56 protein-coding genes and 1 pseudogene (2 of these 57 running past the window's edge) are annotated in these 57,671 nt (G+C 61.5%); 23 read left to right on the top strand and 34 right to left on the bottom strand.

The genetic code is table 11. The features are described from left to right. Positions 1–384 carry the 3' portion of a TetR/AcrR family transcriptional regulator gene (locus tag A0W34_RS23730; RefSeq protein ID WP_007731468.1) on the top strand. The gene continues 324 nt to the left of window position 1, outside the view, so only the last 384 of its 708 coding nucleotides appear in the window; the start codon falls outside the window, past its left edge; its stop codon occupies positions 382–384. A 49-nt stretch (positions 385–433) separates the two neighbouring features. On the opposite strand, the gene A0W34_RS23735 is transcribed toward A0W34_RS23730, so the two are convergent. Further along, positions 434–1,930, bottom strand: a complete 1,497-nt coding sequence (locus tag A0W34_RS23735; RefSeq protein ID WP_081558379.1) for an MFS transporter — start codon at positions 1,928–1,930, stop codon at positions 434–436. Between the two features lie 99 nt (positions 1,931–2,029). Here A0W34_RS23735 and A0W34_RS23740 point away from each other — a divergent pair, with 99 nt between their 5' ends. Further along, entirely contained in the window at positions 2,030–2,689 is a 660-nt protein-coding gene (locus A0W34_RS23740; protein WP_080712681.1) for a TetR/AcrR family transcriptional regulator, read from the top strand. Between the two features lie 9 nt (positions 2,690–2,698). Here A0W34_RS23740 and A0W34_RS23745 read toward each other — a convergent pair whose 3' ends face one another. The 6 genes and pseudogenes from A0W34_RS23745 to A0W34_RS23765 all read right to left on the bottom strand — a co-directional run bounded on the left by A0W34_RS23745 (position 2,699) and on the right by A0W34_RS23765 (position 6,667). Further along, positions 2,699–2,902: a PspC domain-containing protein gene (locus A0W34_RS23745; RefSeq protein ID WP_003939828.1), complete on the bottom strand. Its 204-nt coding sequence runs from the start codon at positions 2,900–2,902 to the stop codon at positions 2,699–2,701. Between the two features lie 190 nt (positions 2,903–3,092). Beyond that, positions 3,093–3,941, bottom strand: coding sequence for an alpha/beta fold hydrolase (locus A0W34_RS23750; protein WP_020970664.1), 849 nt, complete (start codon positions 3,939–3,941; stop codon positions 3,093–3,095). Between the two features lie 543 nt (positions 3,942–4,484). Further along, positions 4,485–5,447, bottom strand: coding sequence for a DUF389 domain-containing protein (locus A0W34_RS23755; protein ID WP_081558380.1), 963 nt, complete (start codon positions 5,445–5,447; stop codon positions 4,485–4,487). Between the two features lie 175 nt (positions 5,448–5,622). Further along, a pseudogene (locus A0W34_RS23760) lies at positions 5,623–5,967 on the bottom strand (transposase); the annotation flags it as partial. A 23-nt stretch (positions 5,968–5,990) separates the two neighbouring features. Then, complete coding sequence (locus A0W34_RS32820) at positions 5,991–6,158, bottom strand: hypothetical protein (protein ID WP_155277909.1); 168 nt, start codon at positions 6,156–6,158, stop codon at positions 5,991–5,993. A 155-nt stretch (positions 6,159–6,313) separates the two neighbouring features. Continuing rightward, on the bottom strand, positions 6,314–6,667 hold the full coding sequence (locus A0W34_RS23765) for a winged helix-turn-helix transcriptional regulator (protein WP_007731459.1): 354 nt from the start codon (positions 6,665–6,667) through the stop codon (positions 6,314–6,316). A gap of 109 nt (positions 6,668–6,776) precedes the next feature. Between A0W34_RS23765 and A0W34_RS23770 the strand changes: the two genes are divergently transcribed. From A0W34_RS23770 to A0W34_RS23790, 5 genes are all read left to right on the top strand, one after another. Then, positions 6,777–7,397, top strand: a complete 621-nt coding sequence (locus A0W34_RS23770) for a malonic semialdehyde reductase (protein ID WP_007731458.1) — start codon at positions 6,777–6,779, stop codon at positions 7,395–7,397. A 300-nt stretch (positions 7,398–7,697) separates the two neighbouring features. Further along, positions 7,698–8,345: an ABC transporter permease gene (locus tag A0W34_RS23775; RefSeq protein ID WP_054187726.1), complete on the top strand. Its 648-nt coding sequence runs from the start codon at positions 7,698–7,700 to the stop codon at positions 8,343–8,345. Beyond that, the gene (locus A0W34_RS23780) at positions 8,342–9,553 is read left to right on the top strand and encodes an ATP-binding cassette domain-containing protein (protein ID WP_007731456.1); all 1,212 of its coding nucleotides are present in this window, start codon (positions 8,342–8,344) and stop codon (positions 9,551–9,553) included. The genes A0W34_RS23775 and A0W34_RS23780 overlap by 4 nt, the downstream gene beginning before the upstream one ends. A gap of 2 nt (positions 9,554–9,555) precedes the next feature. Then, a complete protein-coding gene (locus tag A0W34_RS23785; RefSeq protein WP_003939758.1) occupies positions 9,556–10,374 on the top strand; it encodes an ABC transporter permease in 819 nt (272 codons plus the stop codon). Further along, on the top strand, positions 10,371–11,366 hold the full coding sequence (locus A0W34_RS23790) for a glycine betaine ABC transporter substrate-binding protein (protein WP_003939988.1): 996 nt from the start codon (positions 10,371–10,373) through the stop codon (positions 11,364–11,366). Before A0W34_RS23785 ends, A0W34_RS23790 begins: the two co-directional genes overlap by 4 nt. Before the next feature lie 27 nt (positions 11,367–11,393). Here A0W34_RS23790 and A0W34_RS23795 read toward each other — a convergent pair whose 3' ends face one another. From A0W34_RS23795 to A0W34_RS23815, 6 genes are all read right to left on the bottom strand, one after another. Next, positions 11,394–12,170, bottom strand: a complete 777-nt coding sequence (locus A0W34_RS23795; protein ID WP_030535206.1) for a trans-aconitate 2-methyltransferase — start codon at positions 12,168–12,170, stop codon at positions 11,394–11,396. Between the two features lie 75 nt (positions 12,171–12,245). Further along, positions 12,246–13,028: a phosphatidylinositol-specific phospholipase C domain-containing protein gene (locus tag A0W34_RS23800; RefSeq protein ID WP_232329911.1), complete on the bottom strand. Its 783-nt coding sequence runs from the start codon at positions 13,026–13,028 to the stop codon at positions 12,246–12,248. Between the two features lie 8 nt (positions 13,029–13,036). Further along, positions 13,037–13,282, bottom strand: a complete 246-nt coding sequence (locus A0W34_RS33470) for a hypothetical protein (RefSeq protein ID WP_232329912.1) — start codon at positions 13,280–13,282, stop codon at positions 13,037–13,039. Positions 13,283–13,349: 67 nt separating this feature from the next. After that, positions 13,350–15,044, bottom strand: coding sequence for a class I adenylate-forming enzyme family protein (locus tag A0W34_RS23805; protein WP_081558381.1), 1,695 nt, complete (start codon positions 15,042–15,044; stop codon positions 13,350–13,352). Positions 15,045–15,086: 42 nt separating this feature from the next. Next, on the bottom strand, positions 15,087–15,968 hold the full coding sequence (locus tag A0W34_RS23810; protein WP_065455241.1) for an acyl-CoA thioesterase: 882 nt from the start codon (positions 15,966–15,968) through the stop codon (positions 15,087–15,089). A gap of 10 nt (positions 15,969–15,978) precedes the next feature. Next, positions 15,979–17,340, bottom strand: coding sequence for an MFS transporter (locus A0W34_RS23815; RefSeq protein ID WP_050793956.1), 1,362 nt, complete (start codon positions 17,338–17,340; stop codon positions 15,979–15,981). Between the two features lie 299 nt (positions 17,341–17,639). Here A0W34_RS23815 and A0W34_RS23820 point away from each other — a divergent pair, with 299 nt between their 5' ends. The 11 genes from A0W34_RS23820 (at position 17,640) to A0W34_RS23870 (ending at position 29,513) form a co-directional block, all read left to right on the top strand. Further along, entirely contained in the window at positions 17,640–18,806 is a 1,167-nt protein-coding gene (locus tag A0W34_RS23820; RefSeq protein ID WP_065455240.1) for a thiolase family protein, read from the top strand. 37 nt (positions 18,807–18,843) lie between these two features. Then, entirely contained in the window at positions 18,844–20,376 is a 1,533-nt protein-coding gene (locus A0W34_RS23825; protein WP_081558382.1) for an acyl-CoA synthetase, read from the top strand. A gap of 163 nt (positions 20,377–20,539) precedes the next feature. Continuing rightward, positions 20,540–20,992, top strand: coding sequence for a MaoC family dehydratase N-terminal domain-containing protein (locus A0W34_RS23830; RefSeq protein WP_054827131.1), 453 nt, complete (start codon positions 20,540–20,542; stop codon positions 20,990–20,992). Between the two features lie 36 nt (positions 20,993–21,028). Continuing rightward, positions 21,029–21,832, top strand: coding sequence for an SDR family NAD(P)-dependent oxidoreductase (locus tag A0W34_RS23835; protein WP_081558383.1), 804 nt, complete (start codon positions 21,029–21,031; stop codon positions 21,830–21,832). 30 nt (positions 21,833–21,862) lie between these two features. Further along, positions 21,863–22,990 carry a CaiB/BaiF CoA transferase family protein gene (locus tag A0W34_RS23840; RefSeq protein WP_081558860.1) on the top strand — a complete coding sequence of 376 codons (1,128 nt, stop codon included), beginning with the start codon at positions 21,863–21,865 and terminating at the stop codon, positions 22,988–22,990. Between the two features lie 19 nt (positions 22,991–23,009). Then, a complete protein-coding gene (locus A0W34_RS23845; RefSeq protein WP_003940160.1) occupies positions 23,010–23,813 on the top strand; it encodes an SDR family NAD(P)-dependent oxidoreductase in 804 nt (267 codons plus the stop codon). Positions 23,814–23,843: 30 nt separating this feature from the next. Then, positions 23,844–25,031 carry a lipid-transfer protein gene (locus A0W34_RS23850; RefSeq protein WP_065455237.1) on the top strand — a complete coding sequence of 396 codons (1,188 nt, stop codon included), beginning with the start codon at positions 23,844–23,846 and terminating at the stop codon, positions 25,029–25,031. A gap of 1 nt (position 25,032) precedes the next feature. After that, complete coding sequence (locus A0W34_RS23855; RefSeq protein WP_081558384.1) at positions 25,033–25,413, top strand: MaoC/PaaZ C-terminal domain-containing protein; 381 nt, start codon at positions 25,033–25,035, stop codon at positions 25,411–25,413. A gap of 24 nt (positions 25,414–25,437) precedes the next feature. Continuing rightward, positions 25,438–26,595, top strand: a complete 1,158-nt coding sequence (locus A0W34_RS23860; protein ID WP_054825171.1) for an acyl-CoA dehydrogenase family protein — start codon at positions 25,438–25,440, stop codon at positions 26,593–26,595. 49 nt (positions 26,596–26,644) lie between these two features. Further along, the gene (locus tag A0W34_RS23865; protein WP_081558385.1) at positions 26,645–27,811 is read left to right on the top strand and encodes a thiolase family protein; all 1,167 of its coding nucleotides are present in this window, start codon (positions 26,645–26,647) and stop codon (positions 27,809–27,811) included. Position 27,812: 1 nt separating this feature from the next. Beyond that, positions 27,813–29,513: a class I adenylate-forming enzyme family protein gene (locus tag A0W34_RS23870; RefSeq protein ID WP_081558386.1), complete on the top strand. Its 1,701-nt coding sequence runs from the start codon at positions 27,813–27,815 to the stop codon at positions 29,511–29,513. An 84-nt stretch (positions 29,514–29,597) separates the two neighbouring features. Here the strand turns inward: A0W34_RS23870 and A0W34_RS23875 are convergent, their stop codons facing one another. From A0W34_RS23875 to A0W34_RS23895, 5 genes are all read right to left on the bottom strand, one after another. Continuing rightward, on the bottom strand, positions 29,598–30,245 hold the full coding sequence (locus A0W34_RS23875; protein ID WP_232329914.1) for a GntR family transcriptional regulator: 648 nt from the start codon (positions 30,243–30,245) through the stop codon (positions 29,598–29,600). 28 nt (positions 30,246–30,273) lie between these two features. Further along, positions 30,274–31,041, bottom strand: coding sequence for an enoyl-CoA hydratase/isomerase family protein (locus A0W34_RS23880; protein ID WP_081558388.1), 768 nt, complete (start codon positions 31,039–31,041; stop codon positions 30,274–30,276). Beyond that, positions 31,038–32,108 carry an acyl-CoA dehydrogenase gene (locus tag A0W34_RS23885; RefSeq protein ID WP_081558389.1) on the bottom strand — a complete coding sequence of 357 codons (1,071 nt, stop codon included), beginning with the start codon at positions 32,106–32,108 and terminating at the stop codon, positions 31,038–31,040. The genes A0W34_RS23880 and A0W34_RS23885 overlap by 4 nt, the downstream gene beginning before the upstream one ends. Continuing rightward, positions 32,105–33,232 (bottom strand): acyl-CoA dehydrogenase family protein, encoded by a 1,128-nt coding sequence (locus tag A0W34_RS23890; protein WP_081558390.1) that lies wholly within the window; start codon positions 33,230–33,232, stop codon positions 32,105–32,107. Before A0W34_RS23890 ends, A0W34_RS23885 begins: the two co-directional genes overlap by 4 nt. Before the next feature lie 111 nt (positions 33,233–33,343). After that, complete coding sequence (locus tag A0W34_RS23895; protein WP_198035668.1) at positions 33,344–34,492, bottom strand: TetR/AcrR family transcriptional regulator; 1,149 nt, start codon at positions 34,490–34,492, stop codon at positions 33,344–33,346. 200 nt (positions 34,493–34,692) lie between these two features. On the opposite strand from A0W34_RS23895, the gene A0W34_RS23900 reads away from it, so the two are divergent. After that, on the top strand, positions 34,693–35,850 hold the full coding sequence (locus tag A0W34_RS23900) for an acyl-CoA dehydrogenase family protein (protein ID WP_081558392.1): 1,158 nt from the start codon (positions 34,693–34,695) through the stop codon (positions 35,848–35,850). 65 nt (positions 35,851–35,915) lie between these two features. Here A0W34_RS23900 and A0W34_RS23905 read toward each other — a convergent pair whose 3' ends face one another. Continuing rightward, complete coding sequence (locus A0W34_RS23905; protein ID WP_081558393.1) at positions 35,916–37,361, bottom strand: aldehyde dehydrogenase; 1,446 nt, start codon at positions 37,359–37,361, stop codon at positions 35,916–35,918. A gap of 186 nt (positions 37,362–37,547) precedes the next feature. Here A0W34_RS23905 and A0W34_RS23910 point away from each other — a divergent pair, with 186 nt between their 5' ends. After that, on the top strand, positions 37,548–38,501 hold the full coding sequence (locus tag A0W34_RS23910) for a TauD/TfdA dioxygenase family protein (RefSeq protein WP_081558394.1): 954 nt from the start codon (positions 37,548–37,550) through the stop codon (positions 38,499–38,501). Between the two features lie 10 nt (positions 38,502–38,511). Here A0W34_RS23910 and A0W34_RS23915 read toward each other — a convergent pair whose 3' ends face one another. Then, positions 38,512–39,066: a TetR/AcrR family transcriptional regulator gene (locus A0W34_RS23915; protein WP_081558395.1), complete on the bottom strand. Its 555-nt coding sequence runs from the start codon at positions 39,064–39,066 to the stop codon at positions 38,512–38,514. Between the two features lie 185 nt (positions 39,067–39,251). On the opposite strand from A0W34_RS23915, the gene A0W34_RS23920 reads away from it, so the two are divergent. Next, positions 39,252–40,475, top strand: coding sequence for a cytochrome P450 (locus tag A0W34_RS23920; protein ID WP_081558396.1), 1,224 nt, complete (start codon positions 39,252–39,254; stop codon positions 40,473–40,475). 6 nt (positions 40,476–40,481) lie between these two features. Here the strand turns inward: A0W34_RS23920 and A0W34_RS23925 are convergent, their stop codons facing one another. The 11 genes from A0W34_RS23925 to A0W34_RS23975 form a co-directional block, all read right to left on the bottom strand. After that, positions 40,482–41,867 (bottom strand): lipase family protein, encoded by a 1,386-nt coding sequence (locus A0W34_RS23925; RefSeq protein ID WP_425328783.1) that lies wholly within the window; start codon positions 41,865–41,867, stop codon positions 40,482–40,484. Continuing rightward, complete coding sequence (locus A0W34_RS23930) at positions 41,867–43,150, bottom strand: hypothetical protein (protein ID WP_081558861.1); 1,284 nt, start codon at positions 43,148–43,150, stop codon at positions 41,867–41,869. Before A0W34_RS23930 ends, A0W34_RS23925 begins: the two co-directional genes overlap by 1 nt. 297 nt (positions 43,151–43,447) lie before the next feature. Continuing rightward, positions 43,448–44,506 carry a hypothetical protein gene (locus A0W34_RS23935; protein WP_228401300.1) on the bottom strand — a complete coding sequence of 353 codons (1,059 nt, stop codon included), beginning with the start codon at positions 44,504–44,506 and terminating at the stop codon, positions 43,448–43,450. A 1-nt stretch (position 44,507) separates the two neighbouring features. Then, entirely contained in the window at positions 44,508–45,107 is a 600-nt protein-coding gene (locus tag A0W34_RS23940) for a signal peptidase I (protein ID WP_198035669.1), read from the bottom strand. A gap of 8 nt (positions 45,108–45,115) precedes the next feature. Then, positions 45,116–45,721 carry a SipW-dependent-type signal peptide-containing protein gene (locus A0W34_RS23945; protein WP_021332053.1) on the bottom strand — a complete coding sequence of 202 codons (606 nt, stop codon included), beginning with the start codon at positions 45,719–45,721 and terminating at the stop codon, positions 45,116–45,118. 9 nt (positions 45,722–45,730) lie between these two features. Next, positions 45,731–46,402: a signal peptidase I gene (locus A0W34_RS23950; RefSeq protein WP_232329915.1), complete on the bottom strand. Its 672-nt coding sequence runs from the start codon at positions 46,400–46,402 to the stop codon at positions 45,731–45,733. Positions 46,403–46,467: 65 nt separating this feature from the next. Next, the gene (locus A0W34_RS23955) at positions 46,468–47,010 is read right to left on the bottom strand and encodes a hypothetical protein (protein ID WP_019745195.1); all 543 of its coding nucleotides are present in this window, start codon (positions 47,008–47,010) and stop codon (positions 46,468–46,470) included. Between the two features lie 26 nt (positions 47,011–47,036). Then, on the bottom strand, positions 47,037–47,537 hold the full coding sequence (locus A0W34_RS23960) for an alternate-type signal peptide domain-containing protein (protein ID WP_003939763.1): 501 nt from the start codon (positions 47,535–47,537) through the stop codon (positions 47,037–47,039). A 218-nt stretch (positions 47,538–47,755) separates the two neighbouring features. Beyond that, the gene (locus A0W34_RS23965; RefSeq protein ID WP_081558862.1) at positions 47,756–48,697 is read right to left on the bottom strand and encodes an Ig-like domain-containing protein; all 942 of its coding nucleotides are present in this window, start codon (positions 48,695–48,697) and stop codon (positions 47,756–47,758) included. A 722-nt stretch (positions 48,698–49,419) separates the two neighbouring features. Then, positions 49,420–51,015: an amidohydrolase gene (locus A0W34_RS23970; RefSeq protein ID WP_081558399.1), complete on the bottom strand. Its 1,596-nt coding sequence runs from the start codon at positions 51,013–51,015 to the stop codon at positions 49,420–49,422. Then, on the bottom strand, positions 51,012–51,971 hold the full coding sequence (locus tag A0W34_RS23975; protein WP_058226217.1) for a DMT family transporter: 960 nt from the start codon (positions 51,969–51,971) through the stop codon (positions 51,012–51,014). Before A0W34_RS23975 ends, A0W34_RS23970 begins: the two co-directional genes overlap by 4 nt. 51 nt (positions 51,972–52,022) lie before the next feature. Between A0W34_RS23975 and A0W34_RS23980 the strand changes: the two genes are divergently transcribed. After that, positions 52,023–52,580 carry a TetR/AcrR family transcriptional regulator gene (locus A0W34_RS23980; protein ID WP_003940110.1) on the top strand — a complete coding sequence of 186 codons (558 nt, stop codon included), beginning with the start codon at positions 52,023–52,025 and terminating at the stop codon, positions 52,578–52,580. Positions 52,581–52,788: 208 nt separating this feature from the next. After that, positions 52,789–54,429, top strand: a complete 1,641-nt coding sequence (locus tag A0W34_RS23985) for an ABC-F family ATP-binding cassette domain-containing protein (protein ID WP_058226218.1) — start codon at positions 52,789–52,791, stop codon at positions 54,427–54,429. 68 nt (positions 54,430–54,497) lie between these two features. On the opposite strand, the gene A0W34_RS23990 is transcribed toward A0W34_RS23985, so the two are convergent. The 3 genes from A0W34_RS23990 to A0W34_RS24000 form a co-directional block, all read right to left on the bottom strand. Then, positions 54,498–54,986, bottom strand: a complete 489-nt coding sequence (locus A0W34_RS23990; RefSeq protein ID WP_030535188.1) for a nuclear transport factor 2 family protein — start codon at positions 54,984–54,986, stop codon at positions 54,498–54,500. 26 nt (positions 54,987–55,012) lie between these two features. Next, positions 55,013–56,326 carry an MFS transporter gene (locus A0W34_RS23995; RefSeq protein ID WP_007731424.1) on the bottom strand — a complete coding sequence of 438 codons (1,314 nt, stop codon included), beginning with the start codon at positions 56,324–56,326 and terminating at the stop codon, positions 55,013–55,015. Positions 56,327–56,402: 76 nt separating this feature from the next. Next, positions 56,403–57,671: the 3' portion of an FAD-dependent oxidoreductase gene (locus A0W34_RS24000; protein ID WP_050654819.1), read on the bottom strand. 189 nt of this gene lie beyond the right edge of the window; only the last 1,269 of its 1,458 coding nucleotides appear in the window; the start codon falls outside the window, past its right edge; its stop codon occupies positions 56,403–56,405.

The following is a 57,671-nucleotide window of genomic DNA, read 5'->3' on the forward strand; positions in this document are numbered from 1 at the left end:
GTGATCTCTCTGCGCATGGCAGACAACCGCGGATTCGGCGATCTCCTGATGGACGGACGCTTCACGTCCGACACCTTCGCGCGCGCGCGCGCCGGGATCGCTCGACACACTGCGGTACTTGTCAATCGAGCCAAGGAACAGGGCACCCTGCGCAGCGACTTCGAAGTCAACGACATTCCGCTTCTCATGCAGGTCGTCAAGATGGCCCAGAAGTTCGGTGGCGACGAGGCCCCTCAGGCTTACCGCCGCGCACTCGGGTTCATGATCGACGGACTCTGCGCGTCCCGCACCGACCATCGGGAACTGCCCGTGCCGGCGCTGTCCTCCGAGCAACTCGATCACGTCCTTCATCGGTTTCAGGCAACGCCCGGGAAGAACTGCTGAGTCGATTTCGGGGTCGACGCCATTGCGGCGTCGACCCCGAAATTTGCTGTCAGTGGGCGATTACCGGTTCACCTTCCGGCGAATCCGGAAGCAGTCCACTCCGAAGAACCAGTCCGGTCAAGACCGCGCCGACCGCGAATATGCCTGCGGCCCAATAGAACGTCGTGGTGTAACTCTCGACGGCGGCCTGCGCCTGAGTCAGCGGATTCATCTCGCGGCCCACCAGGTAGTTGGTGGAAGCCGAGGCGGCAATCGTGCTGAGCAGTGCAGTTCCGATCGAGCCGCCCACCTGCTGCATCGTGTTGACCGTGGCAGATGCGACGCCGGCATCTTCGTGATGCACGCCTGAAGTTGCTCCCTGCATCGACGGGGCGAAAATGCTGCCCATGCCGAGTCCGGTGACGACGAGCCCCGGCAGAATGTGTACTGCATAGGTGCTGTCCACGGAAATCTGGGCCAGCAGCGTCATTCCGATCGCCGCGATGACCATTCCGCTCACGATCAGCAGTCGCGGACCGACGCGCGGCAGCAAAACCGCTGTCGAAAGCGTTGCCGCTGTCACGATTCCGAACACCATCGGCATGAATGCGAGGCCGGTCATGATCGGGCTGTACCCGAGGATCAGCTGCATGTAGTACGTCAGGAACAGGAAGACTGCGAACATGCCTGCGCCGGAAAGGAAGATCGCCAGGTACGAGCCCGCCCGGATTCGGTCGAGGACCACCCGCAGCGGAAGAAGTGGGTGCTCGGACTTGGTCTGCCAGTAGATGAACGCCGCCATGAACACGACGCCGGCAACGAGCCACGAGATAGTGGGAGTTGCACTCCACCCGTCCGACTCGGCCTTCGAGAATCCGAAGACGATGCTGAACAAGCTGATCGACACCAGGATCGTTCCGGGGATGTCGAGTTTGGGTCGCGAGTCACTGGTGTGCGGCGCGAGCAACAGGACTGCACCGACCAGGGCGATCGCCGCGAAGAAGAGATTCACGAAGAGGCACCAGCGCCAGTCGACCCACTCGGTGAGTGCGCCGCCGAGCAGCAGTCCGATGGCGCCACCACCGCCGGCAACGGCACCGAAGATACCGAACGCCTTGGCACGCTCACCTGGATCCGTGAATGTCACGGACAGCAGCGACAGGGCTGCCGGGGCAAGGAGCGCACCGAATACGCCTTGGCCGGCACGAGCGGCAACAAGCATTTCGAAGTTGACGGCTGCGCCACCGATGGCGGAAGCGACTGCGAAGCCGATCAGGCCGACGATGAAAGTTCGCCTGCGCCCGAACAAGTCGCTCAATCGACCGCCGAGTAGCAGCAAACTGCCGAACGCCAATGCGTATGCCGTGATGATCCACTGGCGGTCCGAATCACCGAACTCCAGTGAGCGCTGCGCAGCAGGCAGCGCGATGTTGACGATGGTGGCATCCAAGACCACCATCAGCTGCGCAATTCCCAGAACCGCGAGAACCAGCCACCGCTTTGCGTGGTTGTCCCCTGAAGGCGCTGAGGACTGCTCGAATTCAGTCCGTTCAGCAATGTCTGACATAGTCCCTCGCCCAACCTATGCGGAGATGGCTTCTCCGGTTAGCAAAAACGCTACACGAAAACGGAGAGGCTGTCTCCACTTGGCGGGTAGAGTGGGGACATGAGTACCGCAATGGAGCGCCCCCTTCGCGCCGATGCTGCACGTAATCGGCAGTTGATCATCGACGCCGCACGTGAATTGTTCGCCGAAGAAGGGATCGACGTCACACTCGACGACGTCGCCCGGCGCGCGGGGGTCGGCGTCGGAACGGTCTATCGGCGGTTCGCCAGCAAAGAAGAATTGATCGACGGAGTCTTCCAGCAGAACTTCGCCGACATGGCAGCGGCCGCGGACGCGTCACTTGCCAATCCGGATCCGTGGGACGGACTTGTCACCTTTGCCGAATTCGCCTGCAGCCGTATGTCGGTCAACCGCGGACTCAAAGACGTCCTGAACGGAACCGACGAGGGATGCGAGCAAGTCGCATGCCAACGATCCATCATCGAACCGTCGGTCGAGAGGATCTTCTACCGGGCCCAGGAGGCCGGGATGCTGCGCACCGACGCCGTACCGACGGACCTGTTCGGCCTCATCTTCATGGTGGGCGCAGTCACCGAATTTGCTCAGCCCGTCAACCCGACCGTGTGGCGTCGATACCTCTCGGTAATGCTCGACGGCCTACGCACGGAGGGCCTGCACCGTGACGCACTGCCCCTTCCTCCACTGAGTTCGGAGGAATTGCACGAGGCCAAGCAATGTCTGAAAGACCGCCGCCGTTGAGCGGTTCGGTCAGATCTGCTCACGAGGAATGAAAATCCACATCACGATGTAGATCAGAAACTGCGGGCCGGGCAGCAGGCACGAGAGTACGAACAGCAAGCGGACAGTCGACGACTTCCAACCGAAGTACCGAGCGATTCCGGCGCACACCCCACCGAACATTGCTCCCGAGCGGGCGCGGGTGAGCTTGCGGGTATTCATCGGGGAGGTCATGTGTTGTTTCCTTTCAACGGAACTCGCGGTTCATCCGCGTCGACCTCCACTATCCGCTGCCGATCCACCTGTGCGCATCAGGCCATGGACCCATCTTTTCCGACGCGGTGTGTCCTCAGGTACGAGTCCGTCCCCGCGTCGGACTCAGGGTTCTCCCCCACACCCCGGCCTCGGACCTCAGCTTCGCACCTCAGCAGGGAAACATGCGTCGAAGCCGTTTCGGAGCCGCAAAAGGTTGCCAGTTGTCGACGTCCTGCGCCAGACGATCGGCAACGGTCCACAACGCCGACGGGTTGTGGGTCAACCCCATGTGACTGCCTTGCACCGCAATGCTTTCCGACAGGCCTGCCGAGGTTTCACAGCACGCTTGCCATGGAACGATACCGTCGTGCCTGGAGTAGACCGACGTGGCGGGAACGGAAATAGGCGATCCCTGTTCGGATTCGATGCCGTCGACCGGAGGCAGTATCGCGTGATTGCCGGACAAACGAGCGTAGAGAGATCCGACTCTCGTCTGCTCCAGACTGGTGAGACCGAAAGGACTTCCCAGTGTCACTACCTGACGCACCGAATCCGGCAGGTCCCTCGCCAGCTTTCGAGCGTAGATACCGCCCAGACTCCAGCCAATTACCGACACCTTCTGCTCGTATCGATCTGCTACCTCGGCCAATGCGGCAGGCAGTCCGTCGACCACCGTCGCCGTCGGACCGGTGTTCAGACCCAGATTCCAACCGTGAACCCGGTATCCGAGAAAGCTCAAGTATGTCCTCAAGGCGAGAGTCGAAACGTCCGAAGTCAGCAATCCGGGGAGAACGAGGACCGGATGCCCGTCCCCACGCGGCGATCGAAGCAACCACGGAGCCGCGAGAAGCAGTGAAGCGATGTCGACCAGTCCGCGCGTCGGTTCGCTCAGACACATCGCCAAGGATGGTGGCCCCGGAACGAGTGGGTCGACTTCACGAATCAGCGTCGATCGCTGTGCCCAATCGAATTCGGTCTCCGCGAAATCGATCGCCGAGACTTCCGCAACTACGGACACCTGAACTCCTGTCGGCCGGTGCCCTCGTCGGGGCGTGTGGTTGGGCGGTTCCGCGAGCTGTGTGCTCAACCCGCGGAACCTTGTCCTCATCCACCACCGGTAGCGAACCAGGACCCGTTCTGCCCACAGATTCGTGACCAAAGGCCTCTCGACCACACGAACACTGTGTGATCCAGAACACTAGTTTTGGTTACGTTGCATCTACGTTGCGTAGATGTTTCATCGCTACCAAGGAGAATCTCGACAAGTCTTGTCAAGCACTGCGGTAGGCCGTTTCCTCCGGCAGAGCCGCCGGCGCTGCAGGTCCGAAGGGTCTGAGTGAAGTCATGCGGCCAATCGGTTGCGTCTCGATTGATCCCCTTTTCCAGTCGCTGCAACCAGCCTGGAAGCCATGATCGGTACAGACAGCGGTACCCAGATCCGACAGTTCGCATGCCGGATCTGTTTGTCGCGACGTTTGTCGGCGCAGACATTCCCACCGATCCGCAAGACAGCTGTCAGCCTGAAGCCTCGAAAGTCCAGTTCCGGCAGTGGGTCAGGCGCCTACGGCGATGTGCCAGGCCTGGCGTCCCGGCGCGTGACTGATTTCCATTGGCGGCCGGATCGGGGCAACGAGAACAGCAGCAGCACAACTACTCCAGCGAGCACGATACCGATCAGATTGACACCGAGCTGAGCCAGCGAACTCAGCACGACATTCCACTTACCTGCGAAGACCGCAACGACCGCCAATCCCGCAGCTGGCACCGTCGTCACCGAGATGAACACCCCCACCAGGACCGTAGAGGTAGAGGTGACCGTTGCCAGCATGCCAGCCGCTCCCGCCAGCAGTGCTACCACCAGTGAGAACGGCCCCACCTCGTAGATGAAGTCGAATGCGCGGGCGTTCTCGACATCGCCGATTCCGACCCAGCCCAGACGAATCCACAGCAAGGTAGCCAGGCCGGTGAGGGCCATCGCGGCCGGAAACGAGATCGCGAGGGTACGAATCGAATTTCGCACGAGATCTTTGTCTCGACGTACCAGACCCACTGAAAGCGCTGCCAGCGGCCGGAACTCCGGCCCCACCACCATTGCACCGACCAGGGTCAGCGGCGACGCCGTGGCAACACCGACTGCCGAGAGCAAAAACGCGATCACCAGGAAGGCCAGGAACGCCGGAGTCAGTCGGGCACCTTCGCGCACCTGACCGAGCAACTGCTCCCACACCACTCTCTCGTCGGGTCTTCTCGGGGCCGCAGTGTCCGCCCGTTCTGCGGAGAAGGACAGCATGGTTCCCGCCGGCTCGAACGAAATACCGCCAGCCCTCACCAGGTCCAGAGCAGTCAACGCGGCAAGCACGTCGTTCGCGCATGCGCGGGCTACATCGGCCTCGATCACATCTCCCGGCGGATCGACAGCGGCTCTGAGTGCGAGTGTCACATGAGTAGCCCCAGGTTCGGCGGCCAACATGTTCAGCACATCTCCGGTCCGCTCACTCGGCGAGATGACACGCAGATGCAGCACAGTATTGTCTCCTTCAGCCGGCGGTGGCCTCGGGTGCAGGCAGCATCGACGGCCGGTCCATCACCGGAAACCATAGCGGGCTCGGACATGTCACAACACCGTGGATTCTCAGCGCTACGAGCCACACTCCCCCGGCGCACATACATCTACCGCACTGCGTTAGTCGCTAGGGCGCTCACGCAGCCGCGGCGGTAGTCGGTCCAAGTTGATAGATCGCGTTATCGCGGAGGAGCGCCCACCACACGTTCAGTCTCCGCCTCCCAACGCAAGAACCGCCTGCGTATGACACTGCCCCTCGGCCCGTTTGCGGGTACAAAAAGCCTACGACTGAGCGTTGTGCCGGATACTGTGCTGCGCGGACAGATAGAAGGCCCGCAACAGCCTGCGGTCGTACCTGCGCAGCCGGCGCAGATTTCCACTGACTCGGCCCGAATCTCGCGGCACAGGCGCTAGACCCTGAGATGCCGGCCAATCTGTCTGCGCTTCCGAACGCAGACACGTCACCACCCGTGGCGGCGACATCTGCCCAGCCACCCGCACCAACTACCCGTTTGCGGCCTCGACCGCGGCGTCGTCAATCCGAGAGGCGTTGTATGCCTTCTTGTTCCGGAACCACACTTCCGACTTCGTCCGGCCGAATTTTCGAAGTCCGTCAGGCGATTGATAGGTCGAGTCGTCGAGAACACCGGGCGGCCGTTCTCCTTCAGCCATGCGAACAGCAGCACGAAAAGAGCCATACCCGGCGTCCCCAGGCAGCCCCGAACCGACAAATGTTCGGCCAGTATCGCCCGGGAAAAACGGTAAGGAAATATCAACTGGCAGAAACAGGACCCGCGCAGTCGCTGAACTGCCGTTCGAGCTAGCGCTCAGTTCGAGCAACTCTCGGGTGGCAGATTTTCGGCGGCCCACGTTGTCAGTTCACTGAGAGCGGGGAGCAGCGCCTGCCCCGACGCTGTGAGTTCGTACTCCACGGCGATGGGCGGACCTGCATCGACGCTCCTCGTCACCAGGCCTGCCCCTGCCAACTCCGTCAGGCGTTCCGAGAGCACCGAATCACTGATCCCGCCCACCGCGCGCTTGAGTTCGGAGAATCCCGCCGGCCCGTTCAGCAGCGTGCCGAGAATGACGCCGTTCCACCGTTTGCCCAGGAAGCCGAACGCGCGGGCCAGAGCCCCGTCACATGCGCGGGGCTCGTGTCCCGCTTCGCTCTTGCTTGCCACCCCACCATCCTAGCCACAGTGCTAACGTATCCGTAGGCACTATTTTTTTACTAGCAACTAGCTTTACCGGGTGATGCTCGGTCGAGCTACCACGGAACGGAAACCCCCGATGTCTCTCGACGCAGCCACCCCATTCACCGCCCAGCAACTCGACGAAGCCGGCCGCGAGCTCCTCTTCACTGCGGCTCGCACCGCCAACTCCTTCTCGAACGAACCTGTGACCGACGACGAACTGACTGCGATCTGGGAGCTCGCGAAGTGGGCACCGACCGCGGCCAACACCAATCCGCTACGTGTGCTGTTCGTTCGTACCGAGGAAGGCAAAGCACGCCTCGTCGAACACATGGCAGACGGCAACAAAGCCAAGACCGAGGCCGCTCCTGCAGTTGCCGTACTGGCGGTGGACACCGAGTTCTACAAGCACATCCCCAACCTGTTCCCCATTCGCCCGGAGATGAAGGACTACTTCGAATCCGACGAGGCTGCCGCCAGTTCGACGAGTCGGTTCAATGCCGCACTTCAGGCCGGCTATGTGATCCTCGCGATTCGCGCACAGGGTCTGGTCGCCGGCCCGATGGCCGGGTTCGACGCCGACGGCATCGACGGCGAATTCTTCGCAGACGGACGTTTCAAGACGATCCTCGTGGTGAACATCGGCCATCCCGGTGAGAACCCCTGGTTCGATCGTCTGCCGCGCCTCTCCGATGAGGATGCGCTCAGCTGGGCCTGAGGCCAATTCGGACAAATCAAGCAATGCGGGAGAGTTCTGCGGAACTCTCCCGCTTTGCCATCTCCAGCGCGTTTCAACTCTGCTCGCAGTGGGTACATACCCGCGTCTCGCAAAATCTCACGTCCAGAACAACATCCGACACGCTGCAATCGGAATTAGTTGCAGTATCTCAGTTTTTGGACGACAGTCGAGGGAAACCCCTCGGCCTACGGAGGCTGTGGGGAAAGCCCTTGTGCGCCGGTCGGTGTCGAGGGAAGACGTTCGAGCGAGCAGAAGTCCGAAGAAAGTGGGTTCGGAAATATGGGCGCGCTATGGGATTTTGTCGTTGCACGACGACAACAGTTGTTGACCGACTCGTACCTTCATGTTTCAGCAGTTATCCAGTCCGTGATCATCGCGACGATCGCCGCCGTGATCATCGGCATTCTCGTCTACCGGAGCCCGGCGGGATCCTCCATCGCTACGGCGTTGGCCAGCACGATCCTGACGGTTCCTTCATTCGCCCTCCTCGGACTGCTCATTCCGATTCTCGGTCTCGGCGTCGCTCCCACGATCACCGCGTTGATCTTGTATGCCCTGCTCCCGATCATTCGGAACACGATCATCGGTCTGGATGCAGTCAACCCGGCGATCACGGACGCAGCCCGCGGTGTCGGAATGAATCGCATGCACGTACTGAGTCGAATCGAGCTACCGATCGCGTGGCCGTCGATCCTCACCGGCATGCGGGTCAGTACACAGATGCTCATGGGCATCCTCGCCATCGCGGCGTACGCCAAAGGCCCTGGTCTGGGAAACCTGATCTTCTCCGGACTCTCGCGTGTCGGTAGCCCGAATGCTGTTCCGCAAGCGCTGGTCGGCACCGTACTGATCGTCATTCTCGCTCTGATTCTCGACGGAATCTACGTCGTCATCGGTCGTCTCACTACTTCGAAGGGGCTGCAATGACTGAAACCATTCCGTCTGACGTATCCACAGATCAGAAGGTATCCGGGGTCGAGATCGTCCTGGAGTCCGTCACCAAGCGGTACCCGGGCCAGAAAGCTGCAGCGGTGGACAATGTTTCGCTGACTGTTCCGGCTGGTGAGATCGTGGTCTTCGTCGGACCTTCGGGTTGCGGCAAGACGACGACGATGCGCATGATCAACCGCCTGATCGAACCTACCTCCGGCAAGATCACCATCGACGGCAAGGACGCGCTGTCGATCGACCCGGACAAGCTCCGCCGTGGCATCGGGTACTCGATCCAGCAGGCAGGCTTGTTCCCGCACTTCACGATTGCGAAGAACGTCGCGACTGTCCCGGGTCTGATCGGTTGGGACAAGAAACGTATCGCAGCGCGCACCGACGAGATGCTCGACCTCGTAGGCCTCGATCCCGATACCTATCGCGACCGCTACCCTCGCCAATTGTCCGGCGGGCAGCAACAGCGTGTGGGCGTGGCGCGGGCGCTGGCTGCCGATCCTCCGGTGCTGTTGATGGACGAACCTTTCGGTGCCGTCGATCCGATCACCCGCGGCCTGCTCCAGGACGAACTGATGCGTCTGCAGTCGGAGTTGGGTAAGACCATCGTCTTCGTCACGCACGATTTCAACGAGGCAGTCAAACTCGGTGACCGTATTGCCGTGCTGGGCAATCAGTCCAGCATCATGCAGTACGACACTCCGGAAGCGATTCTCGCCAATCCCGCAAACGACATGGTCGCCGGATTTGTCGGGGCGGACGCCTCGCTCAAGCAGCTGACCCTGACACGCGTGCGCCAGATCAAACTCAAGCAGTGCCTCACCGCCCGCGAAACCGATTCGGTCGATGATTTGAGAACCGCACTCGCAGCGCGTAAGTGGAAGTGGGCCCTGATTCTCGATCAGCGCGGACGGCCGCTTCGCTGGGTCTCGCCCGGCCACCTCGCCCATGCGTCGACTCTTCGAGGTGTCGGTAACGAGATCGGCGAAGCCGTGTCCATCCAGTCCACCCTGCAGGATGCTTTGGAAGCTCTTCTCGCAGAGAGCAATGCGTCCACCGTGGTCACCGGACGGCGTGGCGAGTACGTCGGTCTCATCACCATCGACACACTGGTCAGCCATCTTTCCGAAATGCGCGAGGAGCATGCGCACGACCACGACGAAGAGCCAGACACCGAGAACGTCGAGGGTTGAACATGACTGCCACGACAGAGGAGCGCGTCTCCGCGCCTGAGATGGAACCGGACGCCCCCGATCTGGGTGCGGCCGAGAACGCCGCCACGCGCCGTGCGGAACGGATGCGACTGTATGTCCAGCCGGTCATCGTCCTGATCCTGGTTGCGGGCGTGTTGATCTGGGCATTCAGCCGAGATCTCAACGCGACGCAGAAGGCGAGCATCAACCTCGACAACATCGTCACTCTGACCTGGCAGCACGTACTGATCACCGCCGCCGTGGTCATCATCGTCGTCGCCATCGCGGTTCCGCTCGGAACCCTGCTGACCAGGCCGAAATTCACCCGCCTGGCACCGTTCTTCGTGGGAATAGCCAACATCGGAGCCGCAGCGCCTGCCATCGGCCTGCTCGTGCTGTTCTATCTCGCGACAAGAACGACCGGCTTCTGGATCGGCGTGTTTCCCATTGCGTTCTATTCGTTGCTTCCGGTGCTGCGCAACACCATCCTCGGCTACCAGCAAGTGGACAAGACCTTGATCGATGCGGGGCGCGGGCAGGGAATGTCTTCGCTCACGGTCCTACGTCAACTCGAGTTCCCGATGGCCGTCCCGTACATCCTTGCAGGACTGCGTACTTCGCTCGTTCTGGCCGTCGGTACCGCGACGCTGTGCTTCCTGGTCAGTGCCGGCGGACTCGGCATTCTGATCGACACCGGATACAAGCTCCGCGACAACGTCACCCTCGTGGTCGGTGCCGTACTGGCGGTGTCGCTGGCCTTGCTGATCGACTGGCTCGGCGCGCTCGCCGAAACTTATCTCGGGCCCAAGGGATTGCGATGACCAAGACTTCGATCACCAGAACGTGGGGCTGGAAACTCGCGGTTGCCACTATCGGCCTCACACTTGTCGCTTCGTGTGGTCTCGAGTCCGGTGGCGCACTGCCCCTGGCCGTCGGCCCCGGCAGCATCGAGCCGGTTCCGGAGCTCGAGGGTGTGAAGATGACCGTCGGCTCCAAGGACTTCACCGAGCAGATCGTGCTCGGGTACGTCATCGAATTCGCGATGGCCGCTGCGGGCGCGGATGTTCGAGACCTCACGAACATCCAGGGCTCGAACAGCACCCGTGACGCACAGTTGAACGGCCAGATCGATCTTGCGTACGAATACACCGGAACCGGCTGGATCAACTACCTCGGCAACGAGACACCGCTTCCCGATTCGCAGGCGCAGTTCGAGGCCGTCCGCGATGCGGACCTTGCTGCGAACGACATGGTGTGGACCGATCCGGCGCCGATGAACAATACGTATGCATTGGCGATGAGCAAGGAGACCGCTGAGAAGACCGGTGTCAAGACCGTTTCCGACTACGCGAAGTTGGTCGAATCCGATCCCGGAGCTGCGGTGACGTGCGTCGAGACCGAGTTCAACGTCCGCCAGGACGGATATCCCGGCCTGGCAGCGAAATACGGTTTCGACGCCTCTCGTGCCCAACGCCAGATCCTGCAGACCGGCATCATCTACCAGGCGACAGCCGATGGCGATCAGTGCAAGTTCGGCGAGGTGTTCACCACCGACGGTCGCATCATCGCACTCGATCTCGTTCTGCTCGACGACGATCTCCAGTTCTTCCCGAAATACAATCCGGCACTGGTAATGAAAAAGGACTTCGCGGAAGCACATCCGCAGGTAGCAGAAGTCATGGCACCGATCTCGGAGCGACTGACCAACGAGGTGATGACCGAACTCAACCGGCAGGTCGACGTCGACGGCAAGGAGCCGGCGGACGTGGCCCGCGACTGGCTGGTCTCGGAAGGCTTTGTCACCGCGCAGTGATCGGCTGACCGCAACCCAGCCGAGTAGTTACCGCTTGCGTCCGACGCAGAACACTCGCCGGAACGGAAAGAGCGTTCCGGCGGCTGTTGCGGGGTAGGCCTCCCGCAGCAGATCGGAATACTGACGCTCGAACTCCGGAGCGTCAGCTTCGCCGAGAACGTCGAGCACGGGCCGTAACCCCGTCCCCCGTACCCATCCGAGCACCGGGTCGGCACCTGCCAGCACGTGTACGTACGTCGTCTCCCAGGCGTCGACGTCGAATCCGTGTTCTTGGAGACGCTGCGCGTACTGAACTGGACTGTCGACGCCTTCCGGGCCGCGTAGGACGCCACCCAGTCGCTCACTCCATTCCGCTGATTCCGCGAGATCTCGCATGAGCGCATGGGACGGAGCATCGAAGTTACCCGGCACCTGCCACGCCAGCCACGATCCGGATTCCAGGGTGTCCGCCCACTGGTCGATCAGCTCGCGATGGCTCGGAACCCACTGCAATGCAGCGTTACTGACGACCACGTCGTAACCGGTGGCGTCGAAGGACATGATGTCCCCCAACTCGACGGTGACGTTTCCCGGTAGGTCTGTAGGGGCCTGCGCGACCATTTCGGGAGACGAGTCGAATCCGGATACCGAGGCGTCCGGCCATCTTTCCCCGAGCATCGCGGTCAGGGTGCCTGATCCGCAGCCGAGGTCGGCTACCCGCGTCGGGTCTTCGGTGGCCACCCGTGACACCAGGTCCACGAACGGGCGTGACCGCTCACCCGAATAGCGGCCGTACACTTCGGGATTCCACGTGACAGTGCGCATGAACCCATCCTGCACCCTGTTCCTGAGAATTGCCGCCCGTCAGATCTCGCTCTTCACGATCCGGCCTTTCGAAAATCACCGACGCGGCACCACGGTGGACAGTACGTTCGGCAACCTCGACCAGTCCGCGGTGATGTAACTTGCGTGCTGCCCGGCCAACAGGTCGAGACGCTCGCTCGCCTCGGTTTCGGTGGCATGGGTTCCGTCGATCTGCGGAGCGACCTTGTGCGCGTCGGTCATGACGAGCAGGTAGCCGCGATCGTGGTACCAACTCGGATCCACGACTCCGGCGGTGTAGTCGAGAGCGTCACCGTCGAAGATCACGAACCACGGACGGATCCCCGGGTCGGTATAGCGGTCGAGACGTGGGTCTCCCGGTGATGCACGGTGAACAGCGGGAAAGGCGGCGCCGAGTTCGACGAGCCCGGCGGAGGACAGATCTCGCAGGTGCGTCGCATACTGCCGGTCCGTCCACTCCGTATCGAGAGGGTTTCCCTCCTCGATCGTTCCCGGTATCAGCTCGAACAGAAATTTCCCGGTCATTTCGGAATTGCTCGGCCATCCACGCTCGGTGACGGCGGCATCCGGGGTGGAGTAGGACTCCCCCATCAAATCGGCCGGCGTGAAAACCGCGTCTCCGAGTGTCCCGAGAATCAGGGCGTCGAGATCCGCGGGCCCACGTCCGTACCCGGCAGTGAACCCGTCCTTGATTTCCAACTTGATCATCACCGGCGGGTGCTCGGGATTGGCCTCGTGCCACGCCCGCATATCTGCCAGGCATCCACGGAATCCCTGATCTCGTAGACCGCTTCGCAACCCGGATGCGTCCTGAGCGCCGACGCAGTTGCTGTCGCTCACCACCGGATTCATGTGCGACACACGCCAGTCCGGACCGCCGCGTTGGTCCACAGGTCCAGCTCGAGCAACGACGCCCCGGAATCCAAAGCGTCGGCGAAGTACGGAAACGTCGCCTTCTCGTAGGAATTGTGGACCCCGACTGACGTGGTCTCGGAAAACGAGCGCACTTGGTTCGTAGTCGTCTCGGCGCCGGCAGAGGGCGCCGAGACGACCGCCACGAACGCACTCATACCGGCTACCAGGATTGCTCGCATGTTCGACACTCTCGCAGAAATCACCCCGCGGCAGGATGGAATCGTCAGAGTTAACTGGACGATCGTCCTAGATTGCGTCGGCGGCGAGACTTTTCCGCAGCTCGTTCTTCTGTATCTTTCCCGTTGCGGTGACGGGTATCCGCTCGACGAACCTGATCGAACGCACCTTCTGGTACGGGGCCACCTTCGCAGCCACGTAGTCCGTCAATTCCCGTTCCAGCAATTGCAAGTCCGACGCAGATTCGGACGCGAAGTCGCGGTTCAATTGAACGAAGGCCGTCACACGCTCGCCGACCACCGGCACCGTTTCGCCGACGACGGCCGCCTGCGCAACAGCGGGGTGCGAACACAGAATCTCTTCGAGCGGCTGCGGATAGACGTTGTAGCCCTTGTAGATGATCATGTCCTTCGACCGCCCCACCAGGAAAAGGTGCCCCGCCTCGTCCAGTCGCCCCATGTCGCCGGTCGCGAGCCAACCACCGCGGAACTGAACCGCAGTCAGTTCCGGCTGATTCTGGTACCCGTCGGTGATCTGCGGCCCGCGAGCCCAGACCTCACCGACCTCGCCGGGCTCGAGGACCGCCGAATTCTCGTCTCGGATCTCGAGTTCGGTGTCGAAGATCGCGACGCCGACGCTGTCCGGCGGCGTCGCGACAAGACTGTTCAAAGGCGCACCGGTCAGGCCCATCGTCGCTTCGCTCAAGCCGTAGCCCTCTGTGACCCAGGCATTGCCGAAAATCGATTGCAGGCTCCGCAGCGAAGTCGTGTCGAACGGGGCTGCACCGGAATTGATCGCACGCACGGAGGACAAATCGTGCGCTCCGATCTTGCTGCTCGCCAACAACGCGTAGTACATCGCGGGCGAGCCGGTGATGTGCGTGACGCCGAGGCGCTCGATGTCTGCCAACATCCGGTCCGGATCGAAGCGCCCGGTGAAGACAACGGTCGAACCGAGCAGTGTGCTGACGTTCTGTCCGACCAAGCCCAGACCGTGAAAGAGTGGCGCCACTGCGATGTTGACGCCTTCGCCCGGGACCAGCGCATGCGGACCCCGATCCGCGGCCGACTGCATTCGAAGCCCACCGAGTTCGTCGAGTTCGGTGAGTAGCCCGGATCGCCAGGACGCCATCTGGATCACATTCGAAACGAGGTTACGATTCAGTACGCGAACAGCTTTGGAGCGTCCGGTCGTACCACCGGTCAGCTGCAGATGAGCGACGAGTTCCGGATCCACGCGGTACGACGCCAACGGTTGCGCTTGCAGTAAATCGTCGAATGCAAGGACTCGCTCCGGCAGAGCCGTTTCAGTCGCCGGCGCTGAGGGTGTCGTGGATACACACACCACTTCATCGACACACTGTGTATCCGCCGCCAGAACGATGCCGACGGATTCGGGATGCGAGATGACCATCCGCGCCTTCACATCATCCAACTGATCGTGGAGACCGGCGGGCGGGAGAGTCGGATTGACCGGCGCCACAGCAGCACCCGCGCACAGCACCCCGTAGTACGCCACGACATACCACAGGTTGTTCTGCATATGGAGCGCCACGACGTCTCCCGGTTGTACTCCCAGTGCACGCAATCCCCCGGCCGCTCGTCGTGCTTGGTCGTGTAACTCGGCGAAGGTTAGTGCAAGATCGCCGTCTTGCAGCGCAATTCGGTCAGGGTAGGCGCGAGCAGCTCCTGCCAGAACTGCGTCGATCCCCACCGTCGGATAGTCGAGGCATCGAGGCATATCGGTCGGCCAGGCGAGCGTCATGAGTAGAACCTCCAGCTGTTCGGTATGGATGGAATGAATCTTCTAGTCGATCCGGCGGACCAGCGACTCTTGAACGACAGTGGCTACCAAATCTCCTTGCCTACTCCAGAAGTGCCCACTCGACAGCCCCCGACCGTCACAGGACGATGGGCTGCTCTGAGAGAAGAGCATCCAGTCGTCAGCACGGAAGGGTCGATGGAACCACACAGCGTGATCGAGGGAAGTCACGATCGCCCTGGATTGACCCTTGAGCATCGAGCGATGCGGTTGGATGTCCAATGACGCTGTCGACGCCAATGTCATGTCAGAGCCGTACGTGAGGGCGCAGACGTGAAGCAACGGATTGTCGGGCAAGGCCTGAGCGGGTTTGAGCCACACCGTCTGCTCTGAAAGTCCCTGTACTGCACGGTGGTCCGATATCCGATCCTGCGGAACGAAGCGCAGGGACATCACTCGCACTGTTGTCGCGGCGTGGTACTCCTCAGGCCGCTCTTGCGCCCAGTGCTCGTACGGATCCGGAAGTTCCTCGGGTGGCGGCACTTCGGGCATCTCCAACTGCCGATCCGCGCCGCCTTCGGGCAGTTTGAAGGAGGCCGACAACGTGAAGATCGGTTCGCCATCTTGTCTCGCAGTGACTCGACGGGAGCGATACGATCGCCCGTCTCGGAGTCGCTCCACCTCGTAGACGATCGGTTTGGTGGGATCGCCCGCGCTGAGGAAATAACCGTGCAGCGAGTGCGCAAGATTCTCTGCTGGAACGGTACTGCCCGCGGCGGTCAGCGCCTGAGCTGCCACCTGCCCGCCGAACGCCCTCCTCGGATGCCCGGCATGGCAGTAGCCGCGAAACTCGTTGCTGCTCAATTCTTCCAAAGTGAGTAGGCTCTCGAAGTCAGGCGATACATGATGATCGAGTACGAAGGTCATCGCGATCGGCCTATCTGGCAGCAACAACGGGAGCGTTGGGGCGCACCAAGTTCTTGTCACGGGCAGGGTCGATGATGACGATGCCGACAACGGCCACGACGAGCGCAACCCCACCGAGGATCTGGAAGGCGGTTGCGTAGCCGTCGCCACCGTCGCCGGCCGCGTCGACGATGCGTCCCATCATGTACGGCGCGATGAAACCACCGAATGCCATGAGCGACAAGAACACCCCGAGTACCCCGGAAATTTGCTTCGGCGGGCACAATTCGCTCACACAGGCATTGAGAAGCGGTAGTACCGGAGTGCATATCGCGTAGCCCAAGGACACCATGAACACAGCCATGACAGGCGTACTGACGAACGGCAGGAAGACCAACATCGTACCGCCGATCAGCATGCCGACCGCAGGAAAGACCACCCGAGCAGCCCGCATGCTGACGCCTTTGGTGATGAGCCTGTCGCTGAGCCACGTGCTGCTCAACATGATCGCAAGGCCGATGAGGCTGGGGATGGAGAACATCGATCCAGCCTGGAGGCGCGAATAACCGAGGCCCAGTTCGAAGTACGACGGCAACCAGGTGAGGACTACCGCTGCCAGTGCATAGGCGGCTGCAATGAGCAGAACACCGCCGATGAAGGTGCGGGTGCGGAAGATGTGCAACCAAGGCACAGCCGGCTCAGCGTCAGTCACGGGCGCCGATGCCGTTTCGCGATCCGAGCCGTCAGGGCTCGAGTCGGCATCATCGGCCTTACCCGAGTTGCCAGTTCGTCCGTACGGACCCTCCTTCCACACCGCCAGCCACAGCGCAGCCCACAAGACCCCCGCGATCGCCAATGCGACCAGCGCAGAGCGCCAGCCCCAGGTGACCGCGACGTACGCGAGAATGGGCGCGATCGCAATCTTCGCGATCGATGCCGAGCAAGTCAGAACTGCTCCTGGCAGCCCGCGCCGCGCCGGCGCATGCCAGGAGTACGCGGCGGAGAACAGCAGGGGCGAGTTCGGCCCTTCGGCGAAGCCGAGAATCATTCGACTCACCAGCAGGGTCACGAAGCTGGCCGAAAGAATGAGCGGCAACATCGCCACGGACCACAGGACCACCAGCAGGACGAGCGCCCAGCGCAGTCCGAGCCACTTGTCGAGAGCGCCCGAGAACAAGCCACCGAGCGAGAGCATCAGAAAAAAGGCACTACCGGTCAGACCGATGTCGGAGGCGGAGAGTCCCAACTCCTTGGCCAAGGGCTGAGCGATGATGCCGAGGACTGCTTTGTCGGCAAAGTTGATGACATACATGGCGACCAGCACGCTGGTCATCCCCCAGGCCACTGTCCTGGATTCGCCTGCTTCTCCGAGCTTGGCCCGAGGCCGGTTCACCTGCTGTTCGAGTACCACTAAATCTCCTTGAACTGGTAAGGGAAGATTCGCCACGGCTTTGCCTTCGACTCCCGAGACGACCGGGTCGGTGATGGGCATCACATCGTGAACTGAGCAGAATTCAACCACTGAAATCGCTTCCCAGCAAGCAATTCGGTAGATAATGTGAATTTGCCATAACTTGATGAAATGGCAAGTATCCAATCTGGTCGCTATCGATTCCATAGTTAGCGCATATTCACTTACGCACATCCCACACGAAGATGCCGACCTCGAAGTCGGTAACGAAGGAGCACGCCATGAACGACGCCGTCATCGTCGACGCAGTTCGCACACCGGTCGGAAAGCGGAACGGAGGGCTGTCCGGGGTCCACCCGGTCGACCTGTCCGCACATGTCCTTCGCGCCCTCACCGAACGCAACGACCTCGACCCGAGCACAGTCGACGACGTCTTGTGGGGCTGCGTCAGCCAGGTCGGTGAGCAAGCCGGCGGCGTCGGCCGATACGCCGTACTGGCCGCGGGCTGGCCCGAATCGGTCACCGGTGTGACGGTGGATCGGGCATGCGGATCCTCGCAGCAGTCCTTGCATTTCGCTGCGGCCGGAATCATCAGTGGCCACTACGACATCGCCGTCGCCGGCGGCGTCGAAAGCATGAGCCGCGTCCCCATCGGCTCCGCACGCAGCGCCACCCAGTTCGGCAAGCCGTTCGGCCCGCTGGTCCGCCAGCGATACAACGGAGTGGAGTTCAACCAGGGTGTGGGCGCAGAAATGATCGCCGAGAACTTCGGGTTGACCAGAACCCAACTGGATCAGCATGCACTCGACTCTCACGAGCGAGCAGCCGCCGCCATCGACTCGGGCGCCTTCGAGAATCAGATCAGCCCGGTCAAGACGACGGCCGAGGACGGCACGGTATCCGTCGTCGACACCGATGAGGGCGTCCGGCGCGGGTCGACTCTCGCGCGATTGGGCGCACTCCCCACACCGTTCAAGGACGAGGGACGTATCACCGCTGCCAACTCGTCACAGATCTCCGACGGCGCCGCTGCGCTGTTGGTCACCAGTAGCGCATTGGCGGCACGCAGAGGGTGGAAGCCGATCGCCCGAGTCCACACCGTGGCATTAGCAGGCGTCGATCCCATAACCATGGCTACCGGCCCCATCCCGGCCACCGCCAAGGCGCTCGAGCGGGCGGGACTGTCACTGTCCGACATCGGGGCATTCGAGATCAACGAGGCTTTCGCTTCGGTCACTCTGGCTTGGCTGCAGGCGACCGGCGCCGACTATGCCAAGCTCAACCCTCTCGGCGGCGCGATGGCACTCGGTCATCCTCTCGGCGGTTCGGGCGCACGTCTGACGACGACCCTCGTACACCACATGCGCGACAACGGCATTCGGTACGGATTGCAGTCGATGTGCGAGGCTGGCGGTCAGGCCAATGCCATGATCCTGGAACTGATCTGAATCAGGCCACGCGCCCCGGACTCCTTGGAGGAAGCACATGCAACTAACTCAATTCGTTCACCGATCCATGCGAGCAGCCCCGGAAACCCCGATGACAGTGTTCGGAGATCGAGTCCGAAGCTGCCGACAATCGGTCGAACGAATCACGAAGCTGGCGGGCGGAATGCAGGCGATGGGTTTGCAACCCGGCGATCGCGTCGCGATTCTGGCATTGAACTCGGACTGGTACCACGAGGCGCTGATCGCCTGTTGGTGGTCGGGAGCAGTGGCCAGTCCCGTCAATACTCGTTGGAGCCCATCGGAAATCACGTACGCGCTCGAGGATTCCGGCTCGACCTTCCTACTGGTCGACGACAACTTCGCTTCCATCGCGAACGCACTCCGCGAATCGTGCTCGAGTCTGGCAACCGTGATCTACTGCGGCGACGGACGGGTTCCCGAAGGAATGCTCGACTACGAACTGGTGATCTCGGAATCGTCTCCCGTTGCCGATCTACGCGCCGGTGGCGACACCTTGGCACTTCTTCTCTACACCGGCGGCACGACGGGCGTGCCCAAAGGTGTGATGGTCAGCCATCAATCGCTGATAACTTCGGCTCTGGGCACACTCGCCGCGGGAAATGTCGCCGTCAGCGGCGGAGTGAACCTCGCGGTCAACCCTCTGTTCCACATCGCCGGGATAGTCGGATGGTTGGCCCAGTCGTTGATGGGCGGCACTCAGGTCTTCCTGTCGCGATTCAGTCCGGGCGTATTCCTCGAAGCAGTCGACCGCCATCGGCCGACGACTGTCGGCCTGGTCCCGACGATGCTCCAGATGTTGATCTCGCACGAGGACACGACTTCCTACGATCTGACCAGTGTTCGGGTCCTGAGATACGGTGCATCCCCCATTTCTCCGACGCTCCTGCGGCAAGTCATGCACATGTTCCCCAACAGCGCCTTCGCGCAGGGCTACGGGATGACGGAAACCGCCCACATCAGTGTTCTCAGCCCCGCCGACCACCTCGAAGGCGGCGAGTTGCTCCGAAGCGCCGGTCGCATTCTCCCGCACTGCGAAGTTCGGATCGTCGATCCGACCGGAACGGAACTGTCTCCGGGAGAGATTGGCGAAATCGTCACGTTCGGCAGTCACATCATGCTCGGATACTGGAACAAACCGACCGAGACCGCCGAGGTACTACGCGACGGATGGATGCATACAGGCGATGCTGGATACCTCGACGAGCGTGGTTACCTGTTCATCGTCGATCGCATCAAGGACATGATCGTCACCGGCGGCGAGAACGTGTACTCCACCGAGGTCGAAAACGCCTTGGCTCGGCACGAATCCGTGGCAGCGTGCTCTGTCATCGGATTACCCGATTCCCGATGGGGAGAACGCGTGCACGCCGTAGTAGTTCTTCGAGCGGAATCGAACGTCGACGCCGACGCACTGCGCGCACATGTGAAGACCCTCATCGCCGGGTACAAAGTTCCTCGCACCTTCCAGTTTGTCGACGCGTTGCCGGTCAACGGTGCCGGCAAGGTACTCAAACGCGATCTGCGCGCGTTGGCCGCAGCGCCGGAGTAGCCAATCTCCCAGTCAGGCTCGGGAACCATCCATCACTTGCAGGGAATTTTCAAATTCCTTGACAACTGCACATATCTCGGCCAAAGTGAATATGCGCTAACCGCGATTCGAAACTCATTCATCAGCTGGCGGACACTTTCGCCCAGATTCCGAGGAGTTTGTCATGACCAGCCTCGACGCCGGAGTCATCGGCACCCGAATTCCCGAACACTCGGTGGAGGTCGAGCGCGGACGGCTCGCCTTCTTCGCCCGTGCCACCGGTCAGGACGACCCGATCTACACCGATCGGAGCGCCGCCGAGCAGGCCGGACACCGCGACATCCCCGTCCCGCCGACGTTCTTGTTCTGCCTCGACATGGAGCGGCCGAATCCGTCCACGTTCTACGCAGATCTCGGAATCGACATCCGGACGATCCTGCACGGCGAGCAGGAGTTCACCTATCTCCAGACCGCTTACGCAGGTGACACCCTCCATTTCTCCACTGCGGTCACGGATTGCTACGCGAAAAAGGGTGGTGCACTGCAGTTCCTGGTTCGCACCACCGAGGTGTCACGTGACGGAGAAGCGATAGCAACCCTTCGCTCCACCACGGTCATCCGTGATCCCCGAGCTTGAAACACTCATTCAACCTAGACTGCAAGGACATTGAACATGGGCACTCTCGACGGCAAGGTCGCCATCGTATCCGGTTCCGGCCGCGGTATCGGCCGTGACATCGCACTCCGCCTCGCTTCCGAAGGCGCATCCGTAGTGGTCAACGACCTCGATCCCGAACCAGCCCACGAAACGGTCGAAGACATCAAGGCCGCCGGCGGACACGCAATCGCTTACGTCGGATCCGTGACGGACGACGATTTCGCAGAACGTTTTGTCGGCACCGCGATCGATGCATTCGACGGACTGGACATCATTGTCAACAATGCCGGATACACCTGGGACACCGTCATCCAGAAGATGACCGACGAGCAGTGGGACACCATTCTCGACGTCCATCTGAAGGCGCCTTTCCGCATTCTTCGGGCCGCCCAGCCTTACATCAAGGCCAACCCTGCCGACTACCACCGCAAGGTCGTCAACGTCTCTTCGGTGGCCGGCCTCTACGGAAACCCCGGACAGTCCAACTACGCAGCTGCCAAGGCCGGAATCGTCGGTCTGACAAAGACTCTCGCCAAAGAGTGGGGTCGCTACAAGGTCAACGTCAACGCGGTTGCCTACGGGTTCATCCTGACTCGCATGACCGAAGCGGTTGCCGGCGACGATTCGTTTGTCGAGATCGGTGGCCGCAAGATCAAGGCCGGTGTCAGCGCCGCTGTCATGGAACGAGTCAAGACGTCCAACCCGCTCGGCCGTCCAGGTACTCCCACAGAAGCTGCCGGCGCTGTGTACGTGCTCTGCACGCAGGACACCGACTACGTCAGCGGACAGTGCCTGACCGTCGATGCCGGCTCGCGCTAGTCTCCCTACCAGCGAAAGATGCCTATTTCCATGACGACTGACGCCAGTCCAAGCGGTCCGCTCGCGGGCCTTCGCATCGTCGAACTCGGCGGTATCGGTCCCGGCCCGTTCTGCGGAATGCTACTTGCCGATCAAGGCGCCGACGTGATCCGGATCGACCGTAGCACCGAGGCCGGAAACCAGTCCGGACATCCTGTGCTGCATCGCAACCGGCGTTCGGTAGCCCTCGATCTCAAGGATCCGCACGACGTCGACACCGTCTTGAAGATCATCGACACCGCCGACGCGGTCATCGAGGGCTTCCGGCCGGGAGTCACCGAGCGTCTGGGGCTCGGCCCGGACACCTGCCTGGCCAGGAACCCGAAGCTCGTGTACGGCCGGATGACCGGGTGGGGCCAGGATGGGCCGCTGGCGCATGAACCAGGCCACGATCTCAACTACATCGCTCTTATCGGCGCACTCGGGGCCATGGGAGCCCCCGGGGATGTCCCTCCGGTTCCGCTCAATCTGGTCGGAGACATGGGCGGTGGCGGAATGCTGCTGGCACTCGGTATCACGACCGCCATGCTGCGAGCACGAATCGACTGCCGCGGACAAGTGGTCGACGCGGCGATGACCGACGGCACCGCCCTCCAGTTGGCCTTGATCCACGGGCTACTCGCGCGTGATCGCTGGGTTGACGAGCGGGCATCGAACATGTTCGACGGCGGCGCTCCCTTCTACCGGAACTATCGTTGCGCCGATGGCGGATTCATGGCTGTGGGTTGCGTGGAGCCACAGTTCTACGCCGCAACCATGAGAGTGCTCGGTCTGACCGAGGATCCACTGTTCGCACAACAGCACAACAGAGATGCGTGGCCGGCAATGGCTGACCGACTCGCCGAATTGTTCGCGACCCGTACCCGCGACGAATGGGACTCTGCATTCGACATGCAGGGTGCCTGCGTCTCCCCGGTGTTGAATTTCAACGAAGCAGCGGCACACCCGCACAACGCCTTCCGTGCCACGTTCGGCAAGTTCGGCGACGGGCACATCCAACCGAATCCAGCTCCTCGCTACTCCGATACACCGGCCGATGACCCGCGTCCCGCACCCGTCATCGGTCAACACACCGACGAAGTGCTCGCCGAAATCGGCGTAGTCACCGCCACACGCTGAAACCGAAAAGGATCGCATCATGGGAACACTCGACGGCAAGGTTGCCATCGTCTCGGGCTCGGGCCGCGGCATCGGCCGCGAAATCGCTCTCAAGCTCGCCTCCGAAGGCGCCTCGGTAGTGGTCAACGACCTCGATCCCGAGCCCGCCGCTCAGACTGAACATGACATCAAGGCCGCAGGCGGACAGGCCGTCTCGTGCATCGGCTCCGTTGCCGAGGACGGATTTGCAGAACGCTTCGTGGACACTGCTGTCGAATCGTTCGGTGGACTCGACGTCATCGTCAACAACGCCGGTTACACCTGGGACAGTGTGATCCAGAAGATGACCGACGAGCAGTGGGACACCATCCTCGACGTCAACCTCAAGGCACCGTTCCGGATCCTGCGTGCCGCTCAGCCGTTCGTCAAAGCCAATCCCACCGGCTACCACCGCAAGGTCGTCAACGTTTCGTCCACCTCGGGTGTCTTCGGCAATGCAGGACAATCCAATTACGGCAGTGCAAAAGCCGCCGTCGTCGGTCTCACCAAAACGCTGGCCAAGGAGTGGGGCCGTTACAAGGTCAACGTCAACGCTGTCGCCTTCGGCTTCGTCGTCACCCGAATGACCGAGGTGACTGCCGATTCCGACACCAAGATCACGATCGACGGCCGCGACATCCGTGTCGGAGTCAATCCCGACCGCATGGCAGCCATGGCAACCACCATCCCCTTCGGCCGTGGAGCAACTCCGGTTGAAGCCGCAGGCGCCGTTTACCTGCTCTGCACACCGGAGTCCGACTACGTCAACAGCCAGTGCCTGGTTGTCGACGGCGGACGAGTCTGACACCGCTCCCCTCGATCATTCGGAGAAACTATGAGCCGCAGAGCATTTGTAGCCGGGGTCGGCATGATCCCGTTCACCAAACCAGGTAAGAGTGACGACTACGACGTCATGGGCGCAAGAGCGGCCACAGCGGCGTTGAAGGATGCGGGCCTCGAGTACTCGAAGGTTCAGCAGGCCTATGTCGGGTATGTGTACGGCGATTCCACGAGCGGCCAGCGAGCGCTGTACAACCTCGGCGAGACCGGCATCCCGGTGATCAATGTCAACAACAACTGCGCCACCGGTTCGACTGCACTCTGGCTGGCCCGTCAGGCAGTCGAAAGTGGCGCAGTGGAATGTGCTCTGGCGCTTGGCTTCGAGCAGATGCAGCCCGGAGCCCTCAAAGGCGCCTGGACTGATCGCCCGCGTCCGCTCGGCCGCTTCGACGAGGTCCTCGAGGCTGCCGCCGGGATCGACACATCAGTTCCGCGGGCTGCGCAGTACTTCGGTGTGGCGGGTATCGAATACATGGAGAAGTTCGGCATGAGGGCCGAAACCTTCGCCAAGGTCCAGGTCAAGGCACGCAAGCACTCGGCCGACAACCCGTACTCGGTGTTCCGCACACAACTCACCGAAGAAGAAGTGATGGCAGCGCCGACACTCTTCGGCCCGGTCACTCGATACCAGGCGTGCCCACCCACATGTGGCGCCGCAGCAGCGATCATTTGCTCCGAAGAGTTCGCCCGCGCCAACGGACTTCGCACAGACGTCGCGATCAAGGCGCAGTCGATGACGTCCGATCTACCCAGCACTTTCAACGAAGGAAGCATGATCAAGGCCGTCGGCTACGACGTCACCGCTTCGGCGGCTCACAACGTCTACGAGGCCTCGGGCGTCGACCCCCGCGATATCAAGGTCGTCGAGCTTCACGACTGCTTCACGGTGAACGAGGTGCTCTGCTACGAGGCTCTCGGACTCGTGGAAGAGGGCGGCGCAGAGCAGTTCATCCTCAGCGGCGACAACACCTACGGCGGACGAGTGGTGGTCAACCCGTCCGGCGGCCTTCTGTCCAAGGGCCACCCACTCGGTGCCACCGGTCTCGCCCAATGCACGGAGTTGGTATGGCAGCTTCGCGGCGACGCCGGTCCACGTCAGGTGGACGGTGCAACCCTCGCTCTGCAGCACAACCTCGGCCTCGGCGGTGCCGGAGTCGTCACCCTCTACGAAAAGGTGAGCTGAGATGGATACCGGAGACACCCTGGACCTGACGGTCCCGAAGATCACTCGCACCACACTGGCTCTTTACGCCGGGGCTTCGGGTGACCACAATCCCGTCCATATCGACATGGATGCCTGTGCGGCAGTTGGTATTCCCGACGTCTTCGCCCACGGCATGTTGTCCATGGCGTACCTCGGACGACTTCTCACCGATAACTACGAGCAGGAGCGCATCCGTTCCTTCTCTGTCCGGTTTTCCGCGATCACCCCGGTGAACTCGACGCCGCAGTGCACCGTCACGGTCGTCAAGGTCGAAGACGGCCTCGGTCACCTCGATCTCACCATGACGCTGCCCGACGGCACCGTGACACTGCGCGGTTCCGCAGTCGTCGCGGTCAACTAACCCTCCACGAGAAAGCAGAACGAGATGAAGCGCAACCTCTTCACCCAAGAGCACGAGGACTTCCGCGAAACGATCCGCACGTTCATCGCCAAGGAGGTCACTCCGTTCTACGCAGACTGGGAACGTGACAACCGCGTCCCACGAGAGTTGTTCAACAAACTCGGCGATCTTGGTGTCATGGGTTTCGACATCCCCGAGGAGTACGGCGGAACCGGCACGATCAGCTACAAGTTCCAAGCGGTGATGGACGAGGAAACCTCGCGCGCGGCGGTGAGCTTCGGCCACTACACGGTCAGTACAGGCATCGTCCTGCCGTACCTCTTGCGTCTGGCGAACGAAGAACAGAAGCAGCGCTGGCTCCCGTCGATCGCCACCGGCGAGAAGACGCTGTGCATCGCCATGACCGAACCCGGCACCGGTTCCGATCTGGCCGGCATCCGTACCACTGCCAAGCTCTCCGAAGACGGCACGCACTACGTGCTGAACGGGGCGAAGACATTCATCACGGGAGCGGTCAATTCCGAACTGTGCGTGGTGGTTGCACGCACGTCCGCGCCTGCAGAGGACGACCGCCGCTTCGGCCTGAGCTTGATGGTGGTTCCCACCGACGCACCCGGCTTCGAATACGGTCGCAAACTCGAGAAACTCGGCCTGCGCGCCAGTGACACCAGCGAGCTTTCATTCACCGACGTCAAGGTTCCGGTTGCCGATCTCCTCGGCGAGCAGGACAAGGGGTTCTCGTACCTGGGGCAGAACCTGCCGCGTGAGCGCCTCTCGATCGGCAGTCGTGGCGTGGCATCTGCCCGTGCTGCAATCGAATTCGCGAAGGCATACGTCCAGGAACGCCAGGTGTTCGGCAAGCCCGTCGCAGCGTTCCAGAACACCAAGTTCGTTCTCGCCGAGTGCTCTGCCGAGGTCGAGGCCGCGCAAGCACTCGCCGATCGCGGCATCGAACTCGACGATTCAGGCGAACTCACTGCCGCCGACGCGGCGCGCATCAAGCTGTTCGGTACCGAGGTCGCCGCGCGCGTGATCGACAAGTGCCTGCAATTGCACGGCGGCTACGGCTACATGCTCGAGTACCCGATCGCACGCCTGTACGCGGACACTCGTGTGAGCCGCATCTACGGCGGTACAAGCGAAGTCATGAAGACGATCATCGCCAAGGACATGGGTCTGTAGAGACCAGAGCCAGATCTTCCCAGTCACACGAACGATCGAAGGAGTTCCCATGCGTGACGCAGTCATCGTCGACGCCGTCCGGACCGCAGTCGGTAAACGAAACGGTGCACTTTCCCGAATGCATGCAGTCTCACTGTCTGCACATGTTCTCGAGGCCTTGGCCGATCGAGTAGATCTCGATCCGGCGCTCGTGGACGACGTGATCTGGGGCTGCGTCGGCACGCTCGGGATGCAGTCCGGTTGCATCGCCCGGTCTTCGGTCCTGGCGGCCGGTTGGCCCGAACATGTGCCCGGGGTTACCGTCGATCGCCAGTGCGGGTCGTCTCAGCAGGCAGTTCACCAGGCGGCTGCCGGCGTGATCTCCGGCCAGTACGACGTCGCGATCGCGGGCGGCGTCGAGATGATGAGCGCTGTACCGATGGGCTCCGCGCGTGCGGACGCACGTTTCGGTGAGCCGCACGGGCCGCTTGTCTGGGAGCGCTACAACGGTATCCGATTCAACCAGGGCGTGGGCGCCCAGATGATTGCCGAAAAGTACGGCATCTCGCGAGCCGAACTGGATCAGCATGCGCTGGATTCGCACGAGCGCGCCGCCGCCGCCGTCGACGAAGGTCGCTTCAAGGATCAGATCACTGCTGTGACGGTGACCGACGCCGACGGCCGCAGCAGTGTCTTCGAGAAGGACGAGGGTGTGCGCCGCGGTGGCACCCTCGAAAAACTCGGATCGCTCAAACCTGCTTTTTCCGAGGATGGTTCGATTACCGCTGGTAATTCGTCGCAGATCTCCGACGGTTCCGGCGCGCTGCTCGTGACCACCAGCGAGTTCGCGAAGTCTCAGGGTTGGACACCCATCGCGCGTATTCACACCGCGGTGGTCACCGGTACGGATCCGGTCACCATGCTCGAGGGTCCGATTCCGGCTACGGCGAAAGCTCTTGCAAAGTCCGGTCTCTCGATCGGTGACATCGGCGCATTCGAGATCAACGAGGCTTTTGCCTCGGTGTCGCTCGCGTGGCTCCGTGAGACCGGCGCCGATTACGAACGCATGAACCCAAACGGTGGCGCGATGGCACTGGGTCATCCGATCGGCGGTTCCGGCGCACGTCTGATGACCACTCTGGTACATCACATGCGAGAGAACGGCATCCGCTACGGATTGCAGTCCATGTGCGAAGGCGGCGGAATGGCCAATGCCACGATTCTCGAGCTGATCTGAGATGACGGCTACAGAGATCCAGAGCCCTGACATGAGTTCGAGTTGGCCACTCGGGCTGCCCCGCAGCTTGGAATATCCCGACTGTGGTGCCGATGCGATCCTGGCCGGAGCGGCCCGCTCGTACCCGGACCGCCTCGCGCTCGTCGACGGCGACACGTCACTGACCTACTCGCAATTGCGTGATCAAGCGCTGCGCGTAGCGCAGGGCCTGCGGGAGCGCGGTGTCCAGCCGGGTGACGCCGTGGGACTGCACATGCCGAACTCGATCTGGTTCATTGTCGCGTACTACGGCGCACTGTGCGCCGGAGCAGCAGTGGCTCCGATAAATCCGGCCCAGCCCGTGGCCGAATTGAAGCGCCAACTCGACGACGTCGACGCCAAGGTCGTCTTCACCCATCCATCTTGTGCTGCAACGGCAATCGAGGTCAACGCACTGTCCACACCGCCTCGCATCCTGGTACTGGTTCCGGGAGCCGGCGCGCAGTCCGGCCATTGCGAAGGTCTCACCTCCATCACAGACCTCGCCTCGTCGAAACCGCTGGCCGACTACCGGGTGGATCCCGAACTTGTTGCTCACCTGCAATTGACCGGCGGCACAACCGGAAAGTCCAAGGCCGTACGAGTGCTGCACCGGAATCTCGTGGCCAACGTGCTCCAATCCGCCTGTTGGCGCTCCGGTCATCGAACCGAACTAGTCGACGGGGCACTTCTCGTTCGGCCGATCGACGGCGCGTTGACGCGTTACTCCATCGTTCCGGGTGAGGGCGCGTCGATCTCGATCGCGCCGCTGTTTCACGGACTCGGTCTGGTCAGTCACAACTTCACCACCTTGCTCGGTGGCACGGTGGTACTCGGGACGCGCTTCGATCCGGACCGATTTCTCGCCGACGTCGACAGGTATCGAGTGACGTACATCGGCGGGTCTCCCACCATGTACTACGCGTTGCTACGCGCACGAACCCTGCGTGAGCACGATCTGGGTTCGGTTCGGATTCTCGGATCCGGAGCAGCCCCACTCGACACGACGGCGATCCGTACACTGCGAGGGGTCTTTCCGAACGCACTCGTCACCGAAGGCTACGGGCTCAGCGAAGCAACAATGGGTCTGACGATGGGTTCACCGTGCGAAGAACGCCCCACCCCGTTGGGGAGCGTCGGCCTCCCCTTCCCCGACACCGAGATTCAGATCCGCGACGAAGTCACCGAAGCTGTACTGGCAGCGGGCGAGACCGGTCAGATCTGGGCCCGAGGTCCGCAGATCGCCGACGGATATCACAACGAACCGGAACTCAGCGCCGGCCAGTTCATCGGCGGTTGGCTTCATACCGGAGACATGGGTTGGCGTGACGAGCAGGGCAACCTGTTCATCGGTGGGCGCTCCAAGGACTTGATCATCTACAAGGGGTACAACGTCTACCCGCAGCCACTCGAAGAGTTGGTGTGCTCGCACCCCGACGTATTGCAGGCGGCTGTAGTCGGCGCCCCCGACCAACTGGCCGGCGAGATTCCGGTGGCCTTCGTCGTGGTCGACTCGGAGTCAGTCGATCGGGTCGAGCAGATTGCCACCGAGATCATGGAGCACGTTGCCACGCAGGTTGCTCCGTACCAGAAGATACGTGACGTATACGTACTCGACGGGTTGCCGTCGACCCAGACGGGGAAGATCCGTAAGAACGAACTTCGTGACAGTCTGGCGCCCTGAGCGTTCGTCCCTCACACGACTACAGTTGCGCGGTATCCGAGAGTTCTACGGATACCGCGCAACTGTTCGCTCTTTCGTCAGGGTTCAGCCAGGTTGGCCACGGCCGAGCCTTCTCACTACCAGAGCTTCGGTAGCAGATCGGTGTTCGTCGCTGGCGCGAATCAGTTCGGCCGAATCCTGATCCCGGACGGCCTGGAGAATCCTGCCGTGGTCCTCGGAAACCTGCCGCCTCGACGACGGTTCGTGAATGTACAGGGCGCGGTAGAAGTCCGACATATACCAGAGCCGATCCACTTCCTGCAGCACGCGCTTCAGGGGCGAATACGAGAACAGGCGGAAGTGGAACTGACGGTTGGCTTCCTGAAACTCGGGTCCCTCCTCGCTCGGTTCGGCCTGGTCGACCCGCTCCTGGAATCCTTCCAACTCGGCGACGTCGACGCCACCGAGATCGATCGACGCCAGGATCTCCGTTTCGAGCAGACGTCGCATCAGGTAGAGCTCTGAAAGATCTTCACTGCTGAATCTGGCGACGGTGTACCCGGTGTTGGACTTGTGTTCGAGGACCCCCTCTGCCTGCAGGGTCGAAAGTGCCTCGCGGACCGGAATTCTGCTCACGTTCAACCGCTCGGCGAGCTCGCTTTGGTGAACCTTCTGTCCAGGCAACAGCTCGCCCGAGACGATCATCTGCCGGATCTGTTGCAGGCAGCGTTGTGCACCGGTTGGTTCCTTCACGGTGGACACGATAGTGGTCGCGTCGACCTCACCTCGCTTTGAACTGCGGTTGCACTCGTGCGAGGTTGGCCTCGATGCCGGCGACGCAGTCTTCGGTCCCCCACAGAGCAACCTGCTCCGCCAACTCTCGCTCGAGCACAGTGGCGACCTCGTCCCGCAGCCCTGCGCGCAACGTCGCCTTCATGGAGCGGACGGCCAACGGTGCGCTCGAGGCAATTTCGTGTGCGTACGCGAGCGCCTCCTGCCGAATGTTCGCATCCTCGGCCAGACGGTCCACCAAGCCGAGTTCGTGCGCCTGTGTGCCGGTCAGCCGCCGCGCCGTGTACAGCAGATCGGCTGCGCATTGTGCCGAGACGATTCGGGGCAAGGTGACGCTGAGCCCGAATCCCTGATGAAACCCCAACGCAGCGAAGTTCGCGTGCAAACGCGTCGAGGGCCCGGCAACGCGAAAGTCCGCCGCGCAGGCGAGGCCGAGCCCACCACCCACCGCGGATCCCTGCACTGCCGCAATCACGGGAACCGGAATCTCGAACAACCGCAATGCCTCTGTGTAGATCGTGCGTACCGTGTCGGCACGATCGGGCCCCAGTCCGCCCTCACCGAAGTTCGCGCCGGCGCAGAAGTGTTTGCCTGCCGATGCGAGAACGATCGCTCGAATATCTCCACCGTTGACGAGATCGTCTGCCGCATCGGCGATCTGCTGCAGGAGTGCCTGATCGAAGTAATTGGCGGGCGGACGTGAGAACTCGATGGTTCCTACGTGTCCGTCGATTTCCAGGTACACGGCGTCGGTCATGATTTCAGCTCCAAGGTCGGTTGAGGGTCGGTGATCAAGCGGGGCAGGGAAGGCTTTGCCGCGACGGCCGTTCCGAGTTGCTTCGCAAGCGCGATCTCGTCCCCGAACTCCGATCTCCAGGCATGCAGTCGACGGGTGAGTTGTTGCAAGCGGTATTCGCGGGTCATGCCGATCGCACCGTGCGCCTGGTGGGCGGCGCGCACGCTCGCGAGCGCATTTTGCGAAACCACCAATTTGGTTGCACACACTTCGAAGTCGGCGTCGCGACTGGTGAGCGCATACGCAGTGCGATCCACGGCCAGCGTGGACATCGATGCCATCTGAGCGAGGGTGACGATGTGCTGCTGGACGGCTTGGAATTGCGCGATGGGCCTGCCGAACTGCACCCGCTCCGACACGTAGCGCCGGGTCAGCGTCGACACCGCCTCCATGGCTCCCGCCATCTGCACCGATCGCAGGAAGGCGCCGAGTCTACCGAGAATCCGGGGATCGACCGGGTTGTCACCGTCGACGGTCCGCGCTTCGGAGAACGTCAGGCTCTGACGCGGTTGCCCCGCAAAGTCCGTCCCGGAACCGATCTCGGCGTCAGAGATGTTCAGGAGTACAACTCGATCACCGAGAACTGCCGCCAGCACTGACGCGGCGCTCCCCCACGGCACATCGTGAAAGGTTCCCGATACCAGGCCGTTGCTGGTCCGACGCGCATCGTCGCGCTGCGATCTCGGCGCGACGGTTGCGATTCCGGAGGGCACCGGTAGCCCAGCCGCTGCTGCCAGTCTGCCGGCAAGGTACGTCTCGGCGAGGGGCAACGGCGCAGCGTGCCTCGCAGCAGCGCGCTGCACAGTAACGGCGTCGAGGAGCGAGCCACCGGAACCACCTGCAGATTCGGGAAGACCGACCAGCGGCAGCCCCAGTTCCACTGCCGCGTACCATAATCCGGTTGGCAGACCGTCGCTCTCGGCCTCCGCTACCACCTCGGTGCCGGACTTCTCGGCGAAAAATTGCTCGACCATCGCTTCGAGGTCGGCGTCGAATGTGTGCGCGTTGATCTCTGACCCCGAATTCATCGGTTCAACCCTTTCATGATCACGGTGCGGAGAATTTCGTTGGTGCCGCCGCGAATCGACCACGACGGCGCCACCAGCACGGCCCGGGCAAGCAGTGATTCGTACGGATCGTCGGATGCAAGGTCTGGCGCCCGGCCGAGGTGCCGCGCGACGGTCGCAACACAGTCCTGTTCGAAGCGTGTAGCCATCTCCTTGATCAGCGCGGCCTCTGTGACCGGCGAGCGACCGGCGTCGACCATCCGTGCGATGGACAGCGACATCCCGCGAAAAGCCCAGCAGCGTGCGGTAATCGAGCCCAGATCGACGAGGGCAGCTGGACCGCCTTGCGCTGCTTGGCTGGCCGCCCAGTTCTCGAGGACCGGCATCAGCGACATCCAACGGTCGACGCCACCTCGCTCGAGTGCGAGTTCGCCGGTGTTTTGTCCCCAGCCCGCTCCGACGTCTCCGAGGCGACGCGAATCCGGCACGAAAACATCCTGGAACGACACCTCGCAGAAGTCCTCACTACCGTCGATGAACGGAATGGGTGAGACGGTCAGGCCCTCGCTGTCGCGATCGACGATCAGCTGAGTGAGTCCGTTGTGCTTGTCTGCCGAGGTTCGAAGCAGGGCGAGTATGTGTGTGGCGTGGAAGGCGCCGGTGGTCCAGATCTTGGTGCCGTTGACTTTCCAGCCACCATCGACACGTTCGGCGCGAGTGCGCACTGATGCCAGGTCCGACCCCGAGTCGGGCTCACTCATCCCGATCGAGAACGAGAACTCACCGCTCGCGATACCGGGAAGGAAGTACCGCTTCTGTTCTTCCGTGCCGTTGGCGGCGATGCTCGGACCCGACTGTCTGTCCCCGATCCAGTGATACCCGACCGGTGCTCCCCGCGCGAGAAGTTCTTCCACGACGACCAATCGATCCACTGCTGACCGTCCGCCCCCACCGTATTCCTTCGGCAGCGACATACCGAGCCACCCACGGCCACCGAGATCTCGCGAGAACACCGGATCCACCGCCCCCGACATCCCGAGTCCGAGTGGATAGCTACCGGGGGTGAGCCGCTTGTCGAGGTATTCCCGTACTTCTGCCTGAAGTTCGAGTTCCTCGATCGTCAGCTCTGTTGCGTCGAAACGCATGGACGTCTCCGATCAGTTGAATTCATCGACTAGGTTCTTGAGGAACGTATGCAAAAATGTATACCATCTTGAATATGACTGTCTGCCAACAGTACCCGGCTGATTGTGCGGCTAACTGGCCAGCAAGACGGCGGAGCCGATCTCGAACAGGCGCTCAGGCAGATCGTCACGACGACGTAGTCGGCCGATACGCACGGCGTTCTCCACAACCGTCAGAGCAGCATTGACGGTGATTCTGGCCGTCGCGGGTTCCAGTCCCGGACGAACGTCGTCGAGCATCTTGACCCACAACGCGACGTACTCACGCTGATTCTGTTCACACGTGCGGCGGAACTTGTCCGGCAATTGGTCGAGTTCACTGATCAACAACCCGATCAGATGACGCTCGTTGATCGCGAAATCGATATGTGCCGCAAGCAATCCGGACAACGCGTCCTCCGGCCCGGTTGCCGCAGCGAGCGCCTGCGCGACACCGATCCGGCGCCGCTCGCCGCCTCTCGAGACCGCCGCGATCAGTAGGTCGATCTTGGCATCGAAGTGGTTGTACACATTGGGGCCCGTGGTTCCGGCAGCCTCACCGATGTCCTCGGTGTTGACCGCCTGATACCCGCGCTCATCGAACAGACGAATCGCTTCGGTCAACAAGAGTTCACGTCTCGGCATCGCCACCGGAACGTGACCGGTCGACGTCTCCACCTTCCCCTCGGAGTGACCGAGTTCCGTATGCACCGCCCGCTCCGCCAACTCTGCCAGCAGCAGTTCCATCTGACGTCTCGGTAGTGACACCCGATGCGAGGACACGCTGTTGAAGACGGCAATGAGAGCCCAGGCGAGCAGATAGCTGTCTTCTTCGTCGAGCTCGGGACGTTCCGTTCTGATCAGCGCAGCATCGCGTGCGGCAGCGCTCTTGAGCGTCGCGCGCATTTCCTCCCGTTGCTCGTCGGGTAGGTAGCGAGCTTCGCGTTGCCACAGGAGAGAGAGCCCTCGACGACGAGATACCGACGCCGCAAGCTCCGCGATCAGCGATTTCAGATCCTCGGACCCGGCGACTCGATCGTAGAGAGATTCGATACCTGCGTTGACCGCTGCGTAAAGCAGATCCGGCTTGTTCTTGAAGTGCCGATAGAGGGCCGGGGCCGTGATTCCGACTGCCGCAGCGACCTGCGCAACGGACACATTGTGATACCCGTGCTCACGGAAAAGTTCGCCTGCAGCAGCAAGAATTTGCTGCTTACGGTCGTGGGGCCTACGTACGACCATCGTGACTCTCTCCTTCGCGACAACCGGAACTCGAACAACCTGGGTTGCATCGTCAAACGCATACCTATGAGTTATTATTCACTTATTGCTGTAAAACAACAGCTCATTCCGCAATTTTCTCTCAACATCTGGTTAGAGAACCTTACCTCACCGCAGAACCGGATACCTGACTTCAGGGTACCGAGCCCAAGGAGAATCGCGTGCAACGAACCGTCTACAACAGCGATCACGATACGTTCCGTCACATGATTCGGACGTTCATCGCCCGTGAGGTCGTCCCACACTTTCCAGAATGGGAGGAAGCCGGCATGGTTCCTCGATCACTGTATCGACAGTTGGGTGACCTCGGAATATTCGGAATCGAACTGCCCGAGGAGTACGGCGGCGGCGGCGAGGCGAGCTTCAAGTATCAGGCCGTGATCCGCGAGGAGACCGCACGGGCAGGGGTCACGTTCGGCGCCGACGTCGTCCATACGTGCCTGGTCCTGCCTTATCTGGTGGAGTACGGCAACGACGAACAGAAAGCGCGATGGCTTCCCGGTTTCCTCTCCGGCGAACTGATGACCGCCATCGCGATGACCGAGCCTGGCGCCGGTTCAGACCTTGCCGGGATCAAAACAACGGCGCGACTGTCCGGCGACGGCAGCCACTACGTCCTCAACGGATCCAAGACGTTCATTACCGGCGGAGTACAGGCTGACCTGATTCTCGTGGTCGCTCGCACCAGTCCGCCGAGCGAAGTGAACCGCCGCGCCGGTCTGTCGATTCTCTGTGTCGACACCACGTCGGACGGCTTCGGCGTCGGTCGCAAGCTCGAGAAGTTGGGACTGAGAGCGCAGGACACCGCCGAACTCTCGTTCACCGACGTCCGCGTGCCTATCGAGAACCTCCTCGGCGAGGAGGGTGCTGGTTTCGGCTACCTCACCCGAAATCTCGTCCGGGAACGACTCGGCGCCGCCGTGGGGTCCTACGCGAATGCCAGCGCAGCAATCGAGTTCACGACCGAATACGTCAAAGAGCGCGAGGTCTTCGGTGCCCCCGTGGCTCAGTTCCAGAACACGAAATTCGTATTGGCCGAATGCTCGGCAGAAGTCGCGGCCGCGCAAGCTGCGGTCCACCGCGCACTCGATCTCGACGAGATCCGTGAGTTGACCGTCGCGGACGCCGCGAGGATCAAGCTCTTCTGCACCGAGATGGCCGGCCGCGTCATCGACAAATGTCTGCAACTACACGGTGGATACGGCTACATGCGTGAGTACCCGATCTCTCGCCTGTATGCGGACACACGGGTCAACCGAATCTATGCGGGCTCGAGTGAAGTGATGAAGACGATCATCGCCAAGGACATCGGCATTTGACACGAGCTGATTCGGCCCCACCTCGACAATCGAAGTGGGGCTGAATCTTTTGCGACTTCGCCGGGTCAGGCGGGGAGGAAGATGCTCTTGGCTTCGAGGTACGCCGCCAGACCTTCAGGGCCGAATTCGCGCCCCACACCGGAATTCTTGTAACCGCCGAAGGGACCAACGACGTCGAATCGTTGGCAGTTCACCGAGAAGGTACCGGTCCGGATCTGCCGTGCCACCTCGATGCCGCGCGCAGTGTCCGCAGTCCAGACCGCTCCCGAGAGTCCGAGGTCGGAATCGTTGGCAATCGCGATCGCGTGAGCTTCGTCCTCGAACGCAATCAGGCAGACGACCGGCCCGAAGATTTCCTCGCGAGCAATCCGCATGGAGTTGTCGACGTTGCCGAAGACCGTGGGTACGACGTACCAGCCTGTCGAAAGCCCCTCCGGCACAGACCCTCCCGTCAAGATCTTCGCACCCTCGGCCTCACCGATTCCGATGTAGTCGAGCACTCGTTGCTGCTGCGCCGCACTGGTCATCGGTCCGATCACAGTCGCCGGATCGGTCGGATCACCAACTTTCATCACCGCGACCGCAGCCGCAAACTTATCCGCAATCTCGTCATACCTACTGACCGGCAACAGAATACGCGTCAACGCGACGCAAGCTTGACCACTGTTGGCAAAGGATCCCGCCAGGATGTTGGGCAGCGCCTGATCGATATCTGCGTCTTCGAGAACTATCGCAGCCGACTTGCCACCGAGTTCGAGTGTCACTCGTGTGAGATTCGCGGCTGCAGCAGCCATGATCGCCTTACCTGCTACCACCGACCCGGTGAAGGCCACCTTGTCGATTCCGGGGTGGGACACGAGATGAGCGCTCACGTCCCGGTCGGCAGGCAAGACGCTGAGCACTCCCTTCGGAAGTCCTGCCTGTGAACATATTTCGGCCAGCAAGTTCGAATCGAGCGGCGTCTCCGGAGCCGGTTTCAAGATCACCGCACATCCGCTCAGAAGTGCCGGAGCAAGTTTCGCAGCGATCACCAACTGCGGCACATTCCACGGAACGATTGCTGCGACGACACCCACCGGTTCGTGACGGATCAACATCGGGCCGCCGACGCCCGCACGCGACTCTTCGAACGGAAACTGCGCCGCCACGGCACACGCCGTGCCGTATGCCGCAACGGCTCCCAACACCTGCGTGCGCATCGCCGAACTGGCCGGAGCACCGTTCTGCCGCGAGATCAGCGCTGCGAATTCCTCACTCCTGGCGAGGATCGCGTCCTTGATGCGGGTGACCACCGCAATGCGGTCAGCGAGGGGCGTCTGCGCCCACACTCCGGAATCGAATGCCGCCCTCGCGATCTCCACTGCGCGGTCGACATCTGCCGTCGACGCGGCTGGAACCGAACCGATCACGCTCTCCGTATGCGGCGATATCACCTCGATGACGCCACTACCGGACGGTGTCACCCATTCGCCGCCGATGAATAGTTCCGTGTACTCGACACGTGCTTCCATGCTCGCCCACTCCTCAGGTTTAGTGTTCAGCCGATCAGGACCCTGATCACGTAAATCGTCCTTCGACCATCTGATTCAGATCATAAAGTTAATTTGTAATAACGCAACCAAACGTCTTGCCAACCCTTGACACAGTTAAGGATTGAGCCTTACCGTAGCGGAAGACCCCCACCCGAACGAGTAAGGATGACGGACATGACGGCATTCGTGAGCGGACAGATCTACCCGGTAGCAACCGATCCACTCGCTGCTTACGGGCCACTCGTGGCCTCACGCACCGCCGAGGGATTCGACGTATTGCCGTACACGCGTTTCACACTCACTCCGACGACGCCTACCATCGGTGCGGAAATCTCGGGAATCAGCCTGAGCGGCCAACTCTCGGACGAGACGATGTCGGAACTTCGCCGGGCACTACTCGAATGGAAAGTACTCTTCTTCCGCGATCAAACTATCGACCGCAGCGAACACCGAGATTTCGCGAGTCGATGGGGCTCACTGGAACAGCATCCGTTTTTCAAGTACACCCAACCAGGCCAGAGCGAAGCCGACATTGTCACTCTCGCCAAAGACGCGATGACCGGCGGTGTGGAGAACAACTGGCACAACGACGTCAGCTGGCACGAATTCCCCTCGTTCGCAGCGGTCTTGCGTGCAGTCGAGGTTCCGTCAGTCGGCGGCGATACCTTGTGGGCCGATACCGGAGCGGCATACGAACTACTCCCGGAGGGCATCAAAGAACGTATCGATAACCTTGTTGCCGAGCACGATTGGATCAATTCGTTCGGCAAGCACATGGATCCGTCAACAGTGGCGAAGTTACGCCCACAGTTCCCTGCCGTTCGACATCCGGTGGTGCGGGTGATCCCCGAGACCGGGCGGAAGGTACTCTTCGTCAATCTCAGCTTCACTCAGAGGATCGTCGGGGTGCCCGAAGCCGAGTCCAACGAGCTACTCACCCTGCTCTACCGACACGTGCATCGCCCCGAATTCCAAGTACGACTCAAATGGCGGACGGATACGATTGCGTTCTGGGACAACCGAACTTGTCAGCACTATGCGGCCAGCGACTACTTTCCCGCTCGCAGAGTGATGGATCGAATCTCGATCGTCGGCGACAGGCCCGTAGGCACTCGCTGACGCGGGAGCCTCAGAAGCTGACGAACGACTCGACCATCCGTCGTTCGGCGGCCCTGTCTGCGAGAGGCCATGCCAAGAGCATCAACACGATCCGAACCACCCACTGCGACTCTTGACCTTCAGGATCCAATCCTGCAAGTTCCAGTGCAGTACGCGGGAGCAACGGCGAGGACACGAGATACTCGTCGATTCCGTTGGCCCGCGCTGCCGCAAGGCCGTGGCTCATGGCAGCGTCGGATCTGATCGCGTCGACGGCGACGAGGATCGACTCCACGATGCGCTCGTCGCCGTGCAGTGATTCGACGGCAGTCGCGACCTTGCTCGCCACGGATGCCGCGCCTCGTGACAACAACCCCTCGCGGATCGCGGACTTGCCACCTACGTAGCGGTAGAGCGTTGCCCTCGAACAGCCTGCGCGGGCAGCGACGTCGTCGGCGTTGAACCGATCGAATCCCTGTTCTCGAATCAACTCTGCCGCAGCCGCGAAGATGCGCTCGGTTGCGAGTTCACGGCGGTTACCGCCGGCCAACCAGTCGGCGGCGCGGCGCTCGTTTGCACCGGTCACTCTCCGTCACCTCGTCTCACTCTGAGACAGATTCAATCAGAAATCTCAAGGCTACGGAAGGCCGCGAGCCTCTGACCTGGGAGAAGTACGAGGGGGTTGAAGTGCGTGAGATTTTCTCAAAATGCCAGTTCAGAGGCATTTTCCACCTGTTGACTTCTCCTCGACGGCCGTGACATCTTCCCTTCGTGACACCATCGACGCTCGACATCAACCCTTTCCTGCCGTCGAACATCGACGACCCGTACCCGCTATACGACGTACTCCGGCGCGAGCACCCCGTGTACCGCATTCCTGATACCGACTTCTATCTGGTGTCCACGTGGGAATTGGTCACCGAAGCCGTTTCCCGTACCGACGACTTCTCCAACAACCTCACCGGCGTGCTGGTTCGTACACCGGACGGTTCGGCAATGACATTCGACATGAACGGCGGCGGCCAAGCTGTTCACGTTCTCGCGACTGCCGACGAGCCCGACCATCAACACCAGCGCAAACTTGTCTTGCCGACACTGGTCGCCAAACGTATACGAGCACTCGAGCCGGTGATGACCGAGTACACGCAGCAGTTGTGGGACAACGGCTTCGACGGTCGACGGATCGAATGGGTCACGTCGGTAGCGGACACGCTGCCGCTGCAGATGGTTGCCACGCTGATCGGCTTGCCGGCACACGACGTCCCCCAATTGCTGGCGTGGTCGTACGACAGCACCGAACTTCTCAGCGGCATCGTGACCGCTGAACGGTTGACAGGCGTCGTCACCTCGGCGGCCGAACTCACCGGGTACCTCTACAGCAAGTTTCGTGAGGCACGGGCTCACCCGGTGGATGATCTACTCGGAGACCTCGTCCGTTGCTGTGACGCAGGCGAACTCAGCGAAGACGTGGCCGTGCTGATGTTGGTGCAACTCGTCGGTGCGGGTGGCGAATCGACCGCCGGACTGATCGCCAACTCTGCACGGTTGCTCGCCGAGCGCCCTGAGATTCAGACGCAGCTGCGCGAGGACCCTCTACTCGTGGGCGCGTTCCTGGAAGAAACGCTCAGGCTCGAGTCACCCTTTCGCGGACATCACCGACATGTCAACGCGGACACGACACTCGGTGGCATGACACTGCCCGCCGGCAGTCATCTCATACTGCTGTGGGGTTCGGCGAACCGCGACCCCGAGTCGTTCGTCGAACCACAGGTGATGAACCTCGACAGAGTCAATCCCCGAGCACATTTCGCCTTCGGCAAAGGAGCACATTTCTGTGTCGGGGCCGCGCTGGCTCGTCTGGAAGCAAAGACCGCGATCGCAGTCCTTCTCGAAAACAGTGCGCACTTCACAATCGATTCCGAATCCCCACCCCGTTGGGTCCCCAGCATGTTCGTACGCCGCCATCAGAGTTTGCGTCTCGCTGTCACCGGATAGTTTCACTCAGTTGTCGAAATTGTGGGCTATCCAGTCGATCGTCTGCATTCCGAACAGATCAGTTCCCCAACCGTATGGATCCGTGAATGCGCGATCCATACTGCAGTCCGTGGGCTGATAGCTCACGTCCGTCCATCGGCTTCTGTACGTGTCCGCCAGTTCTCGCGCATCAGCTGCCGGCACAAGTGACATCGGGGAGTCGTCCTTTGCGCACGAAGCTATCAATACCTTCGACGCCGGAGCACCGTGACCCAATACGTTGTCGTCGTACGCGCGCTGGAAGCTGGGTTCTGTGGTCGGATCGATTCCCGGCTCGAAAAGGCTCGCCAGCGGTACGAACGGAAGCGTGAAGTACGCCGGCATCTGGCACTCATCCCGGTACACGTCGGCAATCGCTCGGCCCACGGGATTGAGCTTGTCGTTCAACTTCATCTCGGGGTACCAGGGTTCGAGGCCAAGGAGCGTCGCAAATCCGAAGCCGGCACCGACCGAGGAATCTGTTGTCTCCATGAATGTTCGGGGCTTGATCACCATTCCCTCGAGGACTGTCGAGACGATGTCGAGTTCCGGTGCGTAGGACTGCGCAGATTCGGCGGCGAATGCAGTACCGACTCCACCACCAGCGATTCCGAACAACGCAATCTCCGCCTCAGGATTCAGCCCGGAATCCTGCACCTGAAATGCTGCACGCACAGCATCCAACTGCGCGTGCCCCGCGAACTTGCCCGCGAAGACGCCGTGAGGATCGCGGTCTCCGTTGTTCCCGACGTCGGATATCACTACGGCATAGCCTTTTCCGAACATCAGTGCCAGCGGACCCAACGCCGACCAGGAGGCGCCGTCCAACGGATCGCCGCCCGTCCAGTGCGAACTCGGATGACAGTAGCCGCCGACGCTGTCGTTGGCCTCCTGGTAGCTGATGACTTTCTTCTCCGATGCCGGTGTTCCGTCGATCGGGATCATCATGATCCCGGTGCTCACCACCGGCGTCGAACCGTCGATTCCGGTTGTAACGTACATGATCTTGTAGGCGTCGAGCTGTCCCGGTTTGTATCCGGTGAACAGTACATCCACCTTCTTCGACTTCAGGAGATCACCGGGACGCTCGGCGCCGGTCAACACCGGCTCGTCGTAAAACGGATCATCGGGCGTGAGTGCAGTGAAGATCTCCTCTTCGGATGCGAACTCCCCCGAACTGAGAGCACCGACGGTGAACCCGTTGAATACCTCTCCCAGAGTTGGGGTGTCGGTTCGAAACTCCTCGGATACAGGAGTTTGCACGTCTTTCGGGGCATCACTGTCCGGCACCTCAGCTCCAGCCGTTGCTGGCAGGACCAGCGCAACGGTCAGCGCTACCAGCGGCGCCAACCTTCGGAATGTCGCCGACGACATCACTGAACCGTCACTTTCAAACTGGAGAGGGCCGATTCGAGAGTTTGTGGGAGGGTCACCATCGGGCGGTGACTCTCCAATTGAATTTCGTAGGGAACACTCAATGTGGCTACGAGCCGTGGCCAATCTTCTTCGACCATCGCTCGGTACTTCGGCAAGAGCTGTGAGGTGATGTAGTCCCACCGTTCCTCGTAGAGCGACCAGTTCCAATCCGGGAGGGGCAGTGTCACTGTCGCGGTGCGTCCGTCGGCAAGTGTCGTCGTGAACTCGAGGGGCCGGAACGAGCGAGGCGGGACCACGCCGGCGACCGAGGGCGAGCCGGCAACGGTCGATGCGTAGGTGATCGCTTCTCCCACATCACCTTTGTAGGCGCGCACGGTATCCCACTGGTCGCGGATGATCACCCCTTGCTCACGTTGGAGCAGTGCTACGTTCCCACGTGCAATCCGATTCGAATCGCCGGAAGCTACATCACGCCAGGCGTCCATGACATCCTGACCGAACATTCCGGCACTTTGCATTTCTTCCAGCGCGGGAAGTCCTTCATCCACGTATGCCTGATGCATCGGCATCAGATCCGAGAAGATGTTCTTCTGCATCACCAGGATCATCCCCAGCACATAATCCAAGTCGTCCGCCGTGACGTTCCTGCCCACCGCGGCGAGCGCGCGCAGCCCTGCCGGCAATTGGTTCAGCGCTTGCACGCCAACCTGATCCGTGACCTGAGAAACTATCGAATTGGCAACATATTGCAGATTCGGAAACGAGTACATGTCCGCCATCAGTTCGAAGTCGATCAGTCCCCCGCCGAAGTCCGCACCAACCTGTCCACCCATGCCCGCCCACTGCAATTCCGGGTGACCGAGTTGCAGATCCTCGTAGTAGCGGTACGACTTCACTAGGTTCGTGCGATTAGCCGACACTCCGGCGCGCGGATTCCACGATGAGAGATCGATTCCGGCGGCTTCCGTGGCAGCGACCAATCGATACTGAAACAGCAAGGCCGCATAGGATTCCGGACTGCGACCACTGGCGCGGGCTTCTTCCACAAGGGCTTGCAAGGTGCCGAGATCAGTCGGCAACGCGGGATGGACACCGCCCGGACCGCGTTCGGCATTCCGATTCACCAAAGGCAAATTCACGTACTCGTCCAGCTCGGACGCCGACGCTGAAATCTGTACCGAGAGCAACGCGGACATCGCCAGCGCACATGCCGTCGCGGCTGCCAATACGTCGCGCGCCCAACGACGTCGCCGAACACCTGCCCCCAGGTTCATCCGCATATCGATCCCTGTACTCAGGTCGGCATAGCCCCAATCGACGCCGACACCAAACACTTACTTTGCAGTAAGATAACTCGAGCCCCGAATAAGTGCCAATCCACTGCGAACGCTTCAGGCATCTCTACACGTCGTTGCCGTCTGCAGTTGGTTTATCCAGTTCACGGGCGGCCGAAACCTCTCCAGCGGGCGACCAGCCGGTTACCTGATTGCCCGACACCGTCGGAACATGCGCAGCTACGACTGTGCCCCCGGGTCCGGAAACTCGGGGGCACAGTCCAGACGTCGAGTGATTGGCCGCTACCCGAAGTCAGGCATGTTCTGCCCGCTGTCCTTGTAGAACTTCCATGTGCCGTCCTGCGGTGACTCCATGATGCGGTAGACCTCGGTTGCCCCGACAATCCACAACTGGCCGTTGTACCAATGCAGAGTGGAACCCGATTCCACACGGCCACTTGCGAGTTCGTTGCCGTCGGCGTCGACCACTGCAACCCTGTTACCACCCGCAGTCCAGCCGCCGGTGAGGCCGCCACTCTCGACTGTGTCCGTCAGAACCGGCTTCGGATCAGCCGAGGGAGTGGTCTCCGGCGACGTGGTTTCCGGGGTGGTCGGTGCCGGAGTTGTCGTGCTCGGTGCCGTCGTGGTCGTGGCCTCGGTGGTGCTGGTCGGCTCGGTAGACGTTGTCGGATTGGCGGTCTCGCTCGTGGACGGAGCTTGGGTGGTGGTCGTCTCCAACGCATCAGGCTCGTTCGGCACCATCGCTTCGGCCTGCATCCTGCTCAGAGGGTTCGCCCCGTTGGGTGCCGGTGTCGCCGGATTCCAGGTGTTGGTATTTTCCCAGGCCTGGTTAGCCAATTGCGGACCACGATTACCCTCGCATTCGGTCCTGTTACTTACGAGGTCCTTATGGGTTATCTCGACAGACGACATGAAACCAGATGAGATTGCCGGCCCGTTCACGGTGTACACCCGCGCCCACATCACATTGCGACTGCCATGGGTAATTCCACTGATGGACGTTTGGCTCGCCGACAGATTATCCGTTCGAACGATGTAGCTCGGATCGGATTTCCTCACGAAAACCACCTTGTACCCCGTGACACCTGGAACCGCGGGCCAGCTCAGGTTTGCTCTACGTCCCAATAGGTCTGCTCCTCCCGACGTCGAGCAGTTCACAGTCGAGGTCAACGGCGTCGGATAGAAGTTGCCCGTCGCCACCTGTGCGCCAGTCGAATTGACCACGTCAGTTGGATTTGCCAACGTCCCAGTGGCCTGAGCCAGACCGAAAGCCATTGCAGCAGCGCCGCCGACAGCGATCAACGACCGCAGCGACTTCATGCGGGTGCTAGCCCGTCGCATTTCAATCATTATGAGCCTCCTGAAGCTCCCCGCAGGTTTCGTCAGCATCGACGCGGGCGTCATTTGTAGTGGCGGCGCGGGCATTCTCCAGACGCCGGTCTTTAGTTCGTCCAAATGCGATGACCAGCACCGCGCCTATCAATCCGCCGCCAAGGAAGGTTGCGAGCGGGCTGGAAAGCCAAGCAACGACATAGCCGAGCCCGCCGACGCTGATGAACACTCGGTCGGCCTCGGTGATGGTGTAGGGCAGTCGATCAGCCACATTGTTGGCATCGCCCTTGAGCGTGGCGAGCACGGTGTCCGCTCCTGCCGATTCGAGTTCGACCACGCGGTGGGTGATGCGCACGCCTTGGTCGTTGTCGACGCTGATCACGTCGCCGACAGCCAATTCAGTTGCAGGCACGGTCTTCGCCAGCGCCAGCGCACCGGTGGAAATTGCAGGTTCCATCGAACCCGAGCGAAACACCAGTGGTTTGATCCCGAATATCAGGGACGCGAGAGTGGCGATTATGCAGATGAGCCCGGCGACCGCAGCCACATTCAAGGCAATTTCCTTGCCACGACTGCGTCCCACGCTCACCTCCTCATCGGTGCTGTCCATCGCGATGATCACTGCCCCGTTGCGGTGAAGTTGAAGCCCAGATCGGCGATCTTGAACTGCTCCGTCTGACCCGCGGTCGAATCGACGGTCACCTTGATGCACACCTGCTCCGAAACACCGGCAGCGAGTGATCGGCCAGAGACGAGTGTCGGGTTCCCGGAGAACGCTTGCTGCGTCCCGATGATCGGTCCTGAACAGGTACTGCCGTCGTTGGCGCCGGTCTGATGTAGGGAAACCTTGAGCTTCCCGATCAGCGCGGACGAACCCGTGGCCGTTGCCGATACCGCCCACTGGAAGTTGGCAGTTCCGGTGTTCTGAACCGTCAATGCCCCAGCCTCACTCTGGCCTGGCAGCATGCTGTTGCGCTTGAGTTCGGTGAATTGGTGTGCGGGCCGCTGGTTGTCGACTTTCAGCTGGACCGACGAAGTGCTGAACATGCCGGTGGTCGCAGTAGCGCTGTCGGACCACGCCGCCATCGTGCCGACCGCTCCGAGGCCCAGGACCATGCCCAGTGAGAGCACGGCCCGGGTCCGTATCCAACCGGTCTCGCCCAGACGGCTTCGCATCCGCGCCCCGAGACGCGCGTCGCCGCCCGATTTCTGTTCTGTAGACATTCTGCTGTCCTATTTCGATTCGGAGATTGGTGCCGATGGATCGGCGGGCAATACCGGCGCGCCGAGTTCAGGGCCGGAAAGAGTCGGGTCTGTGCCACTTTCGTCGTCACCGGCCTTGCCCCGCTTGTCGCGGATGCCACTGACGACCATCCACACGGCATATACAGCCAGGCCCGCAGCTACGCCTGTGGTGAGAATCGAACGCGATTGCCCGTTGATCATCGAGTTCACCCGGCCCAGATACGGCACCGAGTAGATGACCCGACCACGGATCTGCTCGGGCACCAGCGACCACGAGTCGGCGACGGGGTTGTTGTCGCCGCGAGTGTGGATGCGACGCTCCCCTTCCCCCGTGTAGTAGATGCCTTCGATGCGGTGGGTGACCACCGCTGGATCGCCGGAGACGGGCTGGAACGTGATCACGTCCCCGGTGGTCAGATCCTCGTTGGGGGTCGGCTTGACCACGATGAGCGTGCCAGGGGGCATGGTCGGTTCCATCGAACCGGTGAGAACCGTGTACGCGGTAGAGCCGGTGAGTCGAGGGATAACGACCATCACCGCGAGAATGCCGACCATCAGCAGCAGCAGTACCCACGAGACGATGGTGCGAGTCCACCACCATAGGGTGGTCTTGTCGTCTCCGCCTTGTTCGGGATCATGTTGCCGCTCAGATGTTTCCACGTGTGCGCTGTGCCGGGGTCGATACTCGGCACGTTCGCCTGCACGCCGGCTTCTCGCGGTGACGGTCATGACTGGCTCACTGAGCTTGCGTCGAAAGTGAACGTCGCGTTGGACTGCTGGCTCGCTGCCGCGCCCTGGCCCAACGTGGCCCGCAGGCACAACACCTGCATCTGCCCGGCCGGAACCAGCTGTTCGGAAAAGGCCGCGCCGTCCATGGCACCGTTGTAGAGCTCAGTGCCCACGTCGCCAGTGGCGGTGCAGGCCGCCTCGTTGGCTACCTTGGCCACGCGCAGGCTCAGCGGCGGTGGGGTCGCGCCGTTGAGTACAACATCGGAAAGCACGTAGTTCATTTGCACGTTGCCGGAGTTGATCACCGGCAGAGGCATCTGAATGCTGTCGCCCGGGCCCTTGTTGTCCAACTTGAACCCATCGAGGTTGAACTGCTTGACCCCTTCACCGCCGGCAGAGATATCGAGCATGCCTGCCTGGATAGTGCCGCCGGTCGATTCTGCGGTATCGCGCCACAGCGCGCCGGTCTGCTGCACCGAGACGAACCCGATGAGCAGAACCGACGACGCTGCGATCGCCCATTTGTATTGGGTCTTCACGTGACCTTCTTCTGGTTACGGATTAACTACGGGGTGAGCGTCTGCTCGAGGGTGACCGAGGCTCCCGACAGCGTGGCTGCCTGGCCAGCGCCGTCCGTGTTGGTGGTGTCCGGCTTGAACGTGATCGTCGTGGTGATATCGCGCGTGCCAGTGCCCGCGGAGACGCTCGCGTTCTGACCACCGGCAGTCGCGACCTCCAGCTTGCTCGCGAGAGCCCCGGAGATTCCGCCGACGGTAGGTGTCAGCGTCGCCTTCAGGTTGGTGCCGACGAGGGTGTAGTTGTACGTGGCGGTGTAGGTGAGTACGTCACCGGGGACAATTTTGTCGCTGGCCGGGTTGAACGTGTTCGCGCCGAGCTTCCATACGCCGGAGCCGGCCGCTTCGCTGATCGTCATCGAGCCGGCATTGACGGTCTGGCTTCCGCCAGCGCCGGTCGACGCGTTCCACGCAGCCATGGTTCCGGCACCACCTGCGAGCAGAACAGCAGCCGCACCTGCGGCGATCGCACCCTTTGTGGTCTTGTTCATCTGGCATTCCTCCTGTGCAGTTCGCGGCGGGACATCCGACGCGCTTGGTTGAGCCCGGGCCGTGCGGATGTGCACTCCGGTGAAACAGCCCCAGGAAGGGGCATGGGAAATGAAGCCGCCGAATTGAATTCGGTGACCGAGAAGGTTGGCGATGCGCGGAGATGGTCGAGATCGCCCCGCGCATCGCGAGGTCTAAGTGGCCGGTTGGGCCGGAGTGGTTATCCGCCGAGGCTGCCGAACAGGTCGAGACTTCCGAGCGAACCGGTGCTACTTCCGAGCGAACCGCTGCTGCTGCCACCTGGATCGGTGGTTTTCGCCGTGACCTTCACCGTCACCGCGGTAGAGGCCGGGCTGGTCCCACCCTCATTTGTCGCAGTGGCGGTGATCGGATGACTGCCGGGCGTGGTGATCGTCAGGTTGCAGCTGAAGTTCCCACTCGTATCCGCGGTGGCGGTGCAGGTGGCGCCGCCTCCGGTCACGGTGACGGTACTGTTCGGCTCTGCCTTGCCGGAGACCTTGACGGGTGTGCCCGACGCTACTTCGGCCGAACCCAGAGTCAAACCGGTCGGCGCGCTGGGAGCAACAACGACGGGCTCGCCCTCCACCAGGACGAGACCCCAGCCGGGGTTGATCTCGTATCCCTGCAAAACTTCGCCGGCAGGGATGCCAATCATGAAACCAGCCATCACGTTGGCGTTCTGTGCGAGAGGCGTTTTCACCAGCTCGATCCGCGTCGACGAATTCGCATTCGGCCCGATCACGAACTGCTGGCCGACCTGGCCGTCGAGCTTGCCCCGCACTGTCGCAGTGCCGCCGCCCGAGACGGACCAGCTCTCACTGAAAAGAGTGAGCGTGGCAGGAAGGTCGCAGACATTACGAACGTTGAAGGCCAACTGCGTGCCCTCGTCACCGGGGATTGGGATGTAGTCGGTTCCACTGGGATCGAAGGCCGCCGGCTTCACCCAGGGTCCACCGTTCTGGGACATCTCCAGGCACTGGTCAGTGATGTCGTCGCCCGGGGCGGCCGCGGCGCTACCAGGTGCAAGCAGCGCACCCGAGGTCGCGAGGAGCAGTGCAGCCGGCAGAGCCGCCAACACAGCAGTGGCGCGCCGGGGGAGACGGGATTCTCGTCCGTCCCCGACCGGGAAAAATCGAGGCATGTGAAGACTCATTTCGTCTGTCCCGTTGCCGGGCATTGGGTGAAGAGATGGCGGAACGAGGTACATCCGCCATCGGTGCCAAACATGTTGCAGAAAGCTTGCGAGCCGAACCGTGACGCTGTGCATGCCCTCGCTCATACATAGCAACCGCTCCGCTTCGGATCAATTTTTATCACACGTATCAGCTTTTGTGGCGGTTTTACTGGTCAAACGTTCAGAAGGAATTTCGACATCCCTCAAGGGCTAATTCTGCACCCTGACCAGTACCGTTAGAAATAGTTAGCTGTGCATCGCAACTATTTACCAAAAAGTGTTCTGCGATCGAACGGGCGATTCATTCCGATCCAAACAAGAACAAGTTCTAGATACTCTTGGTATGTCCGGGAATCCACGAACGAACTCGCCGAGAACAGCGACCCTCGAGCAAACAGAAGGATCGAGCCGTTTCGAGACCCCCGCATTTCGTCCACTAGCGCCACGGACACGGGCGCCATCGATCGCTGCGCCCCGCCGGATCGGCCGGCCAGGACAAACTCTCGCGCGCTCCGAAACCAGCACTCCACCAATAACTTTGTCCGACCATCGAATCGCGACTGCCCGTGCTGCATCCAAAGCTGTGGGCCGGGAAGCAAATTCGCTCCCCGGCCCACGTGCATCTACAGTTGCGAAGCCGGTAAGGAGTTGACTACCGGCACCCAATCCCAAGGTAAAACGACGAGCATCTACGCCCCGAAGACGGTCTCACCTCCGACAACCGTGCGCAGGACCGACAGTTCATTCAAGTCTGTCGATTCGCTGCGCAGCGGATCTCCGTCGAGCACAACAAAATCCGCCAAAAGTCCCACCGCTATCCGACCTTTGTCCGATGACTCACCGGTGAGACGAGCGGCTGCGCTTGTGTAGCCGGCCAGCGCCTCGGACGCGGAAACCCGTTGCTCCGCACCCAGAACATGACCTTCTCGCGTCACACGATGTACGGCGGTGTTCATCGTGAAGAGCGGGTTCACTGGAGTGACAGGGCAGTCGCAATGCAGCGCGTAGGCAAGCCCCGCCGCCACGACCGACGCCACGGGGCTGATCCGCTCGCCGCGACCCGGTCCGAGAAAACGATCGCGGTGCCGGTCACCCCAGTAGTAGACGTGGTTCACGAAGATCGACGCCACCACCCCGAGTTCGACCATCCGCGCGATCTGATCTTCCCGCAACGTCTGAACGTGCTCGAGGCGATGCGAAACTTCGATGTCCGGGTGCGCCGTCCGTGCCGCTGCAATTGCGTCCAATGCAAAATCGATGGCCTGATCACCGTTGGTATGAATCGCAACCTGTCGGCCGGCGGCGTGATGTTCCTCGACGAGTGCCCCGAGCGCACCTGCCGGGATTGCCATTCCGCCGCAGTGGCATCCGCCCAGATCGTGGTACGGCGCGGTCAGCGCAGCGGTGTGCAACTGAATCGACCCGTCCGAAATGAGTTTGACGCCGCCCACACGAACTCGCTCCGTCGAATCGGCGAGTTCACCCAACTGATCGTGAACCCCGTGGCCGAGATAGAGGCGCGCACGCAGCCTCAAGTCACCATCGGCGTCGAGTTGCCGGTACGCCTCGTACATCTCGGCCGTGACGTACATGTCGTGGAAACTCGTCACGCCCACCGACGCCATGACTTCCTGCGCCCGCAGCATCGCGATCTTGGACGCGTCCGGGTTCATATCCGGAACAAGTCCGTGAACCAGAGACATTGCCGGAACCTCGCACAGTTCACCGGTGGGTACACCGTCGCTGTCCCGAACGATGACACCACCCTCCGGATCGACCGTGGTGGCATCGATCCCGGCCTTCTCCAGTGCGACCGAGTTGACATAGATTCCGTGAGCAGACAAGTGCCGCACCAGAATCGGATGATCGGTGGAAGCCTTGTCCAGATCAACCGCGGTCAGGCCTCGATCTTCCGCCACGAGGCTGTCGTCAAAGCCCCACGCTTCGATGGGCTCGCCAACTGGTGTGATCGCGGCCCGCGCGGCCAACGCCGTGATCAACTTCTCGATGGTCGGGCACGTATTCGTCGTTGCGTCGACCCCACTGAGCATCAAACCCCACATCATCGGATGAAGGTGCGTCTCGATGAACCCCGGAACAACCACCGCTCCGGCGAGATCGACAACGGAGGTTTCGGAATCGGTCAGCGCCGAGATCTCGGCGTCAGTTCCGAGGGCGACAAATCTGCCGTCCTTGACTGCCACAGCGGTCGCGTTGTCGCCGACCGCACCGTCCATGGCCCTGATGTCGCCGTTGATGTAGATGTGGTCAGCCGCCGTGGTCATACGCTTGTCTCCATTCGTTTTCCGACAACAGTCGTCGAGGATTTCTTCGCGGGTATCCGCGTCGCCACAACCACTCCGGCCAAAATCATTCCGGCACCTGCAAGTTGGACGAGAGTTGGGGTCTGCGCAAGCATCACCGCGCCGAACAACAGTGCTGACGCCGATTGCAACACGAGGCTGGCGGCGACTGCACTGGCAGGCAGACGCTGACTGGCGCTGGCTACCAGCAGCCACCCGATCACCTGAGATACCAACGCGAGCAGCACAAGCCAGCCTTGAGCTACGAGCGAAGGGGTCAGATCCAAAGTTCCACTCACGAGGCCGTATGCACCTGCCGTGAGGGCAGTGGCTCCCGTCGAGACGAACATCGGCAACGCCGTTCTGCCCGCCGCCCGAGTAGCCAGACCCATGAGGAAGATGTAGACCGCGTACGCGCCTGCGGCGATCACGGCAAACGACACTCCGACAGCAGGATTCGACCCGGTGAGCGTTGTGCTCGTCCCGGCTACCAGAGCAACTCCGACAAAGAGCAACGGAAGGCTGGCGACCAGTTCCCGGCCGATCCGTTGGCGCAGGACAACGTAGCCGAGGATTGCGACGAACAGCACCTGCAAATTCAGGATCACAGTCGAAAGACCTGCCCCGATCGAATGAATCGACTCGTGCCAGAGCACCAGATCGATTCCGAGGAACGCGCCGGCAAGTAGAGACTTCACGATCCAGGGCGCCGAGACCGAAGGCCGGGGTGACCGACGACGCTGAACGAGCACGAGCATGCCGAGAGGGATGAGCGCATAGAGACACCGAAAGAATGCACCCGTCGACGGAGACACTCCTGAGAGTTCGTAGAGCACCGAGGTCAACCCGAGGATGCATGCACCGGTGACGACTACGCGCAGGTCACGACGGCGTAGTTGATCGCCGGACGGCTCGCGTGGCGATACTTCATCACTCATGGTGATAATGTATCACCGACGCGAAGCCTGTCATACAGGGAAGATGCGTGCATGAGAACTCCGGTTACCCGTGAACGCGTGATCGCTGCCGCAGCCGATCTCGTCGACAGCAAAGGCGCCGACGCTCTGGTACTGAGTCAACTCGCCGAGACCCTCGACGTCCGGCAGTCAGCCCTGTACAAACACGTCGACGGGGTCGACGACGTCCACCATCAACTCAGCCTCCTCGCACGCAACCTTCTCGCCGAACAACTGCGTGCCGCCGCGGTCGGTCTCTCGCGCGACGACGCCGTCATGGCGCTCGCGGACGCATGGCGTGCGTTCGTCCGAGTACACCCCGGGCTCTACGCCATCACCGACCGCTACCCCACTGCACCGCATCCCGATCTGGTCTCCGCCGTCGGCGAGGTGGTCGACGTCATCAACAAGGTGATCGCGGGATACGGTCTGAGCCCGGATGATTCGGAGCAGGCGGCGTGGTCTCTTCGCAGTGCGCTGCACGGCTTCTGCATCCTCGAATCGGTAGAGGGACAACCGGCCGGCACCGACCCGGATCGGGTGTATCGACGACTGGTCGAACTTCTCTGCGCCGGTATTGCTCGTATGTAGATACCGGCTCCTGTTATCGTCGGATGAAACAACACAGACCAAAAAGGATCAGACATGGTTGGTGAACTCGACATCTCCGGATAAAACCGGGCATGACGGCCACCGGCAGACGCCTCGGAGCGCTGCCGTCGTGGCCATGTTGTCGTTCACTTACCCGACTCTTCGCGGAGCAGCGTTGCCGCGCCCGCACAACACCTGAGGTCTATTCATGTCCGATACCTACATCGTTTGCTCGAATCTGTCTTTTGCCTGGCCGGACGACACTCCGGTCTTCGACGAATTGTCATTCACCGTGCCCGGCGGCCGAACCGGGCTGGTGGCCCAGAACGGCGTCGGGAAAAGCACTCTGCTCAGATTGATCGCCGGCCAGTTGCGGCCGCGCGCCGGCAGTGTGTCCGTCGACGGCGTTCTCGGATACCTTCCGCAGGACCTGCCACTGACGGGCGATCTGACCATTGCCGAGGTCTTGGGCATCGCCCCGATTCTTGACGCGCTGGACGCTGTCGAATCCGGGGACACACGAGAAGAACACTTCACGACAATCGGGTCCGACTGGGATATCGAGGAACGAACGCGAGCCCAACTCGGTCGACTCGGTTTGGGCGACATGACGTTCGATCGTCGCCTCGACACTCTGAGCGGCGGGCAGGTCGTCTCGCTCGGACTGGCGGCGCAACTCCTGCGACGCCCCGATGTCCTTCTCCTCGACGAACCCACCAACAACCTCGACCTGGACGCGCGCCGCAGGCTTTACGACGTTCTCGACGACTGGAGTGGTTGTCTGTTGGTGGTCAGTCACGATCGAGGCCTACTCGACCGCATGGACCGCATCGCCGAACTTCACAGCGGCGAGATCAGCTTCTACGGTGGCAATTTCACCGACTACGAAGCCGCGGCACGCTCGGCTCGCGAAGTGGCGGAGAAGAACATCCGCAACGCCGAGCAAGAGGTCAAGCGCGAGAAGCGCGAACTGCAGCAGGCCCGAGAACGTGCTTCGCGACGCGCAAGTAACGCTGCCCGCAATCTCGGGAACGCGGGCTTGCCCAAGATCTTTGCGGGGACCATGAAGCGCAATGCTCAGGAGTCGGCCGGCAAGGCCAACGAGACACACCTCGCCCGGGTCGACGCGGCGAAGGAACGACTCGACAAAGCGGGCCGCGCTCTTCGAGACGACCAGACGATTTCACTCGAATTGCCTGGCACACATGTACCCGCCGGCCGGACGGTGTTCCTCGGTGAGCGAATGCAATTCGCGTTCGGTGATCATGCGATCTTCGCCGACTCCGGAATCGACCTGGCCATTCGAGGACCGGAGCGTATCGCGTTGACCGGGCCGAACGGCGTCGGAAAGTCGACGTTGCTACGCATCGTCAACGGGGATGTGGCGCCGACTTCCGGTGAGATCACGCGAGCCGACGGTCGAGTGGCATACCTGTCGCAGAGGCTCGACCTACTCGACCCCGCACGCACCGTCGCAGAGAACTTTGCCTTGTCTGCTCCAGGCCTACCGGCACCGGAACGCATGAACATCCTGGCGCGCTTCCTCTTTCGGGGTGCGGGTGCTCATCTTCCCGTCGCTGCACTCTCGGGCGGTGAACGACTGCGGGCTACATTGGCGTGCGTTCTCTTCGCCGATCCGGCCCCGCAGCTGCTTCTTCTCGACGAGCCGACCAACAACCTCGACTTGGTGAGCGTTGCTCAACTCGAAAGTGCCCTGAATGCATATCAGGGGGCGTTCGTGGTGGTCAGCCACGACGAGAGATTCCTGGCCGAGGTCAAGGTCGAACGCTGGCTCAGGCTCTCGGACGGCCGTTTGACCGAGGTCGCCGCACCAGGCGCAGTGGGCTGACACGAGAAGTGAACAGGCGAAAGGCCTTCACACACGATGTGTGTGAAGGCCTTCGTCTGCACTACTGGTCAAGGCGTCCTGGTGTACACCGGATCGTCGAAGGATCGACGTTGCGTCACCCAGTCCGTGGACAGGATGTTCTCGATCACGTCTTCACGGGATTCGTCGAACACGACAATCCGATCGGCGATTCGCCATTCACCGTGGCGCCTTTCGAACCTGTCGACGTAACGGCATTTGATCGTCGCAAGCGTCTGCACCGTATCCGTACCGGAACGCTCTTGCCGCAGAAAGCACAAACAGTACGACTCGCACTGAGCGACATCGCCGTTGACGTCGATCAGTATGTTGGAAATGCAGTGAATCGACGAGTCGATCGTCTTGTGTCTGAGCTTCATGTCTTCGATCAGCCCGTCGACGGTTCCGATGTAACCACCGTGGTTGTCTATCGCGTCGTCGAAGTAGCAGAGGGCCACGCTGTCGAAATCCTTCCGATCGACGGCCCGAGCGTAGCGATACAGAACTTCGGTGATTTCTTGCTTGTCAGCGAGGGACACGGTCAGGCTCCTGTTCTACCCGATGATCAATCAACCTGCAGTTCAACACCCTTGGTCTCCTTGATGAAGAAGACCGTGACGAGGGTGATCACCGCACAGAAGACGAAGTATCCAGCCGGAGCGAGAGAGTTACCGGTCAAGCTGATGAGATAGGTGGCGATGAAAGGCGCGGTGCCACCGAGGAACATGTTGGTGACGTTGTTACCCAATGCCAGACCGCTGTACCGCACAGATGCTTTCAGCATTTCGACATAGGTCACGTACGAAGCACCGTTGACAACGGAAACGCAGATGAAGAGCACTGACTGACCGACAACCGCCTGCCAGATGCCAGAACCGGCCATCATCATGAACATCGGGATTCCGAGAACCACTGCGGCGGCACTACCGGCGAACAGCACCGGCCGACGCCCGTACTTGTCTGCCATGTATCCCGAGATCGGCAACGTGATGACGCCGAGAACCAGTGCAAGAGAGGTGGAAAGGAAAGCAACGCGCGACGAATGACCGCCGGTGGTCTGCAGGTACGTCGCGGCATACACCGAGGCGATGTAGTAACCGCCGGTGATGAGTGCGCCCAGCAGGATGATCTTGACGACGCTGCCACCGGAGGTGCTGAGCAACTCACGGATGGGAAGCTTCTTGGTCTCACCCTTGTCCTGCAGTTCTTCGAACTGAGGAGTGTCTTCCATCTGGCTGCGGATCCAGATACCGATGCCACCGATCAGCAGGCTGAGCAGGAACGGGATACGCCAAGCCCATTCGAGGATCTGCTCTTGCGAGAACACCGACGTCAGGCCGAGGGCCATGAGCGAAGCTGCCAGCGAACCCAGGTAGGTGCCGGTATTGACCATCGAGGTCTGCGTCGCACGCCACCGTTTGGGAGCGGACTCGGAGACGAACGCGTTGGCGCCGCCGAGTTCACCGCCGGCCGCGAAGCCCTGCAGGCAACGAGCCAGAACCAGGATGGACGTCGCCCACACACCCAACGTGGCGTAAGTCGGCAGCAGGCCCATTCCGGCTGTCGCGAGAACCATCAGGAGGATGGTCCAGGACAGCGCGTTCTTGCGGCCGTACTTGTCGCCGATGTGGCCGAAGAAGATGCCGCCGGGCACGCGTAGGAAGAAGGCCACGGCGAATGCTGCAAAGGTACCGAGCAGTGCTGCGTTCGGGTCATGGGAAACGAAGAACAGCGCGGCGATCGTCGTGGCCATGTATCCGTAGATACCGAAGTCGTAGTACTCGACGACGGTACCGACGATGGCCGCGCGAATTACCTTCGTCGTCGACTGTCGTTCGGTTGCCACGCTGCTGCCCTCGGTGGATTCGGCTCTCGCCATGGTCTCATTCTCTGACATGTTGTTCCCTGCCTGGATTGGATACTGACTGGATTCGGTGCCGCGCAGACGTCGGACGTCAGGAGTGCGCGATGGAATGGACCGGTGCGCTCTCAGCGCTGGTCCTGGTGTAATTCGCCGCATTACGTCCCGCTACGCGGCCCATGGTCAAAGCGTTGGCAACCGCATTGCCGCCGCCCACGTATCTCAGTCCGAGGATTCCGGCGCCGGCCTCACCTGCGGCGTACAGACCCTCGATAGGTACTCCGGTGCTGCCGAGCACGGCGGCATCGGTGTTGATCTCCATTCCCGCATGCGTACAGACGAGCTCTGCCGGAAGGATTTTCGCGGCATAGAACGGAGCTGTCGCAATAGGATCCGGATTGCCGACGGCACCCTTGTTCCGCAACGTGCGATGGCGGAGGAAGTCGTCGTCGTGACCGCTGGGCAGTTGGTCGTTCCATCGACGCAGGGTTTGCGCCAACGTCGCAACCGGAACACCCGTAGCCACTGCGAGGTCTTCGATCGTGTCCGCACGAATCGTGCCACCGGCGGCAACTTCTTCCTCGATGCGTTCGGGATTCCAATCCGCATATCCTGGAGCCAGATTCACGCGAGCGTTCTCGTCGAAGATCATCCAACCGTATCCACCCTGATGGTCGATGATGCCGGTCGAGACCGCGTACGAGCTGTCCTCGTCCATGAAACGACGGCCGTCCTGGTTGACGTAGATCCGCGACTTCGGCGGAAAGCCGGCCTGCCAGTGGTGGAATCGCTGGAAGTAGACGGTGGGCAGCATCAGACCCCAGCCGTCGCCCGCCAGGGAAGCACCGAGGTCTTCGGCAAAACGAAGATGGTCTCCGCGGCTCCCCTCGGCTGCGACGACGAACAAGGCCTCTCCGGCCTTGTTCGCGTCCGGGAAGTGGCGTTCCACCAAACCCGGATCTTGCGCGAATCCACCGGAGGCAACAACGACGGCGCCCGCAGGCACCTCGATGTCGTCGGCGACAACGCCGACAACCCGACCGTCTTCCTCGATCAGCTTCTGCACCCGTGTTCCGAAGATGACCTCGATCCCGTGCTTACGACGAGCCTTGTCCAGCACCTGAATCAGTCCGTATCCCTGGTCCTTGGGCACGTGGCCGCGCCAGACGTCCTCGACGCCGGCTTGGGCGAGTCCCGGCTGGTGAGCGTTACCCGAGATCGTCGCGGGAATCTCGACGCCGAGTCCGATGAGCCATTCCAGTGTCGGACCGGCGTTTTCGCAGAACGCACGAATCAATCCGGGTGAGAGCATCCACTGGTTGAGGTCCATGTAGTGCTGGAAGAACTTCTCTGCCGAGTCGTC

This window comes from Rhodococcus sp. BH4, assembly GCF_002079265.1.
GTDB classification, from domain to species: Bacteria; Actinomycetota; Actinomycetes; order Mycobacteriales; family Mycobacteriaceae; genus Rhodococcus_F; species Rhodococcus_F qingshengii.

Excerpts from the sequence above, each read along its gene's own strand:
- A0W34_RS23960 (WP_003939763.1), bottom strand. The coding sequence starts at position 47,537 with ATGAACAAGACCACAAAGGGTGCGATCGCCGCAGGTGCGGCTGCTGTT.
- A0W34_RS23980 (WP_003940110.1), top strand. The coding sequence starts at position 52,023 with ATGAGAACTCCGGTTACCCGTGAACGCGTGATCGCTGCCGCAGCCGAT.
- A0W34_RS23880 (WP_081558388.1), bottom strand. The coding sequence starts at position 31,041 with ATGACCGACGCCGTGTACCTGGAAATCGACGGACACGTAGGAACCATC.
- A0W34_RS23895 (WP_198035668.1), bottom strand. The coding sequence starts at position 34,492 with ATGGTCGTACGTAGGCCCCACGACCGTAAGCAGCAAATTCTTGCTGCT.
- A0W34_RS23785 (WP_003939758.1), top strand. The coding sequence starts at position 9,556 with ATGACTGCCACGACAGAGGAGCGCGTCTCCGCGCCTGAGATGGAACCG.
- A0W34_RS23860 (WP_054825171.1), top strand. The coding sequence starts at position 25,438 with ATGAAGCGCAACCTCTTCACCCAAGAGCACGAGGACTTCCGCGAAACG.
- A0W34_RS23745 (WP_003939828.1), bottom strand. The coding sequence starts at position 2,902 with ATGACCTCCCCGATGAATACCCGCAAGCTCACCCGCGCCCGCTCGGGA.
- A0W34_RS33470 (WP_232329912.1), bottom strand. The coding sequence starts at position 13,282 with ATGCGAGCAATCCTGGTAGCCGGTATGAGTGCGTTCGTGGCGGTCGTC.
- A0W34_RS23970 (WP_081558399.1), bottom strand. The coding sequence starts at position 51,015 with ATGACCACGGCGGCTGACCACATCTACATCAACGGCGACATCAGGGCC.
- A0W34_RS23865 (WP_081558385.1), top strand. The coding sequence starts at position 26,645 with ATGCGTGACGCAGTCATCGTCGACGCCGTCCGGACCGCAGTCGGTAAA.
- A0W34_RS23855 (WP_081558384.1), top strand. The coding sequence starts at position 25,033 with ATGGATACCGGAGACACCCTGGACCTGACGGTCCCGAAGATCACTCGC.
- A0W34_RS23995 (WP_007731424.1), bottom strand. The coding sequence starts at position 56,326 with ATGGCGAGAGCCGAATCCACCGAGGGCAGCAGCGTGGCAACCGAACGA.
- A0W34_RS23820 (WP_065455240.1), top strand. The coding sequence starts at position 17,640 with ATGAACGACGCCGTCATCGTCGACGCAGTTCGCACACCGGTCGGAAAG.
- A0W34_RS23985 (WP_058226218.1), top strand. The coding sequence starts at position 52,789 with ATGTCCGATACCTACATCGTTTGCTCGAATCTGTCTTTTGCCTGGCCG.
- A0W34_RS23940 (WP_198035669.1), bottom strand. The coding sequence starts at position 45,107 with ATGGACAGCACCGATGAGGAGGTGAGCGTGGGACGCAGTCGTGGCAAG.
- A0W34_RS23795 (WP_030535206.1), bottom strand. The coding sequence starts at position 12,170 with ATGCGCACTGTCACGTGGAATCCCGAAGTGTACGGCCGCTATTCGGGT.
- A0W34_RS23740 (WP_080712681.1), top strand. The coding sequence starts at position 2,030 with ATGAGTACCGCAATGGAGCGCCCCCTTCGCGCCGATGCTGCACGTAAT.
- A0W34_RS23850 (WP_065455237.1), top strand. The coding sequence starts at position 23,844 with ATGAGCCGCAGAGCATTTGTAGCCGGGGTCGGCATGATCCCGTTCACC.
- A0W34_RS23905 (WP_081558393.1), bottom strand. The coding sequence starts at position 37,361 with ATGGAAGCACGTGTCGAGTACACGGAACTATTCATCGGCGGCGAATGG.
- A0W34_RS32820 (WP_155277909.1), bottom strand. The coding sequence starts at position 6,158 with ATGGCTGAAGGAGAACGGCCGCCCGGTGTTCTCGACGACTCGACCTAT.
- A0W34_RS23935 (WP_228401300.1), bottom strand. The coding sequence starts at position 44,506 with ATGCGACGGGCTAGCACCCGCATGAAGTCGCTGCGGTCGTTGATCGCT.
- A0W34_RS23975 (WP_058226217.1), bottom strand. The coding sequence starts at position 51,971 with ATGAGTGATGAAGTATCGCCACGCGAGCCGTCCGGCGATCAACTACGC.
- A0W34_RS23830 (WP_054827131.1), top strand. The coding sequence starts at position 20,540 with ATGACCAGCCTCGACGCCGGAGTCATCGGCACCCGAATTCCCGAACAC.
- A0W34_RS23825 (WP_081558382.1), top strand. The coding sequence starts at position 18,844 with ATGCAACTAACTCAATTCGTTCACCGATCCATGCGAGCAGCCCCGGAA.
- A0W34_RS23780 (WP_007731456.1), top strand. The coding sequence starts at position 8,342 with ATGACTGAAACCATTCCGTCTGACGTATCCACAGATCAGAAGGTATCC.
- A0W34_RS23775 (WP_054187726.1), top strand. The coding sequence starts at position 7,698 with ATGGGCGCGCTATGGGATTTTGTCGTTGCACGACGACAACAGTTGTTG.
- A0W34_RS23735 (WP_081558379.1), bottom strand. The coding sequence starts at position 1,930 with ATGTCAGACATTGCTGAACGGACTGAATTCGAGCAGTCCTCAGCGCCT.
- A0W34_RS23870 (WP_081558386.1), top strand. The coding sequence starts at position 27,813 with ATGACGGCTACAGAGATCCAGAGCCCTGACATGAGTTCGAGTTGGCCA.
- A0W34_RS23910 (WP_081558394.1), top strand. The coding sequence starts at position 37,548 with ATGACGGACATGACGGCATTCGTGAGCGGACAGATCTACCCGGTAGCA.
- A0W34_RS23835 (WP_081558383.1), top strand. The coding sequence starts at position 21,029 with ATGGGCACTCTCGACGGCAAGGTCGCCATCGTATCCGGTTCCGGCCGC.
- A0W34_RS23925 (WP_425328783.1), bottom strand. The coding sequence starts at position 41,867 with ATGTCGTCGGCGACATTCCGAAGGTTGGCGCCGCTGGTAGCGCTGACC.
- A0W34_RS23945 (WP_021332053.1), bottom strand. The coding sequence starts at position 45,721 with ATGTCTACAGAACAGAAATCGGGCGGCGACGCGCGTCTCGGGGCGCGG.
- A0W34_RS23890 (WP_081558390.1), bottom strand. The coding sequence starts at position 33,232 with ATGCGTTTCGACGCAACAGAGCTGACGATCGAGGAACTCGAACTTCAG.
- A0W34_RS23845 (WP_003940160.1), top strand. The coding sequence starts at position 23,010 with ATGGGAACACTCGACGGCAAGGTTGCCATCGTCTCGGGCTCGGGCCGC.
- A0W34_RS23965 (WP_081558862.1), bottom strand. The coding sequence starts at position 48,697 with ATGCCTCGATTTTTCCCGGTCGGGGACGGACGAGAATCCCGTCTCCCC.
- A0W34_RS23840 (WP_081558860.1), top strand. The coding sequence starts at position 21,863 with ATGACGACTGACGCCAGTCCAAGCGGTCCGCTCGCGGGCCTTCGCATC.
- A0W34_RS23930 (WP_081558861.1), bottom strand. The coding sequence starts at position 43,150 with ATGCGGATGAACCTGGGGGCAGGTGTTCGGCGACGTCGTTGGGCGCGC.
- A0W34_RS23805 (WP_081558381.1), bottom strand. The coding sequence starts at position 15,044 with ATGACGCTCGCCTGGCCGACCGATATGCCTCGATGCCTCGACTATCCG.
- A0W34_RS23885 (WP_081558389.1), bottom strand. The coding sequence starts at position 32,108 with ATGAATTCGGGGTCAGAGATCAACGCGCACACATTCGACGCCGACCTC.
- A0W34_RS23770 (WP_007731458.1), top strand. The coding sequence starts at position 6,777 with ATGTCTCTCGACGCAGCCACCCCATTCACCGCCCAGCAACTCGACGAA.
- A0W34_RS23790 (WP_003939988.1), top strand. The coding sequence starts at position 10,371 with ATGACCAAGACTTCGATCACCAGAACGTGGGGCTGGAAACTCGCGGTT.
- A0W34_RS23810 (WP_065455241.1), bottom strand. The coding sequence starts at position 15,968 with ATGACCTTCGTACTCGATCATCATGTATCGCCTGACTTCGAGAGCCTA.